The organism is Pseudomonas sp. WS 5059 (assembly GCF_012985525.1).
Taxonomy (GTDB): domain Bacteria; phylum Pseudomonadota; class Gammaproteobacteria; order Pseudomonadales; family Pseudomonadaceae; genus Aquipseudomonas.
In genome coordinates this window covers 114,473-172,143 of the sequence record NZ_JAAQWO010000004.1, presented here as the reverse complement: position 1 = coordinate 172,143, position 57,671 = coordinate 114,473, and the positions used below count along the sequence as shown (strand labels likewise).

50 protein-coding genes (2 of these 50 running past the window's edge) are annotated in these 57,671 nt (G+C 61.9%); 34 read left to right on the top strand and 16 right to left on the bottom strand.

Going from position 1 to position 57,671, the window contains the following annotated elements:
* Positions 1-2,486, bottom strand: the 5' portion of a protein-coding gene (locus HBO12_RS13195; RefSeq protein WP_170042350.1) for an aminotransferase. It extends 424 nt beyond the left edge of the window; only the first 2,486 of its 2,910 coding nucleotides appear in the window; its start codon is at positions 2,484-2,486; the stop codon falls past the left edge of the window.
* 199 nt (positions 2,487-2,685) lie between these two features.
* On the opposite strand from HBO12_RS13195, the gene rfbB reads away from it, so the two are divergent.
* The 6 genes from rfbB to HBO12_RS13165 are packed head-to-tail and all read left to right on the top strand — an operon-like array spanning position 2,686 to position 9,232.
* Positions 2,686-3,768: a dTDP-glucose 4,6-dehydratase gene (gene rfbB / locus HBO12_RS13190; protein ID WP_170042349.1), complete on the top strand. Its 1,083-nt coding sequence runs from the start codon at positions 2,686-2,688 to the stop codon at positions 3,766-3,768.
* Complete coding sequence (rfbA, locus tag HBO12_RS13185; RefSeq protein ID WP_169953875.1) at positions 3,765-4,640, top strand: glucose-1-phosphate thymidylyltransferase RfbA; 876 nt, start codon at positions 3,765-3,767, stop codon at positions 4,638-4,640. The genes rfbB and rfbA overlap by 4 nt, the downstream gene beginning before the upstream one ends.
* Positions 4,637-5,527, top strand: a complete 891-nt coding sequence (rfbD, locus tag HBO12_RS13180; protein ID WP_169953876.1) for a dTDP-4-dehydrorhamnose reductase — start codon at positions 4,637-4,639, stop codon at positions 5,525-5,527. Before rfbA ends, rfbD begins: the two co-directional genes overlap by 4 nt.
* Positions 5,528-5,562: 35 nt before the next feature.
* Positions 5,563-7,371 (top strand): sensor histidine kinase, encoded by a 1,809-nt coding sequence (locus tag HBO12_RS13175; protein ID WP_169953877.1) that lies wholly within the window; start codon positions 5,563-5,565, stop codon positions 7,369-7,371.
* On the top strand, positions 7,368-8,750 hold the full coding sequence (locus HBO12_RS13170) for a sigma-54-dependent transcriptional regulator (protein WP_169953878.1): 1,383 nt from the start codon (positions 7,368-7,370) through the stop codon (positions 8,748-8,750). The genes HBO12_RS13175 and HBO12_RS13170 overlap by 4 nt, the downstream gene beginning before the upstream one ends.
* Before the next feature lie 26 nt (positions 8,751-8,776).
* A complete protein-coding gene (locus tag HBO12_RS13165; RefSeq protein ID WP_169953879.1) occupies positions 8,777-9,232 on the top strand; it encodes a thioesterase domain-containing protein in 456 nt (151 codons plus the stop codon).
* Positions 9,233-9,375: 143 nt separating this feature from the next.
* Here the strand turns inward: HBO12_RS13165 and cysQ are convergent, their stop codons facing one another.
* Positions 9,376-10,212, bottom strand: coding sequence for a 3'(2'),5'-bisphosphate nucleotidase CysQ (cysQ, locus tag HBO12_RS13160; protein WP_170042348.1), 837 nt, complete (start codon positions 10,210-10,212; stop codon positions 9,376-9,378).
* Positions 10,209-10,775: an ADP compounds hydrolase NudE gene (gene nudE / locus HBO12_RS13155; protein WP_170042347.1), complete on the bottom strand. Its 567-nt coding sequence runs from the start codon at positions 10,773-10,775 to the stop codon at positions 10,209-10,211. Before nudE ends, cysQ begins: the two co-directional genes overlap by 4 nt.
* Before the next feature lie 91 nt (positions 10,776-10,866).
* Between nudE and yrfG the strand changes: the two genes are divergently transcribed.
* A complete protein-coding gene (gene yrfG / locus HBO12_RS13150) occupies positions 10,867-11,529 on the top strand; it encodes a GMP/IMP nucleotidase (protein ID WP_170042346.1) in 663 nt (220 codons plus the stop codon).
* A gap of 66 nt (positions 11,530-11,595) precedes the next feature.
* On the opposite strand, the gene lysM is transcribed toward yrfG, so the two are convergent.
* Positions 11,596-12,036: a peptidoglycan-binding protein LysM gene (gene lysM, locus HBO12_RS13145; protein ID WP_170042345.1), complete on the bottom strand. Its 441-nt coding sequence runs from the start codon at positions 12,034-12,036 to the stop codon at positions 11,596-11,598.
* 134 nt (positions 12,037-12,170) lie between these two features.
* Between lysM and HBO12_RS13140 the strand changes: the two genes are divergently transcribed.
* From HBO12_RS13140 to HBO12_RS13125, 4 genes are all read left to right on the top strand, one after another.
* Positions 12,171-13,040, top strand: a complete 870-nt coding sequence (locus HBO12_RS13140) for a LysR family transcriptional regulator (RefSeq protein ID WP_169953884.1) — start codon at positions 12,171-12,173, stop codon at positions 13,038-13,040.
* A gap of 115 nt (positions 13,041-13,155) precedes the next feature.
* Positions 13,156-13,995 (top strand): formate dehydrogenase accessory sulfurtransferase FdhD, encoded by an 840-nt coding sequence (fdhD, locus tag HBO12_RS13135; RefSeq protein ID WP_170042344.1) that lies wholly within the window; start codon positions 13,156-13,158, stop codon positions 13,993-13,995.
* Entirely contained in the window at positions 13,992-16,340 is a 2,349-nt protein-coding gene (locus tag HBO12_RS13130) for an FdhF/YdeP family oxidoreductase (protein WP_169953886.1), read from the top strand. Before fdhD ends, HBO12_RS13130 begins: the two co-directional genes overlap by 4 nt.
* A gap of 223 nt (positions 16,341-16,563) precedes the next feature.
* Positions 16,564-17,043 (top strand): glycine zipper domain-containing protein, encoded by a 480-nt coding sequence (locus HBO12_RS13125; RefSeq protein WP_169953887.1) that lies wholly within the window; start codon positions 16,564-16,566, stop codon positions 17,041-17,043.
* Positions 17,044-17,177: 134 nt separating this feature from the next.
* On the opposite strand, the gene HBO12_RS13120 is transcribed toward HBO12_RS13125, so the two are convergent.
* The 3 genes from HBO12_RS13120 to HBO12_RS13110 all read right to left on the bottom strand — a co-directional run bounded on the left by HBO12_RS13120 (position 17,178) and on the right by HBO12_RS13110 (position 21,008).
* Positions 17,178-17,609, bottom strand: a complete 432-nt coding sequence (locus HBO12_RS13120) for an acyl-CoA thioesterase (protein ID WP_169953888.1) — start codon at positions 17,607-17,609, stop codon at positions 17,178-17,180.
* Positions 17,610-17,632: 23 nt separating this feature from the next.
* Entirely contained in the window at positions 17,633-19,570 is a 1,938-nt protein-coding gene (locus HBO12_RS13115) for a RecQ family ATP-dependent DNA helicase (RefSeq protein WP_170042343.1), read from the bottom strand.
* A gap of 262 nt (positions 19,571-19,832) precedes the next feature.
* Positions 19,833-21,008: a tetratricopeptide repeat protein gene (locus HBO12_RS13110; protein ID WP_170042342.1), complete on the bottom strand. Its 1,176-nt coding sequence runs from the start codon at positions 21,006-21,008 to the stop codon at positions 19,833-19,835.
* Between the two features lie 478 nt (positions 21,009-21,486).
* Here HBO12_RS13110 and HBO12_RS13105 point away from each other — a divergent pair, with 478 nt between their 5' ends.
* The gene (locus HBO12_RS13105) at positions 21,487-21,843 is read left to right on the top strand and encodes a DUF1493 family protein (protein WP_169954007.1); all 357 of its coding nucleotides are present in this window, start codon (positions 21,487-21,489) and stop codon (positions 21,841-21,843) included.
* Between the two features lie 141 nt (positions 21,844-21,984).
* On the opposite strand, the gene HBO12_RS13100 is transcribed toward HBO12_RS13105, so the two are convergent.
* Both HBO12_RS13100 and hslO read right to left on the bottom strand, forming a co-directional pair.
* Entirely contained in the window at positions 21,985-23,526 is a 1,542-nt protein-coding gene (locus tag HBO12_RS13100; RefSeq protein ID WP_057437065.1) for a phosphoenolpyruvate carboxykinase, read from the bottom strand.
* 179 nt (positions 23,527-23,705) lie between these two features.
* Positions 23,706-24,608, bottom strand: coding sequence for an Hsp33 family molecular chaperone HslO (gene hslO, locus HBO12_RS13095; protein ID WP_170042341.1), 903 nt, complete (start codon positions 24,606-24,608; stop codon positions 23,706-23,708).
* 126 nt (positions 24,609-24,734) lie between these two features.
* Between hslO and HBO12_RS13090 the strand changes: the two genes are divergently transcribed.
* Positions 24,735-25,535, top strand: a complete 801-nt coding sequence (locus tag HBO12_RS13090) for a phosphatase PAP2 family protein (RefSeq protein ID WP_170042340.1) — start codon at positions 24,735-24,737, stop codon at positions 25,533-25,535.
* A gap of 101 nt (positions 25,536-25,636) precedes the next feature.
* Here HBO12_RS13090 and HBO12_RS13085 read toward each other — a convergent pair whose 3' ends face one another.
* Positions 25,637-26,044, bottom strand: a complete 408-nt coding sequence (locus HBO12_RS13085) for a S4 domain-containing protein (RefSeq protein WP_170042339.1) — start codon at positions 26,042-26,044, stop codon at positions 25,637-25,639.
* 282 nt (positions 26,045-26,326) lie between these two features.
* Between HBO12_RS13085 and rimB the strand changes: the two genes are divergently transcribed.
* Together rimB and rimK are read left to right on the top strand one after the other, a co-directional pair.
* The gene (rimB, locus tag HBO12_RS13080) at positions 26,327-26,809 is read left to right on the top strand and encodes a retropepsin-like aspartic endopeptidase RimB (RefSeq protein ID WP_029299782.1); all 483 of its coding nucleotides are present in this window, start codon (positions 26,327-26,329) and stop codon (positions 26,807-26,809) included.
* Positions 26,806-27,711, top strand: a complete 906-nt coding sequence (gene rimK, locus HBO12_RS13075) for a 30S ribosomal protein S6--L-glutamate ligase (RefSeq protein ID WP_038445187.1) — start codon at positions 26,806-26,808, stop codon at positions 27,709-27,711. Before rimB ends, rimK begins: the two co-directional genes overlap by 4 nt.
* Positions 27,712-27,847: 136 nt before the next feature.
* Here rimK and HBO12_RS13070 read toward each other — a convergent pair whose 3' ends face one another.
* Together HBO12_RS13070 and ompR are read right to left on the bottom strand one after the other, a co-directional pair.
* Positions 27,848-29,161 (bottom strand): ATP-binding protein, encoded by a 1,314-nt coding sequence (locus HBO12_RS13070; protein ID WP_169953894.1) that lies wholly within the window; start codon positions 29,159-29,161, stop codon positions 27,848-27,850.
* Positions 29,162-29,277: 116 nt separating this feature from the next.
* Positions 29,278-30,018 carry an osmolarity response regulator transcription factor OmpR gene (gene ompR, locus HBO12_RS13065; protein WP_032856582.1) on the bottom strand — a complete coding sequence of 247 codons (741 nt, stop codon included), beginning with the start codon at positions 30,016-30,018 and terminating at the stop codon, positions 29,278-29,280.
* Positions 30,019-30,353: 335 nt separating this feature from the next.
* On the opposite strand from ompR, the gene HBO12_RS13060 reads away from it, so the two are divergent.
* The 7 genes from HBO12_RS13060 (at position 30,354) to tauD (ending at position 38,522) form a co-directional block, all read left to right on the top strand.
* Entirely contained in the window at positions 30,354-32,690 is a 2,337-nt protein-coding gene (locus tag HBO12_RS13060; RefSeq protein ID WP_169953895.1) for a Tex family protein, read from the top strand.
* Positions 32,690-33,073 carry a PaaI family thioesterase gene (locus tag HBO12_RS13055; RefSeq protein ID WP_169953896.1) on the top strand — a complete coding sequence of 128 codons (384 nt, stop codon included), beginning with the start codon at positions 32,690-32,692 and terminating at the stop codon, positions 33,071-33,073. Before HBO12_RS13060 ends, HBO12_RS13055 begins: the two co-directional genes overlap by 1 nt.
* A 215-nt stretch (positions 33,074-33,288) precedes the next feature.
* Positions 33,289-34,872, top strand: coding sequence for a glutamate--cysteine ligase (gshA, locus tag HBO12_RS13050; RefSeq protein ID WP_170042338.1), 1,584 nt, complete (start codon positions 33,289-33,291; stop codon positions 34,870-34,872).
* A gap of 203 nt (positions 34,873-35,075) precedes the next feature.
* Entirely contained in the window at positions 35,076-36,053 is a 978-nt protein-coding gene (gene tauA, locus HBO12_RS13045) for a taurine ABC transporter substrate-binding protein (protein ID WP_170042337.1), read from the top strand.
* A 16-nt stretch (positions 36,054-36,069) separates the two neighbouring features.
* Positions 36,070-36,849, top strand: a complete 780-nt coding sequence (gene tauB / locus HBO12_RS13040) for a taurine ABC transporter ATP-binding subunit (RefSeq protein WP_170042336.1) — start codon at positions 36,070-36,072, stop codon at positions 36,847-36,849.
* Positions 36,846-37,673 (top strand): taurine ABC transporter permease TauC, encoded by an 828-nt coding sequence (tauC, locus tag HBO12_RS13035; RefSeq protein ID WP_169953900.1) that lies wholly within the window; start codon positions 36,846-36,848, stop codon positions 37,671-37,673. The genes tauB and tauC overlap by 4 nt, the downstream gene beginning before the upstream one ends.
* A 12-nt stretch (positions 37,674-37,685) precedes the next feature.
* Positions 37,686-38,522 (top strand): taurine dioxygenase, encoded by an 837-nt coding sequence (gene tauD, locus HBO12_RS13030; RefSeq protein ID WP_170042335.1) that lies wholly within the window; start codon positions 37,686-37,688, stop codon positions 38,520-38,522.
* A 114-nt stretch (positions 38,523-38,636) separates the two neighbouring features.
* Here tauD and betT read toward each other — a convergent pair whose 3' ends face one another.
* Both betT and epsC read right to left on the bottom strand, forming a co-directional pair.
* Positions 38,637-40,598: a choline transporter BetT gene (betT, locus tag HBO12_RS13025; RefSeq protein WP_170042557.1), complete on the bottom strand. Its 1,962-nt coding sequence runs from the start codon at positions 40,596-40,598 to the stop codon at positions 38,637-38,639.
* Between the two features lie 392 nt (positions 40,599-40,990).
* A complete protein-coding gene (epsC, locus tag HBO12_RS13020) occupies positions 40,991-41,917 on the bottom strand; it encodes a serine O-acetyltransferase EpsC (RefSeq protein WP_170042334.1) in 927 nt (308 codons plus the stop codon).
* A gap of 167 nt (positions 41,918-42,084) precedes the next feature.
* Here epsC and HBO12_RS13015 point away from each other — a divergent pair, with 167 nt between their 5' ends.
* The 12 genes from HBO12_RS13015 (at position 42,085) to HBO12_RS12960 (ending at position 53,923) form a co-directional block, all read left to right on the top strand.
* The gene (locus HBO12_RS13015) at positions 42,085-43,077 is read left to right on the top strand and encodes a D-cysteine desulfhydrase (RefSeq protein WP_169953903.1); all 993 of its coding nucleotides are present in this window, start codon (positions 42,085-42,087) and stop codon (positions 43,075-43,077) included.
* 177 nt (positions 43,078-43,254) lie between these two features.
* Positions 43,255-44,049 (top strand): cystine ABC transporter substrate-binding protein, encoded by a 795-nt coding sequence (gene tcyJ, locus HBO12_RS13010; protein ID WP_170042333.1) that lies wholly within the window; start codon positions 43,255-43,257, stop codon positions 44,047-44,049.
* Positions 44,049-44,714 (top strand): cystine ABC transporter permease, encoded by a 666-nt coding sequence (gene tcyL, locus HBO12_RS13005; RefSeq protein WP_169953905.1) that lies wholly within the window; start codon positions 44,049-44,051, stop codon positions 44,712-44,714. Before tcyJ ends, tcyL begins: the two co-directional genes overlap by 1 nt.
* Before the next feature lie 3 nt (positions 44,715-44,717).
* On the top strand, positions 44,718-45,464 hold the full coding sequence (gene tcyN, locus HBO12_RS13000; RefSeq protein ID WP_170042332.1) for an L-cystine ABC transporter ATP-binding protein TcyN: 747 nt from the start codon (positions 44,718-44,720) through the stop codon (positions 45,462-45,464).
* Positions 45,465-45,768: 304 nt separating this feature from the next.
* Positions 45,769-46,545, top strand: coding sequence for a hypothetical protein (locus HBO12_RS12995; protein WP_169953907.1), 777 nt, complete (start codon positions 45,769-45,771; stop codon positions 46,543-46,545).
* 185 nt (positions 46,546-46,730) lie between these two features.
* Positions 46,731-47,972, top strand: coding sequence for an SfnB family sulfur acquisition oxidoreductase (locus HBO12_RS12990; protein ID WP_170042331.1), 1,242 nt, complete (start codon positions 46,731-46,733; stop codon positions 47,970-47,972).
* A 23-nt stretch (positions 47,973-47,995) separates the two neighbouring features.
* Positions 47,996-49,189, top strand: coding sequence for an SfnB family sulfur acquisition oxidoreductase (locus HBO12_RS12985; RefSeq protein ID WP_169953909.1), 1,194 nt, complete (start codon positions 47,996-47,998; stop codon positions 49,187-49,189).
* Positions 49,189-50,541 (top strand): LLM class flavin-dependent oxidoreductase, encoded by a 1,353-nt coding sequence (locus HBO12_RS12980; protein ID WP_170042330.1) that lies wholly within the window; start codon positions 49,189-49,191, stop codon positions 50,539-50,541. Before HBO12_RS12985 ends, HBO12_RS12980 begins: the two co-directional genes overlap by 1 nt.
* Positions 50,542-50,685: 144 nt before the next feature.
* On the top strand, positions 50,686-51,495 hold the full coding sequence (locus tag HBO12_RS12975) for a MetQ/NlpA family ABC transporter substrate-binding protein (RefSeq protein WP_170042329.1): 810 nt from the start codon (positions 50,686-50,688) through the stop codon (positions 51,493-51,495).
* A gap of 2 nt (positions 51,496-51,497) precedes the next feature.
* Complete coding sequence (locus HBO12_RS12970; protein WP_170042328.1) at positions 51,498-52,613, top strand: methionine ABC transporter ATP-binding protein; 1,116 nt, start codon at positions 51,498-51,500, stop codon at positions 52,611-52,613.
* Positions 52,603-53,247 carry a methionine ABC transporter permease gene (locus tag HBO12_RS12965; RefSeq protein ID WP_169953913.1) on the top strand — a complete coding sequence of 215 codons (645 nt, stop codon included), beginning with the start codon at positions 52,603-52,605 and terminating at the stop codon, positions 53,245-53,247. Before HBO12_RS12970 ends, HBO12_RS12965 begins: the two co-directional genes overlap by 11 nt.
* A gap of 40 nt (positions 53,248-53,287) precedes the next feature.
* Positions 53,288-53,923 carry a class I SAM-dependent methyltransferase gene (locus tag HBO12_RS12960; protein ID WP_170042327.1) on the top strand — a complete coding sequence of 212 codons (636 nt, stop codon included), beginning with the start codon at positions 53,288-53,290 and terminating at the stop codon, positions 53,921-53,923.
* A 530-nt stretch (positions 53,924-54,453) separates the two neighbouring features.
* On the opposite strand, the gene HBO12_RS12955 is transcribed toward HBO12_RS12960, so the two are convergent.
* Both HBO12_RS12955 and HBO12_RS12950 read right to left on the bottom strand, forming a co-directional pair.
* The gene (locus HBO12_RS12955) at positions 54,454-56,691 is read right to left on the bottom strand and encodes a glycoside hydrolase (protein WP_170042326.1); all 2,238 of its coding nucleotides are present in this window, start codon (positions 56,689-56,691) and stop codon (positions 54,454-54,456) included.
* A 127-nt stretch (positions 56,692-56,818) separates the two neighbouring features.
* Positions 56,819-57,671, bottom strand: partial view of an efflux RND transporter permease subunit gene (locus HBO12_RS12950; protein WP_169953916.1) — the 3' portion only. 2,189 nt of this gene lie beyond the right edge of the window; 853 of the gene's 3,042 nt are visible here — the last part of the coding sequence; the start codon falls outside the window, past its right edge — the gene reads right to left on this strand; it ends in the stop codon at positions 56,819-56,821.

Sequence of the window (57,671 nt, the reverse complement as noted above, 5' to 3'; positions counted from 1 at the left end):
GCGATTTCCCGGCGGGTAATCACGGCGCCAAGGGGCTGGCCGTTACCCATGCCCTTGGCCATGGTGATGATGTCCGGCACCACGCCCTGTTCTTCAAAACCCCAGAAGAAGTGGCCCATGCGGCCGTAGCCGACCTGCACTTCATCGGCGATGCACACCCCACCCTGGGCACGCACCAGGGCATACACCTGCTGCAAATAGCCCGGCGGCAGGGAGATGCCACCGGCATTGCCATACACCGGCTCGCAGATAAAACCCGCCAACTGGCGCTGGCTGGCGGCGATTTTCGCCAGGTTGTGCTCCACGCTGCGCACGTAATCCGGCGCACTGTGCGGGCCACGGAATTGACCGCGATAGGTATTGGGTGCGGTCACCGGGTGCACCCAATCCGGCCGGCTGCTCAAGGCCTGAGGGTTGTCGGCGATCGAGGTGGACACCGCATCGGCGGCCACCGACCAGCCGTGATAGGCCTCCAGCACACTGAGCATGTCGCGCCCGCCGCTGTAGGCCCAGGCCAGGCGGATCGCCAGGTCGTTGGCTTCGGTGCCACTGTTGACCAGGAACACCCGGTCCATGGACTCGGGCGCCAGCGCCAGCAGCCGCTCGGAGAACTCTGCAATCGCGGCGTAATGAAAGCGCGAGTTGGTATTGAGCAGCGACCACTGCCGCGCCGCCACCTGGGCCATGCGTGGATGGCCGTGGCCCAGCACCGCGACATTGTTGAGCATGTCCAGATACGAGCGGCCCTGCATGTCGATCAGATGGTTGCGCCAGCCGCGTTCGATGCGCGGCGGGTCGACGTAATAGTGCTTTTGCGAGCGCGCAAAGCTGGCGTCGCGTCGGGCCAGCAAGGCTTCTGGATCCAGCTCCGGCTCGGCGTCACAGGCAAGGCCCAGCAGTGTCGCCGGCGAGGGGCACAACACCTGCCAGGCCGCAGCGCGGGACGGCGTACAGAACAATGGCGGATCAAGGTCAACCCGGCACAGTTGCACGGTCAATGCCCCGCCCGCCTCCCCCAGGACCTGGCCCTTGAGCACCGCGGCGCCGGGTTGCAAGGCATTTTTCAGGCCCAGCAGCCGTACATTCAGTTGCGCGCTATGCAGACTTAATACGCCATCGGCAGTGCTGCGCAGGATGCCGGCGAACGGCGCCTCTACGACACTGCCCTGGGGCACATACAGTTCAACGTGCAGGGCGAACGTTTGCGGTTCGCTCGCGCAGTCGGGACGCGTGCGGGACAAGCGATACTGACCATAACGACTGGCCGCCAAGCCATGCACCGTTGCGGCCTGCTGCAATAAATGTTGGTCGATGCCAGGGGTTTCCCAGTTTCCGGCTTCGAAATGCTCACTGAGCACACCCAGGTCAATCAGCGCGAACTCGCGCCCCACCAACCCCGGCAGCAGCGGGGCGAAGCCTTCGCTGGCCACTGGTTTGGGGGTTGCACCGACGCACACCTGGATCGCCGCCTCCATCAACTCAAACGGCACCGAGGTGGCAACCTGGAAGATTTCCCACTCGTGCTCGGCATTCTTCAACAGGTAGGTGTTATCCGGGTCCAGGCGCTGCTGCTGTTCACTGCTCAGCACCAGGACCGCCGCACGGGCCACGATCAGCGGCCACAGCGCCTGCAATTCCTGGGGTTGCAAAGGGGTCAACGCGTGACAGGCCCGGATCGCCGGCAAGATCGCAAACGGGTCGCCCTCGGCGTGGTGCAGCAAAGCGGCACAGGTCACCGACAAGTCCGCAATCCGCCAGGTGTGCACCAGGTCGCCGAAATCAATGACACCCTGTACTTGCCAATGCCGCTCGGCATCGCGCTGCCACACCACATTGTCGTCGGTGATATCCATATGCACGGCCTGCCAGGGCAACTGATCGACCAAGGGCCGCAGGCGCTGCTCGACCTCTACCGCGACCCGCTCCAGGGCCGCGCGCTGCGGCAGGTTGTCGAGCGTCGACAATAAATGGCTGATCAGCTCCCGGGCATGGCGCGGGTCCCATTGCAGGGTGCGCTCCAGGCCCGCGTGCGCAAAACCGGCCAATGCCTGGCTCATCTGCCCGCACAGCCGGCCAAAACCTGTGATCAACGCGCGGCCCAGATGCGGCAGGTGGGTCAGCGGCTGGCCTTCGATATAGTCCAGCAACCGCAGGTGCAAGGCCTGCCCGGCCAGCGTCACGCTCAGTAGTTGCTCGCCACCGAGGGTGCTGATGACCTTGGGCACCCGGACGCCGGCGTGTGCCTGCAAGTGCGCAAGAGCGGCGTGCTGGGCGTGCAGCTCAACGGCGGCGTACTCGCCCCGGCAGATTTTCAGGACGAAGCGGCCACGATCGCTGTCAACGCGGTAATTGAGGTCTTGCTGGCTGCCCAGGGACTGCAGGGTGCCGCTGAGGCCGTAATGCTGCTCAAGCAACTGCAAGGCTTGCTCCGCGCTGACCTGCGGGCACGGCAAACGGGTGCGATGGATCAATGTATCGAGCAGCATGTGACGGTCCCTGGTTTTTTGTTGGGCGCTTATATCGCCATTGTTAATAGGTCAGATGCAACCCCGACCCCATTGAGATTGTCTTCTTTAAAGCACGCAAGCTGGGCCAATCTGACCACCGCCCCTTGCACGCCCCATCGCAAGCCCGCAAGCTATGCCCCATTCGCTCAATGTCCGTCTAAGGAAAAGGCCTCTCGACATGCGTATTCTTGTTACCGGTGGCGCCGGTTTTATCGGTTCCGCACTGATCCGCCATTTGATTCAAAACACTGAACATGAAGTTCTCAACCTCGACAAACTGACCTACGCCGGCAATCTTGAGTCGCTGACCAGCATCGCGACCAACAGCCGCTATGAGTTCGTCCAGGCCGATATCATCGACCAGGCCACCGTCAGCGCAGTGCTGGCGCGTTTCCAGCCCCAGGCCATCATGCACCTGGCGGCCGAGTCCCATGTCGACCGCTCCATCGACGGGCCGTCGGACTTTATCCAGACCAACATCGTCGGCACCTACAGCCTGCTTGAAGCCACTCGTGCCTACTGGCAACAGCTGGCAGAGCCGGCCAAGAGCGCCTTCCGCTTCCATCACATCTCCACCGACGAAGTGTATGGCGACCTGCATGGCGTGGATGACCTGTTCACCGAAACCACGCCTTACGCGCCAAGTTCGCCTTATTCCGCGAGCAAGGCGGCGTCCGACCACCTGGTCCGCGCCTGGCAGCGTACCTATGGCTTGCCGGTACTGCTGACCAACTGCTCGAACAACTACGGGCCGTTCCACTTCCCCGAGAAGTTGATCCCGCTGGTGATCCTCAATGCCTTGGCAGGCAAGCCGCTGCCGGTATATGGCGATGGCCTGCAAGTGCGCGACTGGCTGTATGTCGAAGACCACGCCCGTGCGCTGCTCAAAGTGGTCACCGAAGGTGTGGTGGGCGAGACCTACAACATCGGCGGGCACAACGAGCAGAAGAACATCGACGTGGTGCGTGGCATCTGTGCGCTGCTCGAAGAGCTGGCGCCACAGCGTCCGGCCGGCGTTGCCCAGTTCAGCGACCTGATCACCTTCGTCAAGGATCGCCCAGGCCATGACCAGCGCTACGCCATCGACGCCAGCAAGATCGAGCGCGAGCTGGGTTGGGTCCCGGAAGAAACCTTCGAGACCGGACTGCGCAAGACCGTGCAGTGGTACCTCGATAACCTGCAATGGTGCCGCCGGGTCCAGGACGGCAGTTATCAGGGCGAGCGCCTCGGCAACACCGATGCGAAGGACCTGATTGCATGATGAAGGGAATCGTACTGGCCGGTGGCTCCGGGACGCGCCTGCACCCCATTACCCTGGGGGTTTCCAAGCAGTTGCTGCCGGTGTACGACAAACCGATGATCTACTACCCGATTTCCGTGCTGATGCTCGCCGGAATCAAGGAGATCCTCGTGATCTCCACGCCCGTGGACTTGCCGCAATACCGCAACCTGCTGGGCGACGGCAGCCAGTTCGGCGTGCAGATCAGCTACGCAGAGCAGCCTTCGCCAGACGGCTTGGCGCAAGCCTTCCTGATCGGCGAAGCGTTCATCGGCAATGACCCGGTATGCCTGATCCTGGGTGACAACATTTTCCACGGCCAACACTTCAGCGAGCAACTGCGCACCGCTGCCAAACGCCCAACCGGCGCCACAGTGTTCGGCTACTGGGTCAAGGATCCGGAGCGCTTCGGGGTGATTGATTTCGATGGTGAAGGCCGCGCCCTTTCCATCGAGGAAAAACCCGCCAAGCCCAAGTCCAGCTATGCCGTGACCGGCCTGTACTTCTATGACAACGATGTGGTCAAGATCGCCAAGGCCGTCCAGCCATCGCCACGCGGCGAACTTGAAATCACCGACGTCAACAATGCCTACCTCAAGCGTGGCGACCTGCATGTCGAGCGTTTCGGCCGTGGTTTTGCCTGGCTCGATACCGGCACCCATGACAGCCTGCTGGAAGCCTCGATCTATGTTCAGACCATTGAGCATCGGCAGGGCCTGAAAGTGGCTTGCCTCGAAGAAATCGCCTACGAGAACGGTTGGATCGATCGCGACCATTTGCTTGAGCGGGCCAAATACTTTGGCAAGACAGGCTATGGCCAGTACCTGTTCACCCTCGCCGGGGAAACCAAATGACTGGGAGCGGGACACCGTTGAAAATCCTCATCACCGGCCAGCACGGCCAGGTTTCCCGTGAACTGCAACAGCGGCTCCAGGGCCTGGGTGAACTGGTCGTGCTCGGTCGCGACCAGCTCGACCTGGCCAACCCCGAGCAGATCCGCCAACAGGTACGCAGCCATCGCCCGGGGCTGATCATCAACGCGGCGGCGCATACCGCTGTCGACCAGGCCGAGAACGAGCCCGATGTAGCCTTCGCGATCAATGCCACGGCGCCCGGCATCCTCGCCGAAGAAGCCAAGGCCCTGGGCATTCCGTTGATCCACTACTCCACCGACTATGTGTTCGACGGCAGCAAGCCCGCGCCCTACACCGAAGACGATGTGCCCAACCCCTTGGGTGTCTACGGCCAGAGCAAGCTGGCGGGCGAGCAGGCCATTGCGGCGGTGGGCGGTCAGTACCTGATCCTGCGTACCAGCTGGGTGTATTCGAGCCACGGCAAGAACTTCCTGCTGACCATGCAGCGCCTACTCCAGGAAAAGCCGCAGATGCGCATCGTCGCCGACCAGATCGGCGCGCCGACCTGGGCCGGGACCATCGCCAACAGCACCCGTGCCCTGATCGAGCGCTGGCAGGCCGGCCAGGCCGCAGACTGGGGTGTCTATCACCTGACGGCCCAGGGCGAGACCTCATGGTTCGGCTTTGCCCAGGCCATTGGCGAGCACCTGCTGGCCGAAGGCAAGGCGTGCGCCGAGCTGGAAGGGATTCCCGCCAGTGACTACCCAACGCCCGCCAAGCGCCCGTTGAACTCGCGCCTGGATTGCAGCCGCCTGCAACAACAATGGCAAGTCGGCCAACCGCAGTGGCGCGAAGCATTGCGCGAGTGTCTTGCACAGCAGCACTAGGCATAATGCGCCTGTACCCTCAGGCGCAGACCTACATGACTCCACCTCTTCCACGAAGACCCCGCTGGCGCAGCCTGGCCTTGCTGGCACTGTGCCTGGCGCCGTTGCTGTGGCCGCTGGAGCATCTGGCCGAGCGCTACTATCGCAGCGAACTGGCCGGGCAGAACCGCCAGACCCTCGACCTGTACGTCGCCAACCTGCTGGGCACCCTGCATCGCTACGAAGTACTGCCGCAGATCCTTGGCGACTTGCCGGCCCTGCGTACCGCCCTGGCAGCGCCCCACGTCAGCACCAACCTGGTCGCGGCCAACCAGTTGCTCAAGGAGGTGGCAGCCCAGGCGGGCGTGGAAGTGATGTACTTGATGGACACCCGTGGCAAGACCCTGGCCGCTTCGAACTGGGACAAACAGGACAGCTTCGTCGGCCGCAACTTTTCCTTTCGACCTTATTTCAGCGAAGCCATGGCCGGGCGCCTGGGGCGCTTCTTCGGCCTGGGCACCACCTCGGCCAAGCGCGGGTATTTCTTCGCCGCTGCGGTGCGTGAAGATGAACATGTGATCGGCGTGCTGGTGGTCAAGGTCGACCTGGACCACACCGAAAGCCTCTGGGGCCAGACTCCCGAGCAATTGCTGGTCACCGACCACAACGGCGTGGTGATCCTGACCTCGCGCCCACAATGGCGTTTTCGTGCGACCCGGCCCCTGACCGAGGCCGAGCGCCAGGCGATCATCGCGATCCAGCCCTATCCGACCCGCGATCCGCAGCCGCTGGTTTTCAGCTCCAGCGCCTGGCTGCGCCAATCCACCGAAATTGCCGAAACCGGCTGGAATGTGGAGATCCTTGCCCCGCGCACCTTGATCGACCGCCCGGTGCGCACGGTGGTTGCCGTGGGCGGCGCGACCTTACTGGTGCTGATGCTGCTGCTCGGCCTGATGATGCAGCGCCGTCGTCATTACCTGGAACGCATCGCCTTTGAAGCCAAGGCCCGGCGCGAGCTGGAAATGCGCGTGGCCGAACGGACCAGCGACCTCGAAGGCCTCAACCGCCGCCTGCGCCAGGAAGTGCTGGAACGCGAAAATGCCCAGCAGGAACTGGTGCGCGCCCAGGATGACCTGGTGCAGGCGGGCAAGCTGTCGGCGCTGGGCACCATGTCGGCCAGCATCAGCCATGAGCTCAACCAGCCCCTGGCCGCCATCCGCAGTTACGCAGAAAACGCCGAGATTCTCCTCGACCACCAGCGCACCGACGACGCCCGCGGCAACCTCAAGCTGATCAGCGAATTGACCGGGCGCATGGCCTCGATCATCGCCCACTTGCGCGCCTTTGCCCGCCGCGACCGGCATGCCCCGGAAAGCGTGGCCCTGCAACCGGCCCTGGACGACGCGTTGGCATTGCTGGCCAAGCGCCGGCGGGCCATGGAAGTGGAACTGATCCGCGACTTGCCAGAGGCATCCCTGTGGGTAGAGGCCGGCGAAACCCGCCTGCGCCAGGTGCTGGGCAACCTGTTGGCCAATGCCCTGGACGCCCTGACCGAAAAAGGCCCGCCGCGCAAACTGTGGCTGAGTGCCGAATCCACCGAGCAGGGCGTCAACCTGTACATCCGCGACAACGGGCCTGGGTTCTGCATGGAAGCCCTGGGTCGCGCCGGCGAGCCTTTCTACACCACCAAGACCCGCACCCAGGGCCTGGGGTTGGGCCTGGCCATCTGTGACACCCTGATGCGCGCCTTTGGCGGTGAACTGCTGTTTGCCAACCACAAGGAAGGTGGCGCACTGATAACCTTGAAACTGCGCGCCGGCGCCCCCGGCGTCAGTCTGCAACCGTCCGAGGACCGCAGTGTATGAGTATCGATAACCAGATTCAGGTGGTGTTGATCGACGATGATCCACACCTGCGTCAGGCCCTGTGCCAGACCCTGGACCTGGCCGGGCTGAAAGTCCTGCCCCTTGGCGAAGCCACCGGCCTTACGGCGCGCCTGTCGCGGGACTGGCCGGGGGTGGTGGTCAGCGACATCCGAATGCCCGGCATGGACGGCCTGGAGCTGCTCACTGAACTTCACAGCCAGGACCCGGAGCTGCCGGTGCTGCTGATCACCGGCCACGGCGATGTGCCACTGGCGGTGCAGGCCATGCGCGCCGGCGCCTATGACTTCCTCGAAAAGCCCTTCGCCAGCGACGCCCTGCTCGACAGCGTGCGCCGCGCCCTGGCCCTGCGCCGGCTGGTGCTGGACAACCGCAGCCTGCGCCTGGCCTTGAGTGATCGCCAGCAACTGAGCACGCGCCTGGTGGGGCAATCGGCGCCGATGCTGCGCCTGCGCGAGCAGATTGGCGCGCTGGCGGCGACCCGTGCCGATGTGCTGATCCTTGGTGAAACCGGCGCCGGCAAGGAAGTGGTGGCACGCGCCCTGCACGACCTGTCGAACCGCCGCACCGGGCCGTTTGTCGCCATCAACGCGGGCGCCCTGGCCGAGTCCGTGGTCGAAAGCGAGCTGTTCGGCCATGAACCGGGGGCCTTTACCGGTGCGCAGAAGCGGCGGATCGGCAAGTTCGAATTTGCCAACGGCGGCACGTTGTTCCTCGATGAAATCGAAAGCATGAGCCTGGATGTACAGGTCAAGTTGCTGCGCCTGTTGCAGGAGCGCGTGGTCGAGCGCCTGGGTGGTAATCAGCAGATCCCCCTGGATATCCGCATCATCGCCGCGACCAAGGAAGACCTGCGCCAGTCCGCCGACCAGGGCCGCTTTCGCGCAGACTTGTACTACCGCCTGAACGTTGCGCCGCTGCGCATTCCGCCCCTGCGCGAGCGTGGCGAAGATGCCTTGATGCTGTTCCAGCACTTCGCCGACGAGGCCAGCAGCCGCCACGGCCTGCCGCTGCATGAGTTGCAGCCTGGCCAACGGGCAATGCTGTTGCGCCATAACTGGCCGGGCAACGTGCGGGAGTTGCAAAACGTCGCCGAACGCTTCGCCCTCGGCCTGGAACTGGCCCTGGACAGCACACCGGACGGCCCGGCGCCGGGTGTGCCGATGTCTACCGGGGGCTTGAGCGAGCAAGTCGAGCACTTTGAAAAAGCCCTGATCGCCGCCGAGCTTGGTCGCCCCCACAGCTCCGTGCGTAGCCTGGCCGAAGCCCTCGGGGTGCCGCGCAAGACCCTGCATGACAAGTTGCGCAAGCATGGGCTGAACTTTGCCGACAGCGGCAACGCTCACACCGATGACGAGTGACCCTTTCCACCAGCCAAGAGACCACCATGAGCCGCGATAGCCGTTACCTGGAATCCATTCTGCACCATGACATCCCCCTGACCCGGGAGATGGGCCTCAAGGTGCTCGACTGGCAGGACCGGCAATTGCGCCTGCACTTACCGTTGCAGGCCAATATCAACCACAAGAGCACTATGTTTGGCGGCAGCCTGTATTGCGGCGCGGTCTTGGCCGGCTGGGGCTGGCTGCACCTACAGCTGCGCGAGGAAGGGATTGAAGACGGGCACATCGTGATTCAGGAAGGGCAGATCAGCTATCCGCTGCCTGTCACCCAGGACGCCACGGCGATTTGCCAGGCGCCGGAGGACAAGGTGTGGAAGCGGTTTTTGGCAACCTACCGGCGCCATGGCCGGGCACGGCTGGCCCTGCAGACGTGGATTGTGAATGAGGGCAGTGAAGAGCAGGCGGTGGCGTTTACCGGGCAGTACGTGTTGCACCGCTAAACCTGCAACACATAAACAATGTGGGCACAGGGCTTATGTGGGAGCGGGCTTGCTCGCGAAAGCGGTGTATCAGTCAGCACTTGTATTGGCTGATACACCGCTTTCGCGAGCAAGCCCGCTCCCACATTTTTGATCGCGGCGGTTTATGACCTTGCCAGGGCCAGCAAACGCTCGCGCCAGGCGGCCTTGGCCGGCAAGGCCAGGAAGAACGGGTTCAGCAGCGACTCGCGCGCCGGGTAGCTGAACGGCTGGCCATTCAATTCCAGCACTTCGCCGCCCGCACCTTCCAGCACGCCCTGGGCCGCAGCGGTGTCCCACTGCGACGTCGGCGCCAGGCGCGGATAACAATCGGCGCTGCCTTCGGCCAACAGGCAAAACTTCAACGAGCTGCCGATATTGGCCAGCTTCAACTCCCCCAGCCCTTGGCTCAACCCATCGAGCAAGCGCTCCTGTTCGGGGCTGGTATGGCGACGGCTGGCGACCACGGTGAACGCTTCGCCTGCGACTGGCTTCTGGCGCACCTGGATCGGCCGGGGCGCGGCATTCACGTCGGAGCGCCACGCCCCAAGGCCCGCGCCGCCGAAGTAGCAGCGGCCACTGGTGGGCATCGACACCACGCCGAACACCACCCGTCCCTGTTCGATCAAGGCGATGTTGACGGTGAATTCTTCACTGCCGCTGATAAATTCCTTGGTGCCATCCAGCGGGTCCACCAGCCACCAGCGCTGCCAACGGGCACGCACGCTCTGGTCAATGTCGGCATCTTCTTCCGACAGCACCGGGATGCTGGGGTCCAGCGCGGTGAGGCCGGCGAGAATCAGGTGGTGGGCGGCCAGGTCGGCGGCGGTGACTGGCGAATCATCGGCCTTGGCTGTCACGGCCACATCGGCGCGCCAATACGGCAGGATGACCTCGCCGGCCTGGCGAGCCAGTTCAATCACGGGGGCGATGTAGGCGTGGCCGAGGAACAATTCGCTCATGGCTGGTAGGCCCCGCGCTGGGTCAGCAGGTCCCGCACCAGGTACAGCGCGGCGAGGGCACGGCCTTCGCTGAACTGCGGGTTCTGCGTCAGTTGCGCCAGTTCGCGCAGGTTGACCCGGTCCACGCGCATCGGCTCGGGCTCGTCGCCCTCCAGGCGTTCTTCGTACAGCTCGGTGGCCAGCACCACCTGGATTTTCTGGCTCATATAGCCGGGGGACAGGGACAGCTCGGTCAAGTGCTCCAACTGCCGTGCGCCGTAGCCTGCTTCTTCCTTGAGTTCACGGTCTGCCGCCGCCAGCACATCTTCGCCCGGTTCGATCAGGCCCTTGGGCAAGGACAGTTCATACTCATCCGTGCCACCGCAGTATTCCTCCACCAGCAGCGCGTGGTCAGCGTCGATCATCGCCACGATCATCACCGCGCCATACCCTGCACCCCGGCCCACCAGGCGCTCGTAGGTCCGTTCAACGCCATTGGAAAAGCGCAACTGCACTTGCTCCACGCGGAACAAACGACTACTGGCGACAATTTCGCGGGCGAGGACGGTGGGTTTCTGGCGCATAAAGGGCTCCTTGGCGTGATCGGGTTACTATACCGTGGCTTTTCCGATTGTCTGTGTCGGATGTATTTACTTACCTGCTTGAGAGCCCACCATGCCGCCACTGCCCTGGTCTGATATCGATACCGTCTTGCTGGACATGGACGGCACCTTGCTCGACCTGCATTTCGACAACCACTTCTGGATGGAACACCTGCCCCGGCGCTATGCCGAACTGCACGGGGTGAGCCAGGCCATGGCCGAGATGGAGTTGCAGCCGCTGTTCGAGCGTAACGCTGGCCAGTTGCAATGGTATTGCCTGGATTTCTGGAGCGCCGAACTGCAGATCCCGGTGCGCGAACTCAAGCTGGAAACCGCCCACCTGATCGCCCTGCGACCGGACGCCGATACCTTTCTGGCGGCGATCAAACAGGCTGGCAAGCGCGTGATCCTGATCACCAACGCCCACCGCGACTCGCTGTCGCTGAAGCTGGAACGCATTGAGCTGGCGCCGTATTTCGAGCGGCTGATCAGCTCCCACGACTATGGCTTTGCCAAGGAAAACCCGCAGTTCTGGGACGCCCTGCAAGCGGATATCGATTTTGACCCGGCGCGCAGCCTGTTTATCGACGACACCTTGCCGATTCTGCGCAGTGCGCGGGATTTCGGGGTGGGGCATTTGCTGGCGGTCAAACAGCCGGACAGCCGCAAAGGGCCCAAGGATACGGCGGAGTTCGATGCGGTCGGGGATTACCGGGAATTGATCAGCGGGCTCTAAAACTATGTGTAACACCCCTGTGGGAGCGGGCAAGCCCGCTCCCACATTATTTAGTTGCCTTGGGTATTACTCAGGAATACGCAGAGTCTGCCCTGGGTAGATTTTGTCCGGGTGCGACAACAGCGGCTTGTTGGCCTCGAAGATTTTGTTGTACTTGTTGGCGTCGCCGTACTCAATTTTGGCGATCGCGCTCAAAGTGTCGCCCTTTTTCACCACGACAAAGCGGGCAGCCGCAACAACAGGGCCCGACACAGTGATTTTATCTTCCACGGTAGCCACGCCAGCAATATTGCCCAGCGCCAGCAGAATCTTCTCTTTCTCCTCCTGGGTGGCGACTTCACCGGTCACCGTCACCTTGTCGCCATCCACCGTGGTCTGCACATTCGGGTTACCCAGGCCGACCTTGGCAACGTGATCCTTCAACTGTTCACTCGCGTTCGCATTACCCGGCGTCAACAGATCAACGATTTTCTCGCCGGCTTCTTTGATAAAGCTAAAAAGACTCATAGTGCGCTCTCCTTGGGATTAGGTTTCCAGATGCCAAAGACTAGACCAGTCTTACAGACCTTGGTTCCAGCCCGACCAATGACGCAAACGCGCTAGAATCCCCCCGCTATTGGAATAAGAGCCCCGGAGCGAAGATGGACATCAAACAGCTGAAATTCCTCATCGCCCTCGACGAAACCCGTCACTTCGGCCAGGCAGCCGCGCGCTGCCACATTACCCAGCCGACCCTGTCGATGCGCCTGCGCAGCCTGGAAGAAGAGCTGGAGCTACCGCTGGTCAACCGCGGCCAGCGTTTCGAGGGCTTTACCGCCCCCGGCGAGCGGGTGCTGGCCTGGGCGCGGACGGTGCTGGCAGCCTACGACGGCCTGCAGGCCGAAGCCGCCGCCTGCCGGGGCAACCTGGTGGGGACACTGCGCCTGGGCGTGGTGCCGCTGTCGAGCTTTGATCCGCTGGCCTTGATGCAACAACTGCACAAGCAACACCCCAGCCTGCGATTTGAGTTATCAGCGTTGAGTTCCGAACAAATCCTCGAACAACTGGCGAGCAATCGGTTGGACCTGGGCGTGTCCTACCTCGAGCGCCTGGACGCCGAGCGCTTTGACTCCCTGGCCCTGGAAGAAACCCGCATGGGCCTGCTGTACGACCAACGGTTCTTCAGCTTCGGCGAAAAGCCCCTGAGCTGGGAGGCGCTGATCGAACTGCCCCTGGGCATGCTCACCAGTGGCATGCACTTTCGCCAGTCCATCGACCATAACTTCCACAGCCGGGGCCTGACGCCGCAACCTCTGCTGCAAACCGATGCCGTCCATCAGTTGCTGCAGGCCGTGCACGGCGGCCTGTGTTGTGCGGTGATGCCGCTGGATGGCGGCCTCGACGCCCTGACCGAACACCTGCGCCTGCAACCCATCGAAAACGCGCAAACCCTGGCCAAGCTGGGGCTGATCATGCGCCGCAGCGCGCCGCGCTCGGCGTTGGCCGAGGCGTGTTTCGCGCTTTATCAGTAATCGCTGGCAAAGCCTTGATCGACGTCATCTATCGGTAGATCAGTACTGACGATTAGACGCGACCCTTTGTCGCGCCTAGTCTTCACTCTGAACACTTCGCCGGTGACTAGACTTGATGAACGCCCAGCGCCCAGCATGCGCGGCGCCCGCCCTGACAACGCCCGCGCCTGCCGCCAGCCAGAGTTATCAATACTGCAACCTCGACCATACGGAATCGGCCAGCACCGCGCTGGCCGAGGAAGTCGCGTTGGCGATTGCCTATAACGACATCAACCAGGCGGTAATGCTGGTGACGCCCACCGATCTTGAAGACTTTATCGTCGGCTTCAGCCTGGGCAGCGGCATCATCAGCGACATCAGCGATATCTATGACCTGCAACTGAGCGGCGCAGGATCGGCCCAGTACGCCCAGGTACAGATCTGCAGCCGCGCCTTCTGGAACCTCAAGCAACAGCGCAGGCAACTGGCCGGCACCAGCGGCTGCGGCCTGTGTGGCGTGCAAGCCCTGGAGCAGGCGCTGCCGGACCTTCAGGTGCTGCCGGGCGCACCGCTGCCGCCTGCTGCCTGGCTGGAGGGCTTACGCCAGCGCATCAGTGCCTTTCAGCCGCTGGGCCAGTACAGCGGCGCGGTGCATGCGGCGGTGTTCATGGATAACCAGGGCGAACTGCTGCTGGGCCGCGAAGATATCGGCCGGCATAACGCCCTCGACAAACTGATCGGCGCCCTGGTCCGCCAGCGCATCCCGACCGCAGGCGGCGTGGCAATTGTCACCAGCCGTTGCAGTCTCGAATTGATCCAGAAAGTCCTGCGCGCAGGCATCCAGACCCTGGTCAGCCTGTCATCGCCCACCGGCCTGGCCCTGCAATGGGCGCGCCGGCACAACCTCAATCTCATCCACCTGCCGCAAAAAAGCGCGCCGCGGGTCTACAGCCCTGCGATGGAGTACCAGCCATGAGCAATCATCACCAAGCCGACCAAACCCCGACCCCGCGCTACAAGCCCTATAAAGGCCCGGCTGGCGGCTGGGGCGCGCTGATCAGCGTGGCGCAGGCGTGGCTGACCAGCGATAACGCGCTGAAAAATATCCGCATGATGCTCAAGACTAACCAGAACGGCGGCTTCGACTGCCCAGGTTGCGCCTGGGGTGACTCGCCGGAAAGCGGCATGGTCAAGTTCTGCGAGAACGGCGCCAAGGCGGTCAACTGGGAAGCCACCAAGCGCCGGGTAGATGCGGCGTTCTTCGCCAAACACAGTGTCAGCGCACTGCTGGAGCAGAGCGACTATTGGCTGGAATACCAGGGCCGCCTGACCGAGCCGATGAGCTATGACGCCCAGACCGACCGCTACAAACCCATCAGTTGGGAGTCGGCCTTCGACCTGATCGGCCAGCACCTGCGAGCCCTGCCAAGCCCGGACATGGCCGAGTTCTATACCTCGGGCCGGGCCAGCAATGAAGCGGCGTACCTGTATCAGTTGTTCGTGCGCGCCTACGGCACCAACAACTTCCCGGACTGCTCGAACATGTGCCACGAAGCCAGCGGCGTGGCCCTGGCGCAAAGCGTAGGTGTCGGCAAAGGCACTGTGACGTTTGATGATTTCGAGCACGCCGACGCGATTTTCGTCTGGGGCCAGAACCCCGGCACCAACCACCCGCGCATGCTCGAACCGCTGCGCGAAGCGGTGAAGCGCGGCGCCCAGGTGGTGTGTATCAACCCGCTCAAGGAGCGTGGCCTGGAACGTTTCCAGCACCCGCAGCACCCGCTGGAAATGCTCACCAACGGCGACAAGCCGACCAACACCGCGTATTTCCGTCCGGCGCTGGGGGGCGACATGGCGATCCTGCGCGGCATGGCCAAGTTCCTGCTGCTGTGGGAGCGCCAGGCCCAGGCCGAAGGCAAGGAGGCAGTGTTCGACCACGACTTCCTCAATGAACACACGATCAATGTGCTGGATTACCTGGCCAAGATCGACGACACCTCCTGGGATGAAATCGTCGAGCAATCCGGCCTGAGCCTGGTGGAAATCGAGCAAGCGGCGCGCATGTACGCCAAAGGCAAGAACGTGATCATGTGCTGGGCGATGGGCATCACCCAGCATCGGCACTCGGTGCCGACCATCCAGGAAATCGCCAACCTGATGCTGCTGCGCGGCAACATTGGCCGCCCCGGTGCCGGCCTGTGTCCGGTGCGTGGCCACAGTAACGTGCAGGGCGACCGCACCATGGGGATCAACGAACGGCCACCCGTGGCCTTCCTGGATGCCCTGGAGCGTCGCTTCCAGTTCAAGGTGCCCCGGGACAACGGGCATAACGTGGTCGAAGCGATCCACGCCATGCTCGAAGGCCGCGCCAAAGTGTTTATCGGCCTGGGTGGCAACTTCGCCCAAGCGACGCCCGACAGCCCTCGCACCTTCCAGGCCTTGAGCAACTGCGACCTGACGGTGCAGATCAGCACCAAGCTCAATCGCAGCCACCTGGCCCACGGCAAGCAGGCCTTGATCCTGCCGTGCCTGGGCCGCACCGACATCGATATCCAGGCCGATGGCCCGCAAGCGGTAACGGTGGAAGACTCGTTCAGCATGGTGCACGCCTCCAATGGCCAGTTGCAGCCGCTGTCGAAACTGATGAAGTCGGAACCGGCCATTCTCGCCGGCATCGCCGCCGCCACCCTGGGTAGCAAGCCGGTGGACTGGAACTGGCTGGTGGCCGATTACCGCCGCATCCGCGACTTGATCGCCGACACCATCCCCGGCTTCAAGGACTTCAACGAGCGTGTGCAGCACCCAGGCGGTTTCTACCTGGGCAACAGCGCCGGCGCCCGCCGCTGGAATACCCCGTCAGGCCGGGCGAATTTCCGCGCCAACATCCTGCCCAAGGACCTGGTGCATGAACGCACCCGTGCCACTGGCCAGTTGCCCGACCTGATCATGCAATCCATGCGTTCCCACGATCAGTACAACACCACCATCTACGGCCTGGATGACCGTTATCGTGGGGTCAAGGGCCAGCGCGACGTGCTGTTCGTCAACGAAGCCGACATCATCCGCCTGGGCTTCAAGCCGGGGCAGAAGGCCGATATCGTGTCGATCTGGGATGATGGCCGTGAACGCCGGGTCAAGGGTTTTACCTTGCTGGCGTTCGATATTCCGGCGGGGCAGGCAGCGGCCTATTACCCGGAGGTCAACCCGCTGGTGCCGTTGGAAAGCACCGGGGATGGTAGCCATACGCCTACCTCCAAGTTCGTGGCGATTCGCCTGGAAGCGGCCAGCGACAAGGGTTTGATCATGGCCCGAACTGCCTGATCGTCTCCATGGCTGGGAACGATCTTCACGGGCACAAAAAAGGCCGCTTTTGTATAAAAGCGGCCGTTGCGAAGTAACTAAAGACCGGCAAAAACGACTTAAGTTCCCTAGATAAAACAGCAACTTAGCTAATTGTATACAACCTGCACCACTGGTCGGAATTCGATTGTAAGAATATTCCGACAACCTCAGGATCGCGCCGTCATCCCCTTGAGGTTCACCTATGAAGTTCTCCTCGATTCTCTTGTTGTCCCTTGGCCTGGTCAGTGGCGCAGCCATGGCCGGTGGCACCACCGAAGCCGGTGTAGGCGGCGCATTGGGCGGGGTTTTAGGTTCTGTCGTCGGCCAGCAGATCGGCGGCAATACCGGTTCGGCCATTGGTGCAGCCCTGGGCGGCGCTGGCGGTAGCGCAGTAGGCGCAGACAAACGCAGCCGTGGCGAAGCAGCCATTGGCGGTGCACTGGGCGCAGCGGGCGGCAACGTGGTCGGGCGCAGTGTCGGCGGTAGCACCGGCAGCTTGATCGGCGCAGCAGCAGGCGGTGGCGCTGGCGGCGCACTGGGTAACTATATGGGCAACAAGAGCGATGACGACGACCGCCGCGATCGCGGGCGTGATAACCGTCGCTATGACCGTGATGATCATCGTGGCCGTGGGCATGCTTATGGCCATCGCAAGAACAAGCATCACTACCGTCACCGGTGAACACAGCAAACTCAATGTGGGAGCTGGCTTGCCGGCGATAGCGCAATGCCAGCAACCAATAGGTGGCCTGACACTGCGCTATCGCGGGCAAGCCCGGCTCCCACATTAGCTCTTCATTGTTTCGCAGGCCGCAGTCAGACCGCCAGGTGTTGCAGTGCTTCGCGCAGTACCTGTGGAATCGTCACCGGCTGGTTCGTCGCCCGGTCCACAAACACATGCACAAACCGCCCCGCCGCACAGGCCTCATCCTCGCCGGCCTTGAACACCGCCAACTCGTACTGCACAGAACTGTTGCCCAACTTGCCCACCCGCAGGCCGATATCGATACGGTCGGGAAAGGCAACCGAGGCAAAGTAGTCGCACGCCGAACTCACCACAAACCCCACCACTTCGCCGTCATGGATATCCAGCCCGCCCTGTTCGATCAGGTAGGTGTTCACCGCCGTGTCGAAAAAGCTGTAGTAGGTGACGTTATTCACATGCCCATACACGTCATTGTCGTGCCAGCGCGTAATGATCGGCTGGAAGTGACGGTAATCGGCACGCTGCGGCATTGAGTCAGGCATGGACAAGTCTCGTTGAAGTGAATTTACAGGTCGCTCAGATGGGTCTCGGCCCAATCCCGCACCTGGGCATACGGATATTCTTCCAGCACGCCAGATCCTGGAATCCCCCGGGCCTTGAGCTTGGTAAACAGCGGCACGCTGATCCCGCATAGAAACCGCGTCAGGCGTTCCGCCCCTGGCAGGCTGCCGGTGTGCTGATGATGCCTGTGGATAAAATCCCCGCACAGCCCCTGGAAATTTTTATCCACAAGCGGTGCCAGCCCCGGTGGTGCCGGCAGATGGGCGACTTGGCCATGACACACCGAACAATGCCCGCACTGGCGCGGCGCCTCGGCATCGCCAAAGTACTCCGCCAACCGATAGCCCAGGCAGCGTTCGCTGGCAAACAACGCCAGCATCCCATGGATGCGCGCCACTTCCGTGGCTTCGTGCTGCTTGAAGCCTGTGTATAACTCTTCGCTCAAGGCCTGGAGGTCAAACCCGCTATCGAGCAGGCTATAGACTTCGGTCATCTGCTTGCTTTCCAGCTCGATCAGGCCCTGTTCCTGGAAATAGTCCAGCGCCTTGACCACCCGGCCACGCTCGGCCTGGTGCTGTTGATAAAGCGCGTCGAAATCCACGGTGGCCCAGCTCCTAGCTCGTTTGCACACCTGGATGATCGCGGCGACAAACTGCTGCCGCTCCCCGGAAAAACGCGCCAGCAACACCTCCGGCTCCACCAGGTACTTGAAGCGATACTCGGCATAAAACGCATAGCGCGGTGCAATGACCCCCTTGAGTTCCAATTGCACCAGCAAGGTCTTGAGGGGTAGCTCGCGGATGTTGCTCAGCTCTGCCAATGACCTCAGCAGAAACTCCCATTGCCCGTCATCAGCGGCCGCCAGCAGTTCTTCCAGCACCAACCGAATGCCTTCCTGCTCCGGCGTATCGCCGTACACAAAGTTCTCCAGCACATTAAGGCTGTCGCGGTTGGCCAGCACCAGGCACTCGGAAGGCTGGCCATCGCGCCCGGCCCGGCCGATTTCCTGGCTGTAGTTCTCGATGGATTTGGGCAGGTCGAAATGCACAACGTTGCGGATATCGCTCTTGTCGATACCCATGCCAAAGGCAATGGTGGCGACGATGCAATTGGACTGGCCGCCCATGAACCGATGCTGGATGCCCTCGCGCTTATCGTGGGGCAAACCTGCGTGATAGGCCTCGGCCTGGATGCCATGGCGATTCAGATGCTCGGCGATCTGCTCGGCGGTTTTCTGCAAGGTGACGTAGACGATGCTCGGCTGGTTGGCCCGCTCGCCCATCCACTCCACCAGGCGCCGGCGTTTGTCTGCGCCGCTGACCGGTTCCACCAGCAGGTTGAGGTTGGGTCGATAGAAACCGGTGGTGATCACGTCTGCGGGGGCGATGGCGAACTTGGCCTGCATGTCCACAATCACCTTGGGTGTGGCGGTGGCGGTCAACAGCAGCGCCTGGGGAATCTTGAACTGGCGCTGGTAGTCGGGGAGCTTGAGGTAGTCCGGGCGGAAATTATGGCCCCATTCGGAAATACAGTGCGCCTCGTCCACCACCAATAATGAAATCGAAACGCTTTGCAAAAAGTTGCGAAAGCGCTCGTTCTTCAGGCGCTCTACGGAAATCATCAGGATCTTCAGCTCGCCGGAGCGAGCGCGGGCCATTACGTCATTGGCCTGATCACGACTTTGCGTCGAATCGATGCTGCCGGCCGAAATACCATGACGCTGCAAAAAGCCCAGTTGGTCCTGCATCAACGCCAACAGTGGCGACACCACCAGTGTCAGGTGCGGCAGCAGCACGGCTGAGAGCTGGTAACAGAGGGATTTGCCAGAACCTGTGGGAAAGATCGCCGCCGCCGAACGACCGGCCAGCACGGCGCTGACAGCCGCCTCCTGGCCAGGGCGAAACTGTGGATAACCAAAGACCTGTTGGAGGGTGTCGTGCATGAGCTGTCACTCCATTGACCGCTGAACAGGCCTAAAACATAGCCCGGTATTTTCAGCGGATCGAAAAAGGTCGCGAGGAAAAGAGAGACAGGATGATACACAGGCTGCGAGGGTGAACCGACAATCTACAGACCCCCCCAAAACAAATGTGGGAGCGGGCTTGCCCGCGATAGCGGTGCCCCAGTCGATACCTCTGTTGACTGTTACACCGCTATCGCGGGCAAGCCCGCTCCCACATTTTCAGCCCTTTGCTACCGCTCGATCAGCGGTTTTGCACACGCTCAATGGCTTTGTCATACACCGGGTTGGCCTTCTGTTCCTTGGCCAATTGGTAGTGACGCAACGCATCGGCAAACTGCCCGGCCGCTTCGTAGATCCGCGCGATGTTGTAGTAGGACCCGGCACGCACGGTGGCGGCTGTCGGGCCGCTGGCCAGGGCAATCGCCTTGCGGTTGGCCCAGATCGACTCGGCGGTGTTTCCGGCTTTCTGATAGGCCAGGCCGAGATTGCCGTAGGCTTTACCGAAGGAATTATCCAGCTCGATGGCCTGGCGGAAGTAGTCGATCGCCTGGTCCAGGTTACCGGCCTGGTAGGCCGCTTCGCCTTTGAGGTTCAGCTTTTTCGCATCACCCTGTACCGCCGAACTGACCACCACGGCATCCACGGCAACGCTGTCGTTGAGCAGGGGTTTGACTTCGTTGAGCACATCCTTGGCCTCGACCAGCACGCCGGTGAAGGTATTGATGTCCTGGAAGTCACCGCTGCCGGTCATGCGGAACACAGTCCACAAGTTACCGGTGCGATTGATCGGCACGTAGTAAGTGCGGACCAGGGACTGGCCCATGTACACAAATACCTTGGCCTGGCTTTCGGACAGCGCCGTGGAACCGGTATCGGTGCGGTTGGAGAAGTCATGCACGGCGTACACGTAGCTTTCGCCGTAGTGTTTTTTCTGCAGGGTGATGGTTTCCGGGCCGTAGCTGTCGGTGTCATCCACATCCAGCTCGGCATCGGTGCCGGTCTTGCTGTTGAAGTAGATATTGTTGCCGGGGAAGATCATGTGGGAGTCGAGGTCCGAAGGCGATTGCCCCCAGGTCAGTACCACACGCAGGCCGTCGAGGTTTTCCATCACCGGGCTGATGGCATAGGTCATGCCTTTGCACGGGCACTTGACCACCAGGTTGGAGTAGCCGGGCTTCTTGATGATCAGCAGGTTGTCGGCACCATCGGCAACTTCGCTGGTGAGGGTGACTTGGCCCTGGGCATTGGTGCGCCCCACCACATTCTGTGCGCCGTTGCGTTGCAGCAAGACTTCGGCGTCGGCGATTTTCTGGTCCTTGACCACCGCACTGAGCACCTCGATCGGCAACTGCTCGGCCTGGACCGAAAACGCCACCGCACACAATGACATCGCCGAGGCGACACGAAGCAAACCCATGCTTAACTCCCTTTAAGTAGTGGGCGGAATCGCCCTACAAGATTTTGCGGTGAAACATACGCTGAATTCAGGGGTTTTGCCGGGATTTTATACAGAATGTGACGTGGTTTTTATCCCACCTGCGCCAGGGTGCCCCGCAGCCAAATCGCAAACTTCGGAAGCCTCCGTAGGAAATCGCCAAGCCGGGACCCATACGCTTCCCAAACTTCCTCCAACCTACACTTGACCCTCTACAGAATCAGCCAACCCTGACCGAAACTAGCGCCTTCGCCATCTGCTCGGTAAAAGTCCGTGAGCGATGCTCAGCCATCAAGCCTCTCAATGCATGTGTACACACATGAGTCATAGTCCGATGCTCTTCTTACAGTCGGCGATCTTCTTTGCCCTGATCTTGATAGGCTTGGCGCTCTTCATCAGCCGAAACAAACTGCGCCAGCAAGGCGACCATCCCTCTGACCCACTCCCGCGTGCCCCCACCATGAATCTGGCCCCCAACTTCCCCCAAGACCCTGTCATGCAGCAGCTCCTGCAATTGCTGCACGAAGAAATCGGCCTGCCCAAGCACAAGACCATCCGCCTTAAAACCTCGCTCAACTTTGACCTCGGTTGCGACGGCGCAGAAGCCAGGCAGTTTATGGAGACTCTGGAGCAGGCATTTGATCTCGACCTGGGTGACTATGATGCTTATCGTTACTTCAATCCGCCGGTATTCGATGTATTCCTGAAACACCGCGCCAAGGGCCGCGGCGAGAAGACGCCACTCACCATCGGCATGCTCTACCTGGCTATCAAGACCCATAGCTGGGATACGCAGACGCTGGAAAACCTGAGCTGAAGAGCGCTGGGGAATTAATGTGGGATGACTGGTGCACCGCTTTGTTCTCAGGCTCTTCGCCCGCAAGCCGGGTTCCTACAAAACTGTTTCGCGCACAAAAAAGCCGCCCACTAGGGGCGGCTTTTTAACAGCTACCGAATCTTACAACTTCGGACCCGCTGCCTTGATCGCGTCGCTGACTTCAAACTTCTTGAAGTTCTCGACGAACAGGCCGGCCAGGGCCTTCGCTGCTTCGTCGTAGGCAGCCTTGTCAGCCCAGGTGTTACGTGGGTTCAACAGGCCGGTCTCAACGCCCGGTACGGCCAGTGGCACGTCGAGGTTGATGGTGTCCAGGTGCTCGGTTTGCGCACCGATCAACGCGCCGCTCTGGATCGCTGCGATCACCGCACGGGTGGTCGGGATGTTGAAGCGTTTGCCAACACCGTAGCCGCCGCCGGTCCAGCCGGTGTTGACCAGGTAGACCTTGGAGCCGAAGCCACGGATGCGCTTGATCAGCAGCTCTGCGTATTCGCCAGCCGGGCGCGGGAAGAACGGCGCGCCGAAGCAGGTGGAGAAGGTCGACTTGATGCCGCTGCCCGAACCCATTTCAGTCGAGCCCACCAGTGCGGTGTAGCCGGACAGGAAGTGGTAGGCCGCCTGTTCTTCGTTGAGGATCGACACCGGTGGCAGCACGCCAGTCAGGTCGCAGGTCAGGAAGATCACTGCGTTTGGCTCGCCGCCCAGGTTCTTCTCGGAACGCTTGGCAACGTGCTCCAGCGGGTAGGCCGCACGGCTGTTCTGGGTCAGGCTGACATTGGTGTAATCGGCGTGCTTGGCATCGTCGATCACCACGTTTTCCAGGACGGCGCCGTGCTTGATGGCTTTCCAGATGACCGGCTCGTTTTTCTCGGACAGGTCGATGCACTTGGCATAGCAACCGCCTTCGATATTGAACACCACGCCCTCGCCCCAGCCGTGTTCGTCGTCACCGATCAGGTAACGGCTTTCGTCGGCGGACAGGGTGGTCTTGCCAGTGCCCGACAGACCGAAGAACAAGGTCACATCGCCTTCTTCGCCGATGTTGGCAGCGCAGTGCATTGGCAGCACGTCAGCGGCCGGCAGCAGGAAGTTCTGCACCGAGAACATGGCTTTTTTCATCTCGCCGGCGTAACGCATGCCAGCAATCAGGACTTTTTTCTGGGCGAAGTTGAGGATCACGCAACCATCGGAGTTGGTGCCGTCACGCTCAGGGACGCATTCAAAGTTGGCAACGTTGAGCACTTGCCACTCTTCACGCCCGGCCGGGTTGTACTGGGCCGGGTTGATGAACAGGCAACGACCGAACAGGTTCTGCCAGGCAGTCTGGGTAGTCATTTTCACGGCCAGGTAATGCTCTTCGGCAGAACCTACATGCACGTGGGAAACGAAATGCTCTTGCGCGTTGTTGAAAGCCTCGACGCGAGCCCACAGGGCATCGAACTTGTCGGCCGGGAACTTGCGGTTGATCGGGCCCCAGGCGATGGCAGCCTGGGTGGACGGCTCTTCAACGATGAAACGATCGACCGGCGAACGACCGGTACGGTGACCGGTTTCTACGACCAGCGCGCCAGTATCGGCAAGCACGCCTTCACCGCGCTGCAGGGCTTCTTTGACCAGATCGTCAACACTCAGATCGGTGTATACGGCGTTATTGGCTTGCGTCATGAGGTTCCCCGTCGGCCTATGGCCGAGTGCTCCAAACGTTTTGTAGTAGAAAGTTGCGCACTACTACCGCGAAAAAAGTGGGCCGGATTATGCCAGAAAAGCCCAAAAAGAGTAGGGCCCTCCCGTCAGAACACCTCTAATCCGGCGTTTGTCAGGTGATTTACCTGTGCTTAAACGTTTTAGTGGTGGGTGCCCGAAGGGGTGTCAACGCCAGCGCCAGCGAACAATTGGGCGATATCGGCAGCGTCGAACAGGTAGCGCTGGTTGCAGAACTGGCAATCGATCTCGATTCTGCCGCCGTGCTCTACCGCCAGGTTTTGCGCATCTTCCAGGCCCAGGCTCACCAGGGCATTGCCCGAACGCTCGCGGGAACAGCTGCAGTGGAAACGCAGCGATTGCGCATCGAACAGGCGCACTTCTTCTTCGTGGTAAAGGCGGTGCAGGATGGTTTCGTTGTCCAGGCCCAGCAGCTCTTCAGCGGTCAGGGTACCGGCCAGGGCGGTCAGACCGCGCCAGCTCTCTTCGCGCTCATCCTCATCCTTGATACGGTCCGCCGGCAGCTGTTGCAACAGCAGGCCACGGGCACGCTTGCCGTCCGCGTTGAGCCAGAAACGGGTGCCCACCTGCTGGGACATGACGAAATAGTTGGTGAAGCAGTCGGACAGGGTTTCACCGTCCAGGTCGACAATGCCCTGGTAACGCTGTCCAACGGTCGGGTCGATGGTCAACGCCAGCACGCCGTCGGGCATCAGGTCGGCCAGGGTCGCGTCCGCCGGGATCCGGTCTGCGTCATACCGGGCCAGGCCACGGATTTCGCGGTTGCTGGAGCACTCGATCATCAGCATGGGCACCGGGCCTTCGGAACGGGCCTGGAGAATCAGCAAGCCATCGAACTTCATGGTGCCCACCAGCAGCGACGCGGCGGCCATCAGTTCGCCGAGCAACTGCGCGACCGGCTCCGGATAGGGGTGCTTGGCAAGGACTTCGGCATAGCTGCGCTCCAGGGCAACCAGTTCGCCACGCGCGTCGTTGTCGTCAAAGAGGAAACGTTGGGTGAAGTCGGTATCCGGTAGATCAGTCATAGGTCTGGGTATCTGAATTGATGACAAAGTGATGACAATGTTTCTAAAATTATGCGCTTTAGCACCAATTTGGTGCGATTTTCTTCTGATAGGTGAAGAGAGTTTAGAGCGAAGAGGAAACAGTTTATGAACAATCCGGGTTTGTTCCAAGCCAAGTGGAACCTCGGGCGATTGGCCCTGTGCAATTTACTCGCTCTGGGGCTGCTGTGTTTTTGGCTATGGCCCGCGGGCCAGATGCTTTGCGTGATATTCGACGAATGGCTGTTTCACCTGCTCAACGACCCACTGGCCAGCAACCCGGCCTGGCTGCATGTATGGGCGATCGCCAGCCTGCGCCCCTTTGATGCGGTGGTCGGGGTGATCCTGCTGATGCTGCTGATTCGCGGCGAATGGGTATTCAAGGCGATTGAAGTGCGCCAGGCGTTTTTCGGCTTCCTCGCGATTCTGCTGTTGCTGCTGTTTATCCGCATGCTGTTTTCCAAGCTCGCGGCGCAGATGGGCTGGCAGCACAACAGCCCGTCAATGGTGATCAGCGGGGCGATCCACATGAGCGATTACTTCCCTGACCTGGAAAAAACCTGGGAATTGAAGGATCGCTCCAGCCAGAGCTTCCCCGGTGATCATGCTTCGGTGCTGCTGATCTGGGGGATGTTCATGAGCGTGTTTGCCAAGCGCGTTGGCCAGGTTGTGCTGATCTGGGCCCTGGCGCTGCTGTTCATGATGCCGCGCCTGGTGGCGGGTGCGCACTGGGGGCAGGACGACTATATCGGCGGTGTGCTGCTGGCGTTGTTGGCACTGGGCTGGGGTTATTACACGCCGTTTGCGGCGAAGGTGTCGGGTTGGCTGCTGCGCGTGACCGCACCGTTATTCGGGTTGTTGCAACGAGTACCTGTGATCAATCGCTTGAGCGTGATCCGCAACGCCTGACCTGTAGGAGCCGGCTTGCCGGCGAAGAGCCCCTCGACGGCACTGCAACTGTTGCAACCGCCATTGCTGGCAAGCCAGTTCCTACAGCAGATAACCGATATTCAGTCGTCATTGCCGCTGCCGCGAAACTTGAACAGGTCGCGGCGCTGTTTCTTGCTTGGCTTGCCGTCGGTGCTCATGCCCAACGCTCCGGCCTTGCGCATGGCCGCCGCATTCTCGCGCTTGGCAATACTGGCAGGTGTCTCGGTGTACAGTGCCTGGGCTTCGGGTGCGCCACGGCGAACGACGGAAAGCGCCTCGACCAACACGGTTTTCTCATCAAACCCGACGCGGATCTGCAACTCGTCACCCACACGCGGCTCCTTGCCTGGCTTGCAGCGCTCGCCACGGCAATGCACCTTGCCGCTCTCGATGGCGGCCTTGGCCATGGCCCGGGTCTTGTAGAAACGTGCAGCCCACAGCCACTTGTCCAAACGGACTTTTTCGTCCTCTTCCTGCTTTTGAGCCACTTGAATTCCTCGCTCTGAAAAATGTCGCAACTTAACAGTCGAAGCCCTTCGACGCACAAACGCCAAGGCTCACCTAAGATACGCCAGCTGTCAGGCAGTTTCCCCTCAGCCGTGGTTTTTTGTGGCGTGAAGATATCTGTCGCCATTTGGTGAATATTCTGCGTGAATACCGCGAATTCGGCGCCAAGCGCTCGTCAACGTTCCTGGGTTGTCACAATCTGTGAGCAGTAGGACGCTAGTGTCGTGTGACGTCGAAACATTTCTGATTGCCGGTTGTTCATATTGAAGACATTTGACCATTTGACCGTTGTCGGTCTGCGTGAATGGGTGGCACTGCCCGATCTGGGAGTGGCGGGCCTGCGCGCGAAGATCGACACCGGGGCCAGTACCTCCAGCCTGCATGCCACCGAGATCGAGCCTTTTGAGCGTGACGGTGAAAAGTGGGTGCGTTTCACCGCCCACCTGGGCAGCGTTGTGCAGCTGCGTCACCGGCGCTGTGAAGCGCCGCTGGTGGCGATGAAAACCATTAAAAGCTCCAACGGCCAGGCGCAGGTGCGCTACGTCATCAGCACCACCCTGGCCCTGGGTGATCGGGTATGGCGGGTGGAGTTCACCCTGGCTTGCCGCAAGACCATGCGTTACCGCCTGTTGCTAGGTTCCAAAGCCCTGATCGACGGCCAGTTGGTGGTCAACCCGGGGCTCAAGTACGTTCAAGACAAGCCGGTGTTCCCGGTCTCTACTATTGCTGCCACAGGTGTTGCATGAAGATCGCTGTGCTGTCGCGTAACCCGCGTCTGTATTCCACCCGTCGTCTGGTCGAGGCCGGCACCGAACGGGGCCATGAGATGGTGGTGATCGATACGTTGCGCGCCTATATGAACATTGCCAGTCATAAGCCGCAGATCCACTACCGGGGCAAACCACTGGAAGGCTTCGACGCGGTGATCCCGCGTATCGGTGCCTCGGTGACCTTCTACGGCTGCGCGGTACTGCGCCAGTTTGAAATGATGGGGGTGTTTCCACTCAACGAATCGGTGGCCATTGCCCGTTCCCGGGACAAGCTGCGCTCCCTGCAATTGCTCTCGCGCCGGGGCATCGGCTTGCCAGTGACTGGCTTTGCCCATTCCCCCGATGACATTCCCGACCTGATCGAGATGGTCAACGGTGCCCCATTGGTGATCAAGGTACTGGAAGGCACCCAGGGCATTGGCGTGGTGCTGTGTGAAACCGCCACGGCGGCAGAGTCGGTGATCGAGGCGTTCATGGGCCTGAAGCAGAACATCATGGTCCAGGAGTACATCAAGGAGGCCGGCGGTGCCGATATCCGTTGCTTCGTGGTGGGGGACAAGGTGATTGCGGCGATGAAACGCCAGGCCAAGCCGGGAGAATTTCGCTCCAACCTGCACCGAGGCGGCAGCGCCAGCCTGATCAAGATTACTCCGGAAGAACGCATGACCGCCCTGCGTGCAGCCAAGGTCATGGGCTTGAGTGTGGCGGGCGTGGATATCCTGCGCTCGAACCACGGGCCGCTGGTGATGGAAGTGAACTCTTCACCGGGCCTGGAAGGGATTGAAACCACCACCAACAAGGATGTGGCGGGGATCATCATTCAGCATCTGGAGAAGAACAGCGGGCCGAACATGACCCGTACCAAAGGCAAGGGCTGAAACACTCCCTTTAGGGCAGCACAAACCAGTGTGGGAGCCGGCTTGCCTGCGATGACTGACTAACATTCAACATCAATGTCGACTGTTACATCTTCTCGCAGGCAAGCCATTTCCCACATTTGATTTTCGTCGTGGCTTAGACCGCATCTCTTGGCAGCATCAGCCCCAATGGTAAGCGCACTCGCGCCTCCAACCCGCCATCGGCCCGGTTACGCAGTTCGACATTGCCACCATGCATCGAAGCAATCCGCCGCACAATCGCCAGGCCCAGGCCGGTGCCTTTGCCACCACGGGCACGATCACCGCGGGTAAAGGGGTTGAAAATGCCCTCCAGCTCCGCCGGATCGATCCCGGCGCCACGGTCCATGACACTCAGCACCACATAAGGCGCATTGGTGTCACCCGACACATAGGCGGCGACTTCCACCTCGGTCCCCGCGTGATGCAAGGCGTTGCCGATCAGGTTGTTCAGCAGGCGCTTCATCGAGACCCGGCGCAACGCAAAGGGCTGGATCGGCTCCAGGCGCATGTGCACCTGCTCGCCATTCTGGTTGTAGGGCGCCACGACCTCGCGGACCAGGTCGGTCAGGTCCACCTCTTCCACTACCTCGTCACGACCATCGCGGATAAACGCCAGGAACTGGTCGAGAATCGCATCCATGTCTTCGATATCACGGACCATGTCATCGGTCAGGTCGGTATGGTTGCCCATCAACTCCAGGGACAGACGCAAACGTGTCAGCGGCGTGCGCAGGTCGTGTGAAACCCCGGCCAGCATCAGCTCACGCTCACGACCGGCCTGTTCGACATCCTCGGCCATCTGGTTGAACGCGCTGTAGACCTCGGTCATTTCGCTGGGAGTGTCGCTGATCGGCAGGCGCACGCTGCGACCCTGCCCCAATTGCCTGGCCGCAAATACCAGGCGCTTGAGTGGCTGGTTGAGCTGACGCACGAAGATCCAGGCCGACGCAGTGGAAAGCAAGCCAATGGCCAGGAACCAACCGAGCACGTTCCAGATCTTCTGACCCCGCAGCGGGTGGGGATACAACGGCACTTTCAGCCATCCATCCCCCAGGCTCGGGGCTCGCACCCACAAGGCTGGTGAAACATGCATGCGCAGCCGCACCTCAGTGTCTTCGCCCAATTCGGCCTGCATCTGGCGCTGGTAGATCTCGCTGTAGGGCCAATGCTGTTCGCCCTCCGGCACGCCCGCACCCACCACGCGAGTCAAGGTTGCCGCCTTGGCGATTTTTTCACGATTCTCCGGGTCGGCAGCCCAGTAGGCACGCAACGTCAGCGCAACACCGTGACTGTACTGGCGGTCTACCAACACGTCTTCGTTCATCAGCAGGTAAACGAGGGTCAGCGCCTTGGAAAACAGCACGACGATCAGCACCAGCCAAAGGGTGCGGGAGAAGAAACTTTGCGGGAACCACAGCGGGGTTTTCATAGAAGACAGCTAGACACCTGGCAAGAGCGAGCCACGCTCGCAGAATTGCAGACGCCGGGCATCCGGCCGACCCGCTGGGATCGAACTCCGGAATACCCGCATGTGCAAATCATCGGTTACTTGGTTGCCGTGCCATCCGGCACAAACACGTAACCCACGCCCCACACTGTCTGGATATAACGCGGCTTGGACGGGTCCGGCTCGATCATCCGGCGCAGACGGGAAATCTGCACATCGATGGAGCGCTCCAGGGCGTCCCATTCACGACCACGGGCCAGGTTCATCAGCTTGTCACGGGTCAGCGGTTGGCGAGCGTTCATCACCAGCGCCTTGAGTACCGCGAATTCGCCCGTGGTGAGCATGTGGACTTCTTCGCCACGCTTGAGCTCACGGGTGGCCAGCGACAGCTCGTAGTCACCAAAGGTCACGCTTTCGTCTTCGCTGCCTGGAGCGCCCGGAACCGGAGCCGCCTGGCGACGCAATACAGCCTTGACCCGCGCCATCAGCTCGTCGGGGTTGAACGGCTTGGCCAGGTAATCGTCGGCGCCCAGTTCCAGGCCCTTGATCCGGCTCAGTTCATCGCCCTTGGCGGTCAGCATGATGATCGGAATCTGGTTGTTGGTGCTGCGCAGGCGCTTGCAGGCGGTCAGGCCGTCTTCACCGGGCAACATCAGGTCGAGTACAACCAGGTTGAAGACCTCGCGCCCCAGCAGGCGGTCCATCTGCTCGGTGTTCGGCACCGCGCGGGCACGGTAGCCCTTGGAGGTGAAGAACCGCTCCAGCAGGCTGCTCAGCCCCGGATCGTCATCAACGATGAGAATTTTTTCGCCTTCAGCAGTTTGTGCAGTGCTGCTCATTGGATGCTCCTCTTATCTGGCGCGCATTATGGCTTAGCTGCCGTTATACGCACGGTACGCATTGTTAGCAGATTTTTCTCCAACCACCAGTACGCCTGCTCCTGGCGCAATCCCCCCAAGGACGGATCGCTGGTTATAATGCCGCGCCTCAGTGCCGGGCAATACCAAGGCCGGCCTGGTGTTTTTTTCATCTGCTAGTCGTGACTTTTTCGATTTCGAGGGTCAATAGGCTGCCTCTTGACCCAGGCAGCGGCGCCAGTCGGGCCGCTCAACCAGCCGCGCAGGGCCTTATTTTGCGGGCCTGCACACTGCTTTCAAGAATTTCAGGTGGTTTTATGGACAGCATCAACAGCCGCATCGCCGAGGAACTCGGTGTACGCCCACAACAGGTCGAAGCGGCCGTCGCTCTACTGGATGAAGGCTCCACGGTGCCCTTCATCGCCCGTTACCGTAAAGAAGTGACCGGCAGCCTCGATGATATCCAGCTGCGACATCTGGAAGAACGCCTGCGCTACCTGCGAGAACTCGACGAACGGCGTGTCAGCATCCTCGCCAGCATCCAGGAGCAGGGCAAGCTGACCCCGCAACTCGAACGCGACATCAAGCTCGCCGACACCAAGACCCGCCTCGAAGACCTGTACCTGCCGTACAAGCAGAAGCGCCGCACCAAGGGCCAGATCGCCCTGGAAGCCGGCCTCGGCGAACTGGCAGACGGCCTGTTCAACGACCCGTCCCTGGCCCCGGAAACCGAAGCTGCGCGCTTTGTCGATGGCGAAAAAGGCGTGGCCGACGTCAAGGCGGCCCTCGAAGGCGCCAAGTACATCCTCATGGAGCGCTTCGCCGAAGACGCCAACCTGCTGGAAAAACTGCGTAACTACCTGAAACAGGAAGCCACCCTCAGCGCCCGCGTGATTGCCGGCAAAGAGGAAGAAGGCGCCAAGTTCCGCGATTACTTCGAGCACGACGAACCGCTCAAGAGCATGCCGTCCCACCGCGCCCTCGCCATTTTCCGCGGGCGCAACGAAGGTATTCTCAGCTCCGCGCTGAAAGTCGGCGACGAACTGCCGGGCACCATGCACCCGTGCGAAGGCATGATTGGCCAACAATTCGGCATCCAGAATCAGAATCGTCCTGCGGACAAATGGCTCGGTGAAGTCGTGCGCTGGACCTGGAAGGTCAAGCTCTACACCCACCTGGAAACCGACCTGCTGGGCGAACTGCGCGACGGCGCCGAGACCGAGGCGATCAACGTATTCGCCCATAACCTGCACGACCTGCTACTCGCCGCGCCGGCCGGCCCGCGCGCGACCCTGGGCCTGGACCCAGGCCTGCGCACCGGTTGCAAGGTCGCCGTGGTCGACGCCACCGGCAAGCTGCTGGACCACGCCACCGTGTACCCGCACGTGCCCCACAACAAGTGGGACCAGACCATCGCCATCCTGGCCGCCCTGTGCGCCAAGCACGCGGTAGACCTGATCGCCATCGGCAACGGCACCGCCAGCCGCGAAACCGACAAGCTGGCCCTGGAGCTGATCAAAAAATACCCAGGCATGAAAATGACCAAGGTCATGGTCTCCGAAGCGGGCGCTTCGGTGTACTCGGCGTCGGAGTTGGCCTCCAAGGAATTCCCGGACCTCGATGTATCGATCCGTGGCGCAGTGTCCATCGCGCGCCGCCTGCAGGATCCACTGGCCGAACTGGTGAAGATCGACCCTAAATCCATCGGCGTCGGCCAGTACCAGCACGATGTGTCGCAGCTGAAACTGGCGCGCGGCCTGGATGCAGTGGTGGAAGACTGTGTGAACAAGGTCGGCGTCGACGTGAACACCGCCTCGGTCGCCTTGCTTGCGCGGATTTCCGGCCTCAACTCCACCCTGGCGCAGAATATCGTCACCCATCGTGATGAAAACGGCGCGTTCAAGACCCGAGCGGCACTGAAAAAAGTTGCACGCCTTGGCGAAAAAACCTTCGAACAGGCCGCAGGCTTCCTGCGCGTGATGAACGGTGACAACCCGCTGGACGCCTCGGCGGTCCACCCGGAAGCCTACCCGCTGGTGCAACGCATTGCCGCTGAAACCGACCGCGATATCCGTTCGCTGATCGGCGACGCCGGGTTCCTCAAGCGCCTGGATCCAAAGAAGTACACCGACGAAACCTTCGGCGTGCCGACCATCACCGACATCCTGCAAGAGCTGGAAAAACCCGGTCGCGACCCGCGTCCCGAGTTCAAGACCGCCGAGTTCCAGGAAGGCGTCGAAGACCTCAAGGACCTGCAACTGGGGATGATCCTCGAAGGCGTGGTGACCAACGTGACCAACTTCGGTGCCTTTGTGGACATCGGCGTGCATCAGGACGGTTTGGTGCATATTTCTGCGCTTTCGGAGAAGTTCATCAAGGATCCGCGTGAGGCGGTGAAAGCCGGGGATGTGGTCAAGGTCAAGGTCATGGAAGTCGATATCCCGCGCAAACGCGTGGGTCTGTCGATGCGTATGAGCGATACCCCCGGCGAGAAAATCGACGGCGCCCGTGGCGCACGCCCAGGTTCAGCGCCGCGCCAGTCGCAAAACCGCTCTGAAAACACTGCACCGCGCAAGGAAACCGCCACCGCAGCCCCGGCCAACAATGCCATGGCTTCGTTGTTCGCCAACGCCAAGCAACTGAAAAAACGCTGATGGAGCTGCCAGCCGGCCTGACCCACAGCGCTTTCAGCGAACTGCTCGGCTGCCGCCTGCAACGCCTGGACCAGGGCGTTGCCGAGGTTGCCCTGAGCCTTGAGCCGCAATTGCGCAACCGCGCGGGCAAGCTCCATGGCGGGGCGATTTTCAGCCTGGTGGACATTGCCATGGGGCTGGCCTGTTCCAGCGCCCATGGTTTCGACCAGCAGAGTGCGACCATCGAGTGCAAAATCAATTACATCCGTGCCGTGTCCGACGGTGACGTGCTGTGTACCGCCCGGGTCATCCACCCCGGCCGGCGCACGCTGGTGGTCGAGGCCGAGGTGTATCAGGACGAAAGACTCGTCGCAAAAGCACAAGGCACCTTCGCTGTCCTATAGCTCCCGGTCATCAATTTGGGTTAATTTCGGCGCTGCAAAAACAGCGTCGGAATTTTCTTCCTGCGCGATAGCCTAATTCAGGGAATGAAGTCGGCACTTTCAGAGCAGGTTATTCCGGCTCGAAAACCAGGCGATAACGCCAGTTTTAACTTCACCCTTGTAGACCGTCTTGCCCACCCCCATATTGGGGCGACTGACGCGTGAAGGAATCCAACTTGAGCGAACTTCTCAACCGCCGCCTGGCTCTGCTCGGCAAGCGCGAACACCTCTCTTTGCTTGAGCATTGCCTGCACGGCATCGAGCGTGAATGCCTGCGTGTCACCGGCGAAGGCCGCCTGGCTCAAACGCCGCATCCAGAGGCCCTGGGCGCGGCATTGACCCATGAATCGATCACCACCGACTATTCCGAGTCGCTGCTGGAGTTCATCACGCCGGCGCTGCCCAACCCGGCAGATACCCTGCGCAGCCTCGACAAGATTCATCGTTTTGCCTACAGCAAGCTCGGCAACGAGTACCTGTGGAGTCCATCGATGCCGTGCCCGTTGCCGGCCGAGGAAGATATTCCGATTGCCTACTACGGCACCTCCAACATCGGACAGCTCAAGTACGTGTATCGCAAGGGCCTGGCCCTGCGCTACGGCAAGACCATGCAGTGCATCGCCGGGATCCACTACAACTTTTCCCTGCCGGAAGAGCTGTGGCCGCTGCTCAAGGAAACCGAAGGTTTCGTGGGCACCGACCGTGACTACCAGTCCACGGCCTACATCGCCCTGATCCGTAACTTCCGCCGCTACAGCTGGCTGCTGATGTACCTGTTCGGTGCCTCGCCGGCCCTGGATTCGGGTTTCCTGCGCGGACGGTCCCATCAGCTTGAACAGTTCGATGCCGACACCCTTTACCTGCCGTATGCCACCAGCCTGCGCATGAGCGACCTCGGTTACCAGAGCAACGCCCAGGCGGGCCTGACCCCTTGCTACAACGATCTGGCCAGCTACACCGACAGCCTGCGCGAAGCGGTGGCAACGCCCTACGCGCCCTACGTCGAAGTCGGCACCCATAAGGATGGTGAGTGGGTACAGCTCAACACCAACATCCTGCAGATCGAAAACGAGTACTACTCCAACATCCGCCCCAAACGCGTGACCTACACCGGCGAGCGGCCGATCCAGGCGCTGATGGCCCGTGGCATCCAGTACATCGAAGTGCGCTGCCTGGACATCAACCCGTTCCTGCCGATGGGCATCGACTTGCCGGAGTCGCGCTTCCTCGACGCGTTCCTGCTGTACTGCGCGCTGAACGACAGCCCGCTGTTCGAAAACAACGAGTGCGCCAATGCCACGTCGAACTTCCTCAGCGTGGTCAAGGAAGGCCGGCGCCCGGGCCTGCAATTGCAGCGTCGCGGCGAATCGGTGGAAATGAAGGAATGGGCCGCCGAGCTACTGGAAAAAATCGCACCGCTGGCTGCGCTGCTCGACCAGAGCCAGGGCATCAACGAACACAGCCAGGCACTGGATGCCCAGTTGGCGAAGATCAAGGACTCCTCCCTGACCCCGTCGGCCCAGGTGTTGGCGACCATGCAGGAGCGCAAGGAAAGCTTCGCGCAGTTCTCCCTGCGTCAGAGCGAAGTGCATGCCGAGTACTTCCGTAGCGAACCGTTGCCGGCAGACGAGCAGGCGCGCTTTGAAGAGCTGGCCCGCAGTTCCCTGGCACAACAGGCCGAGCTTGAGCAGAACGAAGTGGGCGATTTCGATGTGTTTGTCGGGTCTTACCAGGCCAGCATCCTGGCGATCAGCAACTGACACGCCCTTTGTAGGAGCGAGCTTGCTCGCGAAAAACTCAAGCACGCCGCGTTTATCCAAGCCGAACGCGTCATCGTTAAGGTTTTTCGCGAGCAAGCTCGCTCCTACATAAGCTAATTCGAAAATGTTATTTATTTTCGGATTCTTAGATCATTTAGTCTCCTCACACGCCGACCTGCGGCCGCCTGATGAGGAGCTTTTCCATGCTACGACCTTTCCCTTTACGCCTCCTGGCGGCCCTGTCCCTGGCCGGCGCCAGCCTGCTTGCCCAGGCGGCCGACGTGACCATCGCCTATCAGACCACCGTTGACCCGGCCAAAGTCGCCCAGGCCGACGGCGCTTATGAAAAAGCCACAAACGCCACTATCGACTGGCGCAAATTCGACAATGGCGCCGATATCATTGCCGCCATCGCTTCCGGCGACGTACAGATCGGCTACCTCGGTTCCAGCCCGCTGACCGCGGCCATCACCCGCAAAGTACCGGTGCAGACCTTCCTCGTCGCCACCCAGATCGGCGGTGCCGAAGCCCTGGTGGCGCGCAACGGTTCCGGGATCAACAGCCCGCAGGACCTGATCGGCAAGAAAATCGCCGTGCCGTTTGTCTCAACCGGCCACTACAGCCTGCTGGCCGCGCTCAAGCATTGGAACATCGACCCATCGAAAGTCACCGTACTCAACCTCGCCCCGCCCGCCATCATTGCCGCCTGGAAGCGTGGCGATATCGATGCCACTTATGTCTGGGACCCGGCCCTGGGCGTGGCCAAGGAAAACGGCAAAGTGCTGATCACCTCCGGCGAACTGGCCAAGTTCGGCGCGCCGACCTTCGATGCCTGGATCGTGCGTAAGGACTTTGCCGAGAAGCACCCGGAAATTGTCAGCGCCTTCGCCAAAGTCACCCTCGATGCCTACGCCCAATACCGTAAAGACCCACAAGCCTGGCTGGCCGACAAGGGCAATGTCGACAAACTGGTGAAGCTCTCCGGCGCCAAGGCCAGCGACATTCCGCTGCTGCTGCAAGGCAACGTCTACCCGCTGGCCGCTGATCAAGTAACCCTGCTCGGCGCCCCGACCACCAAGGCCGTGACCGACACCGCCGCGTTCCTCAAGGAACAAGGCAAGGTCGAGGCCGTGCTGGCGGACTACGCCCCTTACGTCAGCGCCAAGTTCATCACTAACTGATCAGGAGTTCACCGCGATGGCCTTGCTACAGCTGGAGCGCATCAGCGCACAGTACCCAGGCGCGACCACGCCCGTGCTGGCGGACATTTCCCTGACCCTTGGCCCCCATCAATTGCTGGTGGCCCTCGGCCCTTCCGGCAGTGGCAAGACTTCGCTGTTGAACCTGATTGCCGGCTTCGTCGAACCCAGCGCCGGGCGCATCACCCTAGACGGCGTGCCCGTCCAAGGCCCGAGTGCCGAACGCGGCGTGGTGTTCCAGGACGATGCCTTGCTGCCCTGGCAGGATGTGCTGGCCAATGTCGGCTTCGGCCTGGAGCTGGCCGGCGTGCCCAAGGCCCAGCGGCAAGTCCGCGCCCGGGAAATGCTCGCGCTGGTGGACCTGGCCGGTTTTGACAGCCGGCGCATCTGGCAGCTGTCTGGCGGGCAGAAACAACGCGTCGGCCTGGCCCGCGCCCTGGCGGCCGACCCACGGGTGCTGCTGATGGACGAACCCTTCGGCGCCCTCGATGCCTTCACCCGCGAACAGATGCAGGAGCTGCTGCTGCAAGTCTGGCGGCGCACGGCCAAGCCGGTGTTCCTGATCACCCACGACATCGAAGAAGCGGTCTTCCTCGCCACTGACCTGATTTTGCTGGCACCCAACCCCGGGCAAATCGTCGAGCGCCTGAGCCTGGATTTCGGCCAGCGTTACGCGGCCGGCGAGCCGGCCCGTGCGATCAAGTCCGACCCACGGTTTATCGAAACCCGCGAACATGTGCTGGGCAAAGTGTTCTCGCAACGGCAGGTGTACGCATGAGCAGCTATGAAATCCCGGCCACCGCCGCCAACCCAATCACCCCGCCGTTGCGCCGCAGCCTGAGCACGCGCTGGATCAGCCTGCTGACCCTGGTTGCGCTGCTGGCGCTGTGGTGGGCCGTGACCGCCAGCGGGCTGATCGAGCCGCTGTTCCTGCCGCCACCGTCTGCCGTGCTGCAAAAAGGCTGGCTGCTGGCGACCAGCGGCTATATGGATTCCACCCTCTGGCAGCACCTGGGCGCCAGCCTTGGGCGTATCGGCCTGGGCCTGGGCTTTGCGGTGCTGACCGCCGTGCCGATCGGCATTGCCATCGGCGCCAACCGCATCGCCCGCGGCATTCTCGACCCGCTGATCGAGTTCTACCGGCCGATCCCGCCGCTGGCCTATCTGCCGTTGATCGTGATCTGGTGCGGCATCGGCGAGCTGTCCAAGGTGTTGCTGATCTACCTGGCGATCTTCGCCCCGATTGCCATCGCCACCGCCACCGGCGTACGCACGGTCGACCCGGCCAAATTGCGCGCAGCACAGTCTTTGGGCGCCACCCGGGCGCAGTTGATTCGCCATGTGATTCTGCCCAGCGCCCTGCCCGACATTCTCACCGGTGTGCGCATCGGCCTGGGTGTGGGTTGGTCGACCCTGGTGGCCGCCGAGTTGATCGCAGCTACCAGCGGCCTGGGGTTCATGGTGCAGTCGGCGGCGCAGTTTCTGGTGACCGATGTGGTGGTGCTGGGCATCCTGGTGATCGCGCTGATCGCCTTTGCCATGGAAATGGGCCTGCGCGCCCTGCAGCGTAAATTGGTGCCGTGGCATGGCCAGGCACACTAAGAAGAGAACAACATGAGCCGCCTGACCGTTACCCCTTTAAGCACCGCCCTGGGCGCCCAGATCAGTGGCGTCGATATCAGCCAGCCGCTGAACCTCGAACAGCGCGACGCCATCGAGCAGGCGTTGCTCCAGCATTCGGTGCTGTTCTTTCGCGACCAGCCGATCACCCCGCAGCAGCAAGCGCGCTTCGCGGCGAATTTCGGTGACCTGCACATTCACCCGATCTACCCCAACGTGCCCGAGCAGCCAGAAGTGCTGGTGCTCGACACTGCCGTCACTGACGTGCGCGACAACGCCATCTGGCACACCGACGTGACCTTCCTGCCCACCCCGGCCCTGGGCGCAGTACTCAGCGCCAAGCTGCTGCCAGCCTTTGGCGGTGACACGCTGTGGGCCAGTGGTATCGCGGCCTTTGATGCGTTGTCAGAACCGATGAAGGCTTTTTTGACCGGCCTGACGGCAACCCATGACTTCACCCGCTCGTTCCCTCTGGAGCGTTACGGCAACACCGCCGAAGACTTGGCCCGCTGGGAGGAGGCCCGCAGAAAGAACCCGCCACTGTCCCACCCGGTGATCCGCACCCACCCGGTCAGTGGGCGCAAATCGCTGTTTGTCAGTGAGGGCTTCACCACCCGGATCAACGAACTGGAGCCGGCCGAAAGCGAAGTCATCCTCAAGCTGCTGTTCGCCCACGCCACCCGGCCGGAATTCACCATCCGCTGGCGCTGGCAAGCCAACGACGTGGCCTTCTGGGACAACCGCGTGACCCAGCACTACGCCGTGGACGACTACCGCCCACAGCGGCGAGTGATGCACCGGGCGACGATTCTGGGTGACGTCCCCTTCTGACTAACCCTTGTAGGAGCGAGCTTGCTCGCGAAAAACCCAAAGACGCTGCGGGGCATCAGATGCCCCGCGTTTTCGTTGGCGATCTTCGCGAGCAAGCTCGCTCCTACCGTTTGTTCAGCGCACCAGATGCAAGAACTGCAAGTGCCGCTCGTACTGGTCGAGGATGTCGTTGATGATCTGCTCCTTGGTGTAGCCCACCAGGTCGTAGTCCTGGCTGCCCTCGCTCAAGTGCACTTCGGCGCGGTAGTAGCGACGGTTGTTCATCTCTTTGGAACCCATGCCGCCACGGGCAAAGGACGGCGTGAAGTAGCCGCGCATCTGCACCTGGTAGACAAACGGATGCTCTTCGCCGTGGCCGATTTCCAGGCTGACGCTGTCGTTGGACGGGTCGGGCTGGGTGACCACGTTCAGGCCCTTCTCGACAAACACGGCGGTCACTTCTTCAATCGCCGGGCGGACCGTGGTTTCGAGGAAGCGGTAGACCTCGTCCCGTGAAGGGAAATGCACCGCCTGGCTCAAGCGCTGGCGCCAGCCGCCACGGCCCTTGCGTGATGCCGACACCGGGGCCAGGGAGTGCAGTTGGGCGATCTGCTTCTGGGATTCGAGGTAGAACGCCTTGTGCAGCCCCCACATCATCAACAGCAGGATCATCGAGAACGGCAGCGAAGTCAGCACCACCGCGGACTTGAGCGAGTCGATGCTACCGGCAAACAGCAAGGCGCTGGTCACCAGCGCCGTCATCGCGCCCCAGAACACCCGCAGCCACTTGGGCCCGTCTTCATCGGCGTTGCCGCCCTTGGACGACAGGGTCGACAGCACCACGGTGCCGGAGTCGGCCGAGGTCACAAAGAACACAAAGCTGATAAACACCGTGACGGCGATCACGGTCTTGCTCCACGGGTAGGTTTCCAGCAGCAGGTACAGGCTCATCGACGGGTCGTCGATGGCCGACTGCCCCAGGGCAACCATGCCGTGGTTGAGCACCTGGTCAATCGCGCTGTTGCCGAAGATCGACATCCACGCCAGGGTGAAGCCCAGCGGGATCAGCAGCACGCCAAAGACGAACTCGCGGATGGTACGACCACGGGAGATCCGTGCGATGAACAGGCCCACGAACGGCGACCAGGCGATCCACCAGGCCCAGTAGAACACCGTCCAACCGCCGAGCCAGTCGCTGGGCTTGTCGTAGGCGTACACATCAAAACTCTTGCTCGGCAACGCGCCGAGGTAGTCACCGATGTTCTGGATCAGGGTGTTGAGCAAATGCTGGGTGGGCCCGGCGAACAATACAAACAGCAGCAGCGCACAGGCCAGCAGCATGTTGATGTCGGACATGACCCGCACGCCCTTGTCGACACCGGCCACCGCAACCAAGATCGCCGCGCCCATCATCAGGGTGATCAGGCCGACCTGGATCCATTGGGTGTGGGCGATGCCGAACAGGTAGTCCAGGCCCGAGTTGAGGTGCAGCACCCCAAAGCCCATGTCAGCCCCCAGGCCGAACACCGTGGCGATAATGCCGAAGCCATCCACCGCGTAGCCGATGGGGCCATTGATGCGCTTGCCGATCAGCGGATACAGCGCCGAACGCAAGGCCAGCGGCAGGTTATGCCGGTAGGCGAAGTACGCCAGGGCCATGCCGACAAACGCAAATACACCCCAGCCATGCAGGCCCCAATGCAGGAACAGCACCTGCATGGCCTGGCGCGCCGCGTCGGCGTTCAAGGCCTCGCCCTGGGGCGGTTGCACCAGGTGGGTCAAGGGTTCCGAGACGCAGAAGAAAAACAGCGTGATGCTGATCCCGGCGGCAAACAGCATGCCGGCCCAGGACAGGTAACTGAATTCGGGCTCGTCGTGGTCGGCACCAAGTTTGATCTTGCCGTAGCCAGACAACGCGGTGACCACCACGAAGACCAGATACAGGGTCATCGCCAGCATGTAGTACCAGCCGACCGTATTGGCCGCCCAGTTTTGCGCGGCCAGCAACCAGGCGCCGGCCTGTTCGGGGATCGCGATTACGGTGACACCAAACAGCAGGATGAAGCTGGCGGCGAAGTAAAACACCGGCGCATTCATGCGCACCAGGCCGCTTGGAGGGACAGACGATGCACTCATGAACCGTGCACCTCGAGGGTGTGGGATGTGGCTGTATAAAACGGACTCAGCAAAGGTAAGCCTCCTGTTGTGAGCGGGCAGCGAACCACCGGTTTAACTTGAACGAACGTTCAAGTTAAACATGGATAGGCGGTCTGGGACTAATCGCAGGGCTGAGTGGTAGGTAATTCCTACACTAGCTCAAGGAAGGGTATGACGGATGGGAGAGGCAAAACGTTCAGCGATTGCTTACCTAAATTGAAATGCTATCCCCTGTGGGAGCGGGCTTGCCCGCGATAGCGGAGTGTCAGGTTAGCGGTATTTGACTGGCCTACCGCCATCGCGGGCAAGCCCGCTCCCACATTAGGTCGTCACTACTTCTGCGTCCCATCATCATGCTGCAAATTCGCCTGCGTGATGTTCGCCCCCGCCGGCACGCTGCGCGTCAGCCACACGTTGCCGCCAATGGTCGAGCCCTGGCCGATGGTGATCCGCCCCAGGATCGTCGCCCCGGCGTAAATCACCACATCGTCCTCGACAATCGGGTGCCGTGGATGGCCCTTCTGCAACTGCCCGTCCTCATCCGCCGGGAAACGCTTGGCGCCCAGGGTCACCGCTTGATAAATGCGCACCCGCTCACCAATGATCGCCGTCTCGCCAATCACCACACCCGTGCCGTGGTCGATAAAGAAACTCGGGCCGATCTGCGCACCGGGGTGAATATCGATGCCGGTCGCCGAATGGGCGATTTCCGCGCTGATCCGCGCGAGCAAAGGCAGCCCGGCGCGATACAAATGGTGGGCCAGGCGATGGTGGATCACCGCGAGGATCCCCGGATAGCACAGCAACACCTCATCCACACTGCGCGCGGCCGGGTCGCCGTGATAGGCCGCCAGCACATCGGTGTCCAACAGACTGCGCAGCGCCGGCAAGGCCAGGGCAAAATCCTGGATCAGGCGAATGGCCAATGCATCGACTTCATTATCGGCCCGGCCGCCTTGGCGTGCGGCATAGCGCAACTCCAGGCGTGCCTGGGCGAGCAGGGCATTGAGCGCCACATCGAGGGTATGGCCGACGTAGAAATCCTCACTCTCCTCGCGCAAATCCACCGGCCCCAGGCGCATGGGGAACAGTGCGCCGCACAGCGCTTCAAGAATCTGCGCCATCGCATCACGGGAAGGTAACTCGCGACCGCCCTGCTCGCCGCTGACCCGGCCGTTGCGCGTACGCCACTGATCCCGGGCGCCGCGCAACTGGCTGACGATGGTCTGTAATTGCCAATGACTGGAACGCTCGCTCACGGTAATCCCTCCTGAGGTAATGGCCATCACTTTACGGTATGCAACCGGGCCGCTCTTAATAACCAATGGTGCGATACTCATAACGTTCTGGCATAAGCAACTGGCGGTTGCCCGCGCAAAAAGCCCTGCCTATAGTCCCTCCCATCTTCTATTACCCGTGCGTAACCATGATCAAACAACAGCTCGAGCGTTTTAACCGTCTGGAACTACTGGTTGGCGCCACCGCCCTGGAAAAACTCGAACGACTGTCGACCTGGCTGGGCCGTGATATCTACGTCAAGCGCGACGACACCACGCCGCTGGCCATGGGCGGCAACAAACTGCGCAAGCTCGAATACCTCGCCGCCGATGCCCTGGCCCAGGGCGCCGATACGCTGATCACCGCCGGCGCGATCCAGTCCAACCATGTGCGCCAGACCGCAGCCCTCGCCGCCAAGCTGGGCCTGGGCTGTGTCGCCCTGCTGGAAAACCCCACGGGCACCGACGACCCCAACTACCTGGGCAACGGCAACCGCTTGTTGGTCGAGTTGTTCGACGCCAAGGTCGAACTGGTCGAAAACCTGGACAACGCCGACGAGCAACTCCACGCCCTGGCCGAACGCCTGCGCAGCAACGGCAAGACCCCCTATCTGGTGCCAATCGGCGGCTCCAACGCCCTGGGTGCCCTGGGCTATGTGCGGGCCGGGCTGGAATTGGCCGGGCAGATCCAGGACAGCGGCCTGCAGTTTGCGGCGGTGGTCCTGGCCTCCGGCAGCGCCGGCACCCACAGCGGCCTGGCCCTGGCGTTGAGCGAAGTGCTGCCGGACTTGCCGGTGATTGGCGTCACCGTGTCGCGCACCGACGAGGCGCAACGGCCCAAGGTCCAAGGCCTGGCCGAACGCACGGCGCAATTGCTGGGGGTGGCGGTACCCGACGCGTTCAAAGTGATTTTGTGGGACGAATACTTCGCCCCGCGCTATGGCGAGCCCAACGCCGGAACCCTGGCGGCAATCAAGCTGCTGGCGAGTCAGGAAGGCCTGTTGCTGGACCCGGTCTACACCGGCAAGGCCATGGCCGGGTTGCTCGACGGCATCGGTCGCGGCGCGTTCGGGGAAGGCCCGATCATCTTCCTGCACACCGGGGGGGCGCCGGCGTTGTTTGCCTATGATTCAGTGTTCTGACTGGACACATTGAATCTCCACCTGATATGCAAAAATGGAATATAAAACTTAATTTATATTATTTTTAACGCTTTAAAACTCGCCCTATAGTCGCGCTCCCACACACCGCGTTTTTAGGGCAGGATACGACCACTGCGTCACCTGCTTCGCACACCATAAAAAGCACAGGGGCTTGTCATGACTATTTCTGTATTGCGTCGTACGTTGCTGGTTGGCACTTTGGGCCTGGCCCTTGGCGCCGGGTTGTTGGGCCAGGCGGTTGCCGGCGAACAGCTGGGCAATATCAAGAAGGCCGGCGAGATCAAGATCGGCCTGGAAGGCACCTACCCGCCGTTCAGCTTCGTCGATGAAAGCGGCAAGCTCAGCGGCTTTGAAGTCGAGCTGTCCGAAGCCCTGGCCAAGGAGCTGGGCGTCAAGGTCAAGCTGCAGGCCACCCCGTGGGACGGCATCCTCGCAGCCCTGGAATCCAAGCGCCTCGACGCGGTGGTCAACCAGGTGACGATCTCCGAAGAGCGCAAGAAAAAATACGATTTCTCCAAGCCCTACACCGTCTCCGGGATCCAGGCGCTGACCCTGGCGAAAAACGTCGACACCATCAAGACCGCCGACGACCTGGCCGGCAAGAAAGTCGGGGTGGGCCTTGGCACCAACTACGAACAATGGCTCAAGGACAACCAACCCAAAGCCATCATCAAGACCTATAACGACGACCCGACCAAGTTCCAGGACCTGCGCATCGGCCGTATCGACGCGATTCTGATCGACCGCCTGGCGGCCCTGGAATATGCGAAAAAAGCCAAGGACACCGCCGCTGCCGGTGACGCCTTCTCCCGCCAGGAATCAGGGATTGCCCTGCGCAAAGGCGAGCCTGAGCTGCTTGAGGCGGTCAACCAGGCCCTCGATAAACTGCGCGCCGACGGCACTTTGAAGAAGCTGTCCGAGAAATACTTCAACGCTGACGTCACTCAATAATGGAAGCAGGTTTCCAACTCGCGCTCGACTCCGCGCCCTTTTTGCTCAAGGGCGCGTATTACACGGTGATCCTCAGCCTCGGCGGGATGTTTTTCGGCTTGCTGCTAGGCTTCGGCCTGGCCTTGATGCGCCTGTCGCGCTTCAAGCTTTTGAGCTGGACGGCCAGGGTCTATGTCTCGTTCTTTCGCGGCACGCCGTTGCTGGTGCAGCTGTTTTTGATCTACTACGGCTTGCCGCAAGTGGGTATCGAGCTGGACCCGATCCCGGCGGCGATGATCGGCTTCTCGCTGAACATGGCCGCCTACGCCTGTGAAATCCTGCGTGCGGCCATCGGCTCCATCGAGCGTGGCCAGTGGGAAGCTGCCGCCAGTATCGGCATGACCCGCGCGCAGACCCTGCGCCGGGCCATCCTGCCGCAGGCGATGCGCACGGCCCTGCCGCCCTTGGGCAATAGTTTTATTTCGCTGGTCAAGGACACGGCGCTGGCCGCCACCATCCAGGTGCCCGAGCTGTTCCGCCAGGCCCAATTGGTATCGGCGCGCACCTTCGAAATTTTCACCATGTACCTGTCTGCGGCCCTGGTCTACTGGGTCCTGGCAAGCATCCTGGCGCATTTTCAGAACCGCCTGGAAGACCGGGTCAACCGGCATGACCTGGAGTCTTGAAGCATGATCGTGGTTGAAAAACTGACCAAACAATTCAAGGGTCAGGTGGTGCTCAATGGGATCGACCTGGAGGTCAAGGAAGGCGAAGTTGTCGCCATCATTGGCCCCAGCGGCTCCGGCAAGACCACCTTCCTGCGCTGCCTGAATTTCCTCGAAGAACCCACCAGTGGCCGGATCAAGGTCGGCGACATCGAGATCGACGGCAGCCGTCCGCTCAACCAGCAACAGGGCCTGGTGCGGCGCCTGCGCCAGCATGTGGGCTTTGTGTTCCAGAACTTCAACCTGTTCCCCCATCGCACCGCCCTGGAAAACGTCATCGAAGGCCCCCTGGTGGTCAAGAAGATGCCGCGCGACGCCGCCGACCGTCTCGGGCGGGCCCTGCTGGCCAAGGTCGGCCTGGCAGGCAAGGAAGACGCCTATCCACGGCGCCTGTCCGGTGGCCAGCAGCAACGGGTGGCCATTGCCCGGGCCTTGGCGATGGAGCCGGAAGTGATCCTGTTCGATGAGCCGACCTCGGCCCTCGACCCGGAGCTGGTGGGCGAAGTACTGGCGACCATCCGCAGCCTTGCCGAAGAGAACCGCACCATGGTCATCGTCACCCACGAAATGAGTTTTGCCCGGGACGTGGCCAACCGCGTGGTCTTTTTCGACAAGGGCGTCATCGTCGAGCAGGGCGACGCCAAGGCGTTGTTTGCCAACCCCAAAGAAGAACGCACCCGGCAGTTCCTCAGCAAATTCCTCACCCACTGACCCTGCCCTTGTAGGAGCCGGCTTGCCGGCTCCCACATGTATCCTCCCTTTCGGAAAAGTCCCCGTAATCATTGGGCAAAGCGCCTATCAACGCCCCCTTTAATAGCAGCCATCAGTAAGACCCTTCTGAATAATCCCCAACCCGCCGTTTAGCCTTTTGCCTCCATTGACGCCCCCTGGCCAACCCTCTTATCTAGGGCCCACTGGATTGGATCCTATCCTGGCTTTTCAAAAAAACGTTCCTTTCGAACCCCATGCCTGAGGTTCGGAACGATCGCTGCTGGCTGCATCAAGGAGATTATTTATGAAGCACATTCCCCCCCTGGCCATGCTCGCCGCGCCGACAGTGCCCCAGGCTCTCAAACAAGGTATCAACGCGCAGGCCGCCACCTATTTGCAGGTCGATATCGCCCCCTACCCGGACATGGGCAAGGGCGACTTGATCGAGCTGTTCTGGAACAACTGCTTTGCCGCCTCCAAGCGCGTGAGCGCCGCCGATATCGGCCAGCCCAGCAGCCTGCGGGTACCGGAAAGCTTTGTGCAAAATGGTGCCGCACGGATTCACTACCGGGTCATGCAAGTGGGGCGCGGCCCGGCGCGCTCGATGATTACCCGGGTGCAGGTCAAGACTGCCTGCCCGGGCGGCCCGCCATCGGTGCTGTGTGGCGCAGAAAACCAGAACCTGGCCCCCGTGGGCCTGCCTGAAACCATCCGCCGCCATGGCGTCAACCCCAGCCAGATCCGCCGGGGCGTGCCGTTGACCATCGAGCCCTACCTGAACATGGCCGCCGGAGATGCAATCACCCTGCGCTGGGGCGATGCGCGCCTGGACCTGCCCCCCATCCACCCCACCGGGGTGGGGCGGCCCGTGCAGGTTTGGGTGCCTTCGACGCTGATCCTCGAAGCGGGGGACGACGCGCGCCAGGAGGTCACCTACTGCGTGATCGACCGCGTGGGCAACAACTCACGCTGGGCGCCCGGGCGCATCGTGAGCATCGCCCAGGCCAAAGCCCCAGGCCCGGCCGAGGCCTTGTCGGTGTACCAGCCACGGCGTCCTGGCTCACCGTGCGAGCCGGGGTGACAGACCTTCTATGCATATTCCTAAAAGTTAGTTTATTTAAAAAATAAACACGCTTAGGGTATATGCACCGGACCACCGGACATTCCTGATTTTTTAGCTTTTCCACGGATGTGAGGTAGGTATGGTCAAAATTACCCCGGTGCACAACGCCAGGGCATTACGTGTAGCCACGCAGGGGCGCACCGATGTCTAACTTGGCGCAATCGCCCCTCCAGAGCGATCTGGATATCGCCCCGCTGCTACTGCCCGCCAAGGTGCTGCGCAACGACAGTGAAGCCCTCGCCGCCGCTCACGAGCTTGCCCAGGCCGCCCGCCTGCAAGCCGGCCTGCGTGACCGCCAGCGCAAACTGCCTTGGGCCGAAATCGAACAGTTCACCCGCAGCGGCCTGGGCAGCATTTCCATCCCCCGCGAATACGGTGGCCCACAAGTGTCGTTTGTGACCCTGGCCGAAGTGTTCGCGATTATCAGCGCCGTCGACCCGGCCCTGGGGCAGATCCCGCAGAACCACTTCGGCATCCTCCACGTGCTGCAAGGCGCCGCCAGCCAGGAACAGAAAAAGCAGCTGTTCCAAAGCGTCCTCGACGGCTGGCGCATCGGCAACGGCGGGCCGGAACGCGGCACTAAAAATACCCTGGATTTGAAGGCCCGGATCAGCGCCGAGGGTGACGGCTTTGTCATCAACGGCCAGAAGTTCTACTCCACCGGCGCACTGTTTGCCCATTGGGTCGCGGTCAAGGCCCTGGACGACGAAGGCCGCCAGGTCATGGCTTTTGTACGGCGTGGCACCCCGGGATTGCGTATCGTCGATGACTGGTCGGGCTTTGGCCAACGCACCACCGCCAGCGGCACCGTGCTGCTGAACAACGTGCCGGTAGATGCCGACCTGGTGGTGCCGACCTGGCGCCTGGGGCAGGCCCCAGGCATCCAGGGCGCGGTCTCGCAATTGATCCAGGCCGCCATCGACGCCGGTATCGCCCGTGGCGCCCTCGACGACACCATCAGTTTTGTCCGCGAACGCTCGCGGCCGTGGATCGACGCCAAGGTCGAACGAGCCAGCGACGACCTCTATGTGATTGCCGACATCGGCAAGCTGAAAATCGAACTGCATGCCGCCGAAGCCCTGCTGCGCAAGGCCGGCCAGGTGCTGGACCAGGTCAGCGCCGCGCCCATCACCGAACACTCCGCCGCCCGGGCCTCGATTGCCGTGGCACAAGCCAAGGTGCTGACCACCGAAGTCTCGCTGCTGGTCAGCGAGAAGCTCTTCGAACTGGCCGGCAGCCGCGCCACCCTCGCCGAATTCAACCTCGACCGCCACTGGCGCAATGCACGGGTGCACACCTTGCACGACCCGGTGCGCTGGAAATACCACGCGGTGGGCGCCTGGCACCTCAACGGAACATTGCCGGCCCGGCATTCCTGGATCTGACGACCAGACATCTGGAGAAAAACATGACGCTTTCCCATCCCGTCGCGGTCATCACCAGCGACGAGCAAGCCCTGATTGTCGCCAGCGACCTGGCCGAAGACTTTCGCCGCGACAGCGCCCTGCGCGACCGCGAACGCCGCCTGCCACACGCCGAGCTGGAAGCCTTTTCCCGCTCCGGCCTGTGGGGCATCAGCGTGCCCAAGGCATACGGCGGCGCTGGCGTATCCAACGTCACCCTGGCCAAGGTCATTGCCCTGATCGCCCAGGCCGATGCCTCGTTGGGGCAGATCCCGCAAAACCATTTCTATGCCCTGGAAGTGCTGCGCGTAAATGGCAGCCCGGCGCAGCAACAACGCCTGTACGCCGAGGTGCTGGCCGGCCAGCGCTTTGGCAATGCCCTGGCGGAACTGGGCACCAAGACCGCCCATGACCGGGTGACGAAACTTGTGCGCGAGGGCGACGGATTTCGCATCAGCGGCCGCAAGTTCTACGCCACCGGCGCGATCTACGCCCAGCGCATTCCCACCTCGGTGGTGGATGAACTCGGCGTGCAGCAACTGGCCTTCGTGCCGCATGACAGCCAGGGCCTGACGGTGATCGACGACTGGAGCGGCTTTGGCCAGCGCACCACCGGCAGCGGCTCGGTGGTGTTCGACAATGTGTGGGTCGCCGCCGAAGACGTGATCCCGTTCCAGAGCGCCTTCGAGCGCCCGACCACAGTAGGCCCGCTGGCGCAGATCCTTCACGCGGCCATCGACACCGGCATCGCCCGCGCGGCCTTTGAAGACGCCCTGCATTTTGTGCGCACCAAGACCCGCCCATGGATCGACTCGGGCAATGACAAGGCCAGCGAAGACCCGCTGACCCTGAAAAGCTTCGGCCACCTGAGCGTCCGCCTGCACGCCACCGAAGCCCTGCTGGAGCGCTCCGGCGAATTCCTCGACCGCGCCCAGGCCGACAGCACCGCACACACCGTCGCTGCGGCATCGATCGCCGTGGCCGAAGCGCGCGCCCTGAGCACGGAGATTTCCCTGGCCGCCGGCAGCACCCTGTTCGAACTCGCCGGCAGCCAGGCAACCCTCGCCGAACATGGCCTGGACCGCCACTGGCGCAACGCCCGGGTGCACACCCTGCACGACCCGGTGCGCTGGAAGTACCACGCAGTCGGCAATTATTACCTCAACGATGAAAACCCGCCGCTGCGGGGGACCATCTGATGGCGAAGAAAAAGATCCTGCTCAATGCCTTCAACATGAACTGCATCGGGCATATCAACCATGGCCTGTGGACGCACCCACGGGATACCTCTACCCAGTACAAGAGCGTCGAATACTGGACCGAACTGGCGCAACTGCTGGAGCGCGGGCTATTCGACGGCTTGTTTATCGCCGACATCGTTGGCGTGTACGACGTCTATCAAGGCTCGGTCGATGTGCCGCTCAAGGAGTCGATCCAACTGCCGGTCAACGACCCGCTGCTGCTGGTCTCGGCCATGGCTGCGGTGACGAAAAACCTCGGCTTCGGCCTGACCGCCAACCTGACTTACGAGCCGCCCTATCTGTTCGCCCGGCGCATGTCCACCCTCGATCACCTGAGCCGTGGCCGGGTGGGCTGGAACATCGTCACCGGCTATCTGGACAGCGCCGCCAAGGCCATGGGCCTCACCGAGCAGGTCGAACATGACCGGCGCTACGACCAGGCCGACGAGTACCTGGAGGTGCTGTACAAGCTGTGGGAAGGCAGTTGGGAAGACGACGCGGTACTCAACGACCCGCAACAACGGATCTATGCCCAACCGGGCAAGGTGCACAAGGTCGAGCACCACGGCGAGTTCTATCAGGTGGAGGGTTATCACCTGTGCGAGCCGTCGCCGCAGCGCACGCCAGTGTTGTTCCAGGCCGGCAGTTCGGAGCGCGGCCTGCTGTTCGCCGGGCGCCATGCCGAGTGCGTGTTCATCAGCGGGCAGAACAAGGCCGCGACCAAAGTGCAAGTGGACAAGGTGCGCGCCAGCGCGGTCGAGGCCGGGCGCAACCCGGACGATATCAAGGTGTTCATGGGCCTCAACGTGATTGTCGGCGCCACCGAGGCACTGGCCTGGGCCAAGCATGCCGAGTACCTGAGCTACGCCAGCGCCGAGGCCGGGGTGGCGCATTTCAGCGCCTCCACCGCCATCGACTTCTCGCAATACGAGCTGGATGAACCGATCCAGTACGTGAAGAGCAACGCGATCCAATCGGCCACCAAAGCCTTGCAGAACAACGACTGGACCCGTCGCAAGTTGTTGGAGCAACACGCGTTGGGCGGGCGCTATATCACCCTGGTGGGCTCGCCCGCGCAGGTGGCTGATGAGCTGGAATCCTGGATCAGCGAGACCGGCCTGGATGGCTTCAACCTGACGCGCATTGTTACGCCGGAGAGCTATGTGGACTTCATCGAGTTGGTGATTCCGGAGTTGCAAAAACGGGGGTCGTACAAGACCGCTTATGAGAGCGGGACGCTGCGCGAGAAAGTGTTCCACCGCGATGCTCGCTTACCCGAACAACACACCGGCTCTCACTACCGCCACTAAAGCAAAAATGTGGGAGCTGGCTTGTCTGCGATAGCGGTGTACCAGTTGATGCAGTTGGCACTGACACACCGCTATCGCATGCAAGCCAGCTCCCACATTAGATCTTCGTTGTTTTTCCCCACACCTTATGACTGGAAATCGACCATGAAAAAAACACTGCTGTCCCACCCAGTCAAAGCACTGGCCCTGGCCCTCGGCCTGTTCAGCTCGGCGGTGTTTGCCGCCGATGCGCCGCTGAAAGTCGGCACCACGGCAGCCTTCGCCATCCCCCTGGAAGCCGCCGTCGAAGAGGCCGGCAAACAGGGCCTGAAAGTCGAGCTGGTGGAGTTCACCGACTGGATCGCGCCCAACGTCAGCCTCGCCGCCGGCGATATCGACGTGAATTACTTCCAGCACATTCCGTTCCTGGAAAACGCCAAGGCCGCCGCCGGTTTTGACCTGGTGCCGTTCAAACCGGGGATCATCAACAACGTCGGCCTGTACTCGAAAAAATACAAAAGCTTCGATGAGCTGCCCCAGGGCGCCAGCGTGGCCATCGCCAACGACCCGATCAACAGCGGGCGCGGCCTGCAACTGCTGGCCAAGGCGGGCTTGATCTCCCTCAAGCCGGGCGTGGGCTACAAGGCCACCGAAGAAGACATCGTCGCCAACCCGAAAAAGCTCAAGATCCTGCAAGTCGAAGCAGTGCAGCTGGTACGCGCCTATGACGATGCCGACCTGGTGCAGGGCTACCCGGCCTACATCCGCCTGTCCAAGACCTTCAATGCCGAGTCGGCGCTGCTGTTCGACGGCCTCGATCACCCGGAATACGTGATCCAGTTCGTGACCCAGCCCAAAGGCACAACCGACCCGCGGGTGATCAAGTTCGTCGAGATCTACCAGCATTCGCCGGTGGTGCGTGCTGCCCTGGATAAATCCCTCGGCACGCTGTACCAAGTCGGTTGGGAAGGCTGAACATGAGCGCCGCCAACAGCCAACTGCGCGACCTGGGCACACCGCCCAGGGACGCCCGGCAGACCGAACTGCACCCAGACCTCAACCGCGCCCATGTGCGTTTTATCAACCTGGGCAAAACCTATGACGGCACGGTGCATGCGCTGCAAGGCATTGACCTGGCGATCCAGCACGGCGAAGTGTTCGGCATCATCGGCCGCAGTGGCGCCGGCAAGTCGTCGCTGATCCGCACCATCAACCGCCTGGAGCAACCCAGCAGCGGCCGGGTGCTGATCGACCAGGTGGATATCGGCGAGTTCGACGAAGACCGCCTGGTGGCCCTGCGCAGGCGCATCGGCATGATTTTCCAGCACTTCAACCTGATGTCGGCCAAGACCGTGTGGCAGAACGTCGAGCTGCCGCTGAAAGTCGCCGGCGTGCCCAAGCCACAGCGCGCACAAAAAGTCCGCGAACTGCTGGAGCTGGTGGGCTTGCAAGACAAGCACAAGGCCTACCCGGCGCAGTTGTCCGGCGGGCAGAAGCAACGGGTAGGCATCGCCCGCTCGCTGGTACACGACCCGCAGATCCTGCTGTGCGACGAAGCCACCTCGGCCCTGGACCCGGAAACCACCCAGTCGATCCTCGGCCTGTTGCGCGAGATCAACCGGCGCCTGGGCCTGACCATCGTGCTGATCACCCACGAGATGGCGGTGATCCGCGAAATCTGCGACCGCGTGGTGGTGCTGGAACACGGGCGGATCGTCGAGCAAGGGCCGGTGTGGGAAGTGTTTGGCAACCCCAGGCATGAGGTCAGTAGAACCCTGCTGGCGCCCCTGCAACATGGCTTGCCCGATGAGCTGCAAAAGCGTTTGCAGGCCACGCCGCCGTCGGCGCAGGCGGCCGTGGTGCTGCGCCTGCAATTTACCGGCGCCAGCGCGGATGAACCGGACCTCGCCGCACTGTTCGGCGCCCTGGGTGGGCGCGTGCGCCTGCTGCAAGGCGGGGTCGAGCGCATCCAGGGCCACGCCCTGGGGCAGTTGCTGCTGGCGGTGAGCGACTCCACCCTGGATCCCGATACATTACGCACCCGCGCCGCGCGCTGGGCACAGCAGGTCGAGGTGCTGGGCTATGTGGTTTGATCGTTTATTGCAGGGCGCCATCGACACCTTGTTGATGGTCGGGGTGTCGTCGTTGATCGCGCTGTTGGTGGGCATCCCGCTGGCGGTGTTCCTGGTCACCAGCGACAAGGGCGGCATCTACCAGGCCCCCGCGTTGAACCGGGTACTGGGGGCGTTCGTCAATCTGTTCCGCTCCATCCCCTTCCTGATTCTGATGGTGGCGCTGATCCCGTTCACCCGCCTGATCGTCGGCACCACTTACGGCGTATGGGCCGCCGTGGTGCCGCTGACCATCGCCGCCACGCCATTCTTTGCGCGAATCGCCGAGGTCAGCCTGCGCGAGGTCGACCATGGCCTGATCGAAGCCGCCCAGGCCATGGGCTGCCGGCGCTGGCATATCGTCTGGCATGTGCTGTTGCCGGAAGCACTGCCGGGGATTGTCGGCGGGTTCACCATTACCCTGGTGACCATGATCAACTCGTCGGCCATGGCCGGGGCGATCGGCGCCGGAGGCCTGGGGGATATTGCCTACCGCTACGGTTACCAGCGTTTTGACAGCCAGATCATGCTCACGGTGATTGTATTGCTGGTCCTGCTGGTGGCCGCGATCCAACTGGGCGGCGATCGCCTGGCGCGCGGGCTGAACAAGCGCTGAGGTATAGTCGGCACCTTTCTTTGCCCTGGTGCCGACTGCCATGAAACTCGCCCCCGACGACCTCGACCAGATCACCTCCACCACCCTGGGCCACTACAACCAGGTGGCCGAGGACTTTCGCGAAGGCACCCGCGACCATGATGTAAGCCAGAACATCGACGCACTGCTGCGGCATATCCAGGCGCCCGCACCGTTTACCGTGCTGGACTTCGGCTGCGGGCCGGGGCGGGATTTGCAGACCTTCACCCGGCTTGGGCATATCGCCGTGGGCCTGGATGGCGCCGAGCGTTTCGCGCAGATGGCGCGCCAGGACAGCGGCTGCGAGGTACTGCAGCAGGACTTCCTCAAACTGGATCTGCCGGCCGCGCGCTTCGACGGGATTTTTGCCAATGCAGTGCTGTTCCATATCCCCAAGCAGGAATTGCCGCGCATTCTCCAGCAACTGCATGCTGCGCTGAAACCGGGCGGGGTGTTGTTCAGCTCCAATCCCAGGGGGCAAAACCAGGAGGGCTGGAACGGGCCGCGTTATGGCTCGTATCACGACCTTGCGGCCTGGCAGGCGCTGCTGGCGGCGGCGGGGTTTGTGGAGTTGGAGCACTACTATCGCCCGGCGGGGCTGCCGCGCGAGCAGCAGCCCTGGTTGGCCAGTGTGTGGCGTAAGGTAGAGGTTGTCTGAGCGGACGCTATCGCAGCGATGCGGCGACCCGACAAGCCAGCTCCCACATTGGTTTTGTGGTGTGTCCAGAACTCCCTGCCTGATCGAGCCCCCCCTGTGGGAGCGGGCTTGCCCGCGATGGCAGTAGTACAGGCACTATCTTTGGCTGACATACCGCCATCGCAGGCAAGCCAGCTCCCACATGGTTTTGTGGTGTGTCCAGAGCTCCCTGCCTGGTCGAGCCCCCCCTGTGGGAGCGGGCTTGCCCGCGATGGCGGTAGTACAGGCACTATCTTTGGTGGCTGACATACCGCCATCGCAGGCAAGCCAGCTCCCACATTGGTTTTGTGGTGTGTCCAGAATTCCCTGCCTGATCGAGCCCCCCCTGTGGGAGCGGGCTTGCCCGCGATGGCAGTAGTACAGGCACTATCTTTGGTGGCTGACATACCGCCATCGCAGGCAAGCCAGCTCCCACATTGGTTTTGTGGTGTGTCCAGAGCTCCCTGCCTGGTCGAGCCCCCCCTGTGGGAGCGGGCTTGCCCGCGATGGACTCAAGGGCGCTGCTGATCCACCTGATACACCACCGGACTTTCACCCACCACCCACGCCGTCACACTCCGCCCCGGATACCCGTCCCTCTGCTCCTGCGCAAAATTGGCCACCAACCGCGTGCCATCGGCAAACGTGGTCTGCTGCACCAGCCGGTCGTTGCTCAGCCAGCGAAAATCCGTCATTGCCTGGGTCGCCAAACGCTCATGCAACGGGCGAAAAAACCCATCCTGACGCTGGATCATCGGCAAGCGTTGCTTCAAGGTAGCGGCGCTCAAGTGATAGAGCGGCGGCACGTTGTAAAGCAGCTGGGTCAACTCGTTTTCCGCCTGCACATTGCTCAGCTTCAGGCTGTCGAACAGCCAGTGATGGCTGGTAATGACCGAGCCATGGAACACCGCCTGATACAGCGGCAGGCGCATCGCCGGGGCAAAGTACACGCTGCGCAGCGGCTCTTTGAGCGGCACGCGCTTGAAGAACACCGCCGGTTCCTCCGGTGGATACCAGGCGCCCACGTAGTAAGGCGATTGCTTGTCCTGGGTCATCTCGCGGTCGCCCCAGCCCATGACCGGGGTTTGCATGCCATGGGCGAACAACACGCCGCGGGCGGTGGTGGCATTGCCGTCTTCGGAGCCCACCGGCAACTGGAGGTGGCTACCAATCCAGCGCGCCGCGTCGATATTGCCCTCGGCGTTCTGCGCCTGGGTCATGCCCAGTACCGAGCGATAGCTGTCAAACAGCATGCCGGTGGCGTAGGCATCGAGAAACCAGGCATTGAACCCGGCCTTGGCCTGCACCGCTGTCACCCGTGCCTGCAGCAGCGGGCGCACGCAACGCGGGTCGGTGTAGTGCCCGGACTTCTGGAAGCCGGTCTTGAGCTGGCCATTTTTCAACATGATCGCGCAGTCGCGGTACGCCCGGCTGCCCAGGTGCGCGGTGGTCCAGTCGAGGTTCTCCGTGTCCGCCAGCGCGGTTTCATAGGAATCATAAGGCGCCATCAAGTACCCGGCCTCGACGCCCTTGCGTACCGCCTCAGGGTGCCAGAGCCCGCCCTCCCAGCCTTCGCCCAGGGTCAATAGCAAGCGTGGTAGGCCACTGTCTTGCAGGGTCTTTATAGTTTTGGCGGATAAGGTGCTACCCCAGGTTTCGGGGGGCGCGGTCAAGGCGCTGGCAAACTCCTGCGCCAATGCCTGACGGACCACCCCATAGCCTTCGGCGAGGGCCTGCATGTCGGGCTCGGTCTTGGCTTGCCAGCCCTGGCGCGCCTTTTTGTCGAGGGCCGCGTTGAGTCCTCTTAGCAACACGGCTTGCTGGTAACGATCCAGAAACGGCTGGGTGACGTGCACCACCTGCGTCGCCTGCGGGTCAAGCAGGCCCCTGAGTTGCGCGCCCAACCCATCAGCCGCGCGCAACAATGTGCGTAGCTGCTGCCAATCGCGTACATCACCAAGGCCCAGCAGGTCGTTGCCCCACAGGTACACATGGCTGGCACCCAGCAGTTTTTCGCCGTCAGGCAGGCGTTGCAGCTTTTGCGCCAACGGCTCGTAAAGGCCCTGCTCCACCAGCCACTGGCGATAGCGCTTGGCACCGGCCAGCAAGTCGGCTTCGCCCAGGTTCAGGCGCAGTGTCATCGGCGCGCCAGGGTCCAGGGCGGTGAACTCATGGCGCAACGACAACCCCAGGCGCTGGCCCTCGGCATGCCACTGCAAGCGATTGTTGTAGGGGTTGGTCAGCAGCCAGTTGAGGGTAAAGCTGGCGTGGTCGACGCCCCATAACGGCAGGCTGAGGTCTTGGGTGCTGTTCACATCGCCGTAATCGAGCAGGAAGTCTTGCCACAGGCGATTGCCGGCGGGGATGTAATGCCCCTCGGCGAGCGGCCAGATCAAGCCCTTGCCCATGGCGCTGGCCGGTTGCCGGAGGATGTCCAATTCAGCAGCCTCGCGTGCGGTGACACTAAGGATCAGGTCGCGCTGCTCCAGGGTGGCGCTCAGGTGATAGGCCCCCTTGTCCCATTGCCAGTTGGCCTGTTGATCGGCCTGTTGCAACTGGCTGACCTCATGGGCCGCCACGCCGCTTGAGGCCAGTACCGGTTCGCCGCCAGCGGGGGTAACGCGCACAGCCAGGGTCGCCGCGTCGAGTTCGATACGCCATTGGGCGTTTTCCAGCACGGTGCCGGCAACCGCCAGGGGTGAGAGCAGTAGCATGCAAACCATTAAGGTAAGGCGCAGACAACGAGGCATGGCAAAGACCTTCACACAAGTGAAAGCCTGGAGGGTAAAACAATTGGTTACCTGAGAAACGCCCCATTAGGACTTTGAGACGTTTCCCACGGCCCCTACCGCGCTGTAGGAGCCGGCTTGCCGACCCCTACGCGGGCTCGCGGATTTTGTACCAGGCCACATACAACGCCGGCAAAAACAGCAGCGTCAGCAGGGTGGCGATGATGATCCCGCCGATCATCGCGTAGGCCATCGGCCCCCAGAACACTTCCCGGGCGATGGGGATCATGCCCAGGCTGGCGGCCGCCGCCGTCAGCAGGATCGGCCGGCGCCGGTGTTCGGTGGCCTGCACCACCGCGTCCCACGGTGTGTAGCCATCCCGCTCGTAGGCGTCGATCTGGGTCACCAGGATCACCGAGTTGCGGATGATGATACCGATCAACGCCAGGATCCCCAGGATCGCCACAAAGCCCATGGGCGTGCCCGTGGGAATCAGCGCCAACACCACGCCGATCAAGCCCAGTGGGGCCACGCTGGCCACCAAGAACATTTTCTGCACGCTGTGCAACTGGATCATCAGGAAGGTCGCCATCAAGAACAGCATCAACGGCACCACACTGGCAATCGGGCCCTGGGCCTTGCCGCTTTCCTCCACGGTGCCACCGGTAGCGACCGTGTAGCCCACCGGCAAGCCGGCGCTGAATTTCTCGATTTCAGGCTTGAGCTGCTTGACCAGGTCGGTCGGCTGCATCTCGTCGCGCACGGCGGCCTTGATGGTGATGGTCGGCTTGCGATCACGGCGCCACACCAGCGGCTGCTCCAACTCGTAGCGCACGGTGGCAAAGGCCAGCAATGGGATCGAGGTACCGCTGGGGGTGACGATCTGCAGGTTCTGCAAGGTTTCCGGGGTGCCGCGCTCGGCGTCTTCGGCGCGGCCGACCACGTTGATCAGGTAGATATCGTCGTGTACCTGGGTCACGGCCGAGCCGCTGACCACGCTG

Coding starts and splice junctions, on each gene's coding strand:
- rfbB (WP_170042349.1), top strand. CDS start 2,686: ATGCGTATTCTTGTTACCGGTGGCGCCGGTTTTATCGGTTCCGCACTG.
- rfbA (WP_169953875.1), top strand. CDS start 3,765: ATGATGAAGGGAATCGTACTGGCCGGTGGCTCCGGGACGCGCCTGCAC.
- rfbD (WP_169953876.1), top strand. CDS start 4,637: ATGACTGGGAGCGGGACACCGTTGAAAATCCTCATCACCGGCCAGCAC.
- HBO12_RS13175 (WP_169953877.1), top strand. CDS start 5,563: ATGACTCCACCTCTTCCACGAAGACCCCGCTGGCGCAGCCTGGCCTTG.
- HBO12_RS13170 (WP_169953878.1), top strand. CDS start 7,368: ATGAGTATCGATAACCAGATTCAGGTGGTGTTGATCGACGATGATCCA.
- HBO12_RS13165 (WP_169953879.1), top strand. CDS start 8,777: ATGAGCCGCGATAGCCGTTACCTGGAATCCATTCTGCACCATGACATC.
- cysQ (WP_170042348.1), bottom strand. CDS start 10,212: ATGAGCGAATTGTTCCTCGGCCACGCCTACATCGCCCCCGTGATTGAA.
- nudE (WP_170042347.1), bottom strand. CDS start 10,775: ATGCGCCAGAAACCCACCGTCCTCGCCCGCGAAATTGTCGCCAGTAGT.
- yrfG (WP_170042346.1), top strand. CDS start 10,867: ATGCCGCCACTGCCCTGGTCTGATATCGATACCGTCTTGCTGGACATG.
- lysM (WP_170042345.1), bottom strand. CDS start 12,036: ATGAGTCTTTTTAGCTTTATCAAAGAAGCCGGCGAGAAAATCGTTGAT.
- HBO12_RS13140 (WP_169953884.1), top strand. CDS start 12,171: ATGGACATCAAACAGCTGAAATTCCTCATCGCCCTCGACGAAACCCGT.
- fdhD (WP_170042344.1), top strand. CDS start 13,156: ATGAACGCCCAGCGCCCAGCATGCGCGGCGCCCGCCCTGACAACGCCC.
- HBO12_RS13130 (WP_169953886.1), top strand. CDS start 13,992: ATGAGCAATCATCACCAAGCCGACCAAACCCCGACCCCGCGCTACAAG.
- HBO12_RS13125 (WP_169953887.1), top strand. CDS start 16,564: ATGAAGTTCTCCTCGATTCTCTTGTTGTCCCTTGGCCTGGTCAGTGGC.
- HBO12_RS13120 (WP_169953888.1), bottom strand. CDS start 17,609: ATGCCTGACTCAATGCCGCAGCGTGCCGATTACCGTCACTTCCAGCCG.
- HBO12_RS13115 (WP_170042343.1), bottom strand. CDS start 19,570: ATGCACGACACCCTCCAACAGGTCTTTGGTTATCCACAGTTTCGCCCT.
- HBO12_RS13110 (WP_170042342.1), bottom strand. CDS start 21,008: ATGGGTTTGCTTCGTGTCGCCTCGGCGATGTCATTGTGTGCGGTGGCG.
- HBO12_RS13105 (WP_169954007.1), top strand. CDS start 21,487: ATGAATCTGGCCCCCAACTTCCCCCAAGACCCTGTCATGCAGCAGCTC.
- HBO12_RS13100 (WP_057437065.1), bottom strand. CDS start 23,526: ATGACGCAAGCCAATAACGCCGTATACACCGATCTGAGTGTTGACGAT.
- hslO (WP_170042341.1), bottom strand. CDS start 24,608: ATGACTGATCTACCGGATACCGACTTCACCCAACGTTTCCTCTTTGAC.
- HBO12_RS13090 (WP_170042340.1), top strand. CDS start 24,735: ATGAACAATCCGGGTTTGTTCCAAGCCAAGTGGAACCTCGGGCGATTG.
- rimK (WP_038445187.1), top strand. CDS start 26,806: ATGAAGATCGCTGTGCTGTCGCGTAACCCGCGTCTGTATTCCACCCGT.
- HBO12_RS13070 (WP_169953894.1), bottom strand. CDS start 29,161: ATGAAAACCCCGCTGTGGTTCCCGCAAAGTTTCTTCTCCCGCACCCTT.
- ompR (WP_032856582.1), bottom strand. CDS start 30,018: ATGAGCAGCACTGCACAAACTGCTGAAGGCGAAAAAATTCTCATCGTT.
- HBO12_RS13060 (WP_169953895.1), top strand. CDS start 30,354: ATGGACAGCATCAACAGCCGCATCGCCGAGGAACTCGGTGTACGCCCA.
- HBO12_RS13055 (WP_169953896.1), top strand. CDS start 32,690: ATGGAGCTGCCAGCCGGCCTGACCCACAGCGCTTTCAGCGAACTGCTC.
- tauA (WP_170042337.1), top strand. CDS start 35,076: ATGCTACGACCTTTCCCTTTACGCCTCCTGGCGGCCCTGTCCCTGGCC.
- tauB (WP_170042336.1), top strand. CDS start 36,070: ATGGCCTTGCTACAGCTGGAGCGCATCAGCGCACAGTACCCAGGCGCG.
- tauC (WP_169953900.1), top strand. CDS start 36,846: ATGAGCAGCTATGAAATCCCGGCCACCGCCGCCAACCCAATCACCCCG.
- tauD (WP_170042335.1), top strand. CDS start 37,686: ATGAGCCGCCTGACCGTTACCCCTTTAAGCACCGCCCTGGGCGCCCAG.
- betT (WP_170042557.1), bottom strand. CDS start 40,598: ATGAATGCGCCGGTGTTTTACTTCGCCGCCAGCTTCATCCTGCTGTTT.
- HBO12_RS13015 (WP_169953903.1), top strand. CDS start 42,085: ATGATCAAACAACAGCTCGAGCGTTTTAACCGTCTGGAACTACTGGTT.
- tcyJ (WP_170042333.1), top strand. CDS start 43,255: ATGACTATTTCTGTATTGCGTCGTACGTTGCTGGTTGGCACTTTGGGC.
- tcyL (WP_169953905.1), top strand. CDS start 44,049: ATGGAAGCAGGTTTCCAACTCGCGCTCGACTCCGCGCCCTTTTTGCTC.
- tcyN (WP_170042332.1), top strand. CDS start 44,718: ATGATCGTGGTTGAAAAACTGACCAAACAATTCAAGGGTCAGGTGGTG.
- HBO12_RS12995 (WP_169953907.1), top strand. CDS start 45,769: ATGAAGCACATTCCCCCCCTGGCCATGCTCGCCGCGCCGACAGTGCCC.
- HBO12_RS12990 (WP_170042331.1), top strand. CDS start 46,731: ATGTCTAACTTGGCGCAATCGCCCCTCCAGAGCGATCTGGATATCGCC.
- HBO12_RS12985 (WP_169953909.1), top strand. CDS start 47,996: ATGACGCTTTCCCATCCCGTCGCGGTCATCACCAGCGACGAGCAAGCC.
- HBO12_RS12980 (WP_170042330.1), top strand. CDS start 49,189: ATGGCGAAGAAAAAGATCCTGCTCAATGCCTTCAACATGAACTGCATC.
- HBO12_RS12975 (WP_170042329.1), top strand. CDS start 50,686: ATGAAAAAAACACTGCTGTCCCACCCAGTCAAAGCACTGGCCCTGGCC.
- HBO12_RS12970 (WP_170042328.1), top strand. CDS start 51,498: ATGAGCGCCGCCAACAGCCAACTGCGCGACCTGGGCACACCGCCCAGG.
- HBO12_RS12965 (WP_169953913.1), top strand. CDS start 52,603: ATGTGGTTTGATCGTTTATTGCAGGGCGCCATCGACACCTTGTTGATG.
- HBO12_RS12960 (WP_170042327.1), top strand. CDS start 53,288: ATGAAACTCGCCCCCGACGACCTCGACCAGATCACCTCCACCACCCTG.
- HBO12_RS12955 (WP_170042326.1), bottom strand. CDS start 56,691: ATGCCTCGTTGTCTGCGCCTTACCTTAATGGTTTGCATGCTACTGCTC.